General features: G+C 49.3%; 55 protein-coding genes (1 of these 55 only partly in view). 30 read left to right on the top strand and 25 right to left on the bottom strand.

Annotated features, from left to right (window positions below):
* From NZM05_09555 to NZM05_09545, 3 genes are all read right to left on the bottom strand, one after another.
* Positions 1–245: hypothetical protein (locus NZM05_09555; GenBank protein MCS7013857.1), on the bottom strand; the 245-nt coding region annotated here is incomplete at its 3' end.
* 348 nt (positions 246–593) lie between these two features.
* Positions 594–1,073, bottom strand: a complete 480-nt coding sequence (locus NZM05_09550; GenBank protein ID MCS7013856.1) for a hypothetical protein — start codon at positions 1,071–1,073, stop codon at positions 594–596.
* 156 nt (positions 1,074–1,229) lie between these two features.
* Positions 1,230–2,237, bottom strand: a complete 1,008-nt coding sequence (locus NZM05_09545) for a transcriptional regulator (GenBank protein MCS7013855.1) — start codon at positions 2,235–2,237, stop codon at positions 1,230–1,232.
* Positions 2,238–2,409: 172 nt separating this feature from the next.
* Here NZM05_09545 and NZM05_09540 point away from each other — a divergent pair, with 172 nt between their 5' ends.
* Positions 2,410–3,909, top strand: a complete 1,500-nt coding sequence (locus tag NZM05_09540; GenBank protein ID MCS7013854.1) for an aldehyde dehydrogenase family protein — start codon at positions 2,410–2,412, stop codon at positions 3,907–3,909.
* Positions 3,910–3,960: 51 nt separating this feature from the next.
* Here the strand turns inward: NZM05_09540 and NZM05_09535 are convergent, their stop codons facing one another.
* The 5 genes from NZM05_09535 to NZM05_09515 all read right to left on the bottom strand — a co-directional run bounded on the left by NZM05_09535 (position 3,961) and on the right by NZM05_09515 (position 10,389).
* Positions 3,961–5,832: a lamin tail domain-containing protein gene (locus NZM05_09535; GenBank protein ID MCS7013853.1), complete on the bottom strand. Its 1,872-nt coding sequence runs from the start codon at positions 5,830–5,832 to the stop codon at positions 3,961–3,963.
* 112 nt (positions 5,833–5,944) lie between these two features.
* Positions 5,945–8,452: an ABC transporter permease gene (locus NZM05_09530; GenBank protein MCS7013852.1), complete on the bottom strand. Its 2,508-nt coding sequence runs from the start codon at positions 8,450–8,452 to the stop codon at positions 5,945–5,947.
* Positions 8,453–8,481: 29 nt separating this feature from the next.
* Positions 8,482–9,198, bottom strand: coding sequence for an ABC transporter ATP-binding protein (locus NZM05_09525; protein ID MCS7013851.1), 717 nt, complete (start codon positions 9,196–9,198; stop codon positions 8,482–8,484).
* Complete coding sequence (locus NZM05_09520; GenBank protein ID MCS7013850.1) at positions 9,183–9,305, bottom strand: hypothetical protein; 123 nt, start codon at positions 9,303–9,305, stop codon at positions 9,183–9,185. The genes NZM05_09525 and NZM05_09520 overlap by 16 nt, the downstream gene beginning before the upstream one ends.
* An 82-nt stretch (positions 9,306–9,387) precedes the next feature.
* Positions 9,388–10,389: an isocitrate dehydrogenase (NAD(+)) gene (locus tag NZM05_09515; GenBank protein MCS7013849.1), complete on the bottom strand. Its 1,002-nt coding sequence runs from the start codon at positions 10,387–10,389 to the stop codon at positions 9,388–9,390.
* 290 nt (positions 10,390–10,679) lie between these two features.
* On the opposite strand from NZM05_09515, the gene NZM05_09510 reads away from it, so the two are divergent.
* Complete coding sequence (locus NZM05_09510) at positions 10,680–13,667, top strand: SusC/RagA family TonB-linked outer membrane protein (GenBank protein ID MCS7013848.1); 2,988 nt, start codon at positions 10,680–10,682, stop codon at positions 13,665–13,667.
* 30 nt (positions 13,668–13,697) lie between these two features.
* A complete protein-coding gene (locus tag NZM05_09505; GenBank protein MCS7013847.1) occupies positions 13,698–15,077 on the top strand; it encodes a RagB/SusD family nutrient uptake outer membrane protein in 1,380 nt (459 codons plus the stop codon).
* Positions 15,078–15,173: 96 nt separating this feature from the next.
* Here NZM05_09505 and NZM05_09500 read toward each other — a convergent pair whose 3' ends face one another.
* The 3 genes from NZM05_09500 to moaD are packed head-to-tail and all read right to left on the bottom strand — an operon-like array spanning position 15,174 to position 18,110.
* Positions 15,174–15,626: a molybdenum cofactor biosynthesis protein MoaE gene (locus NZM05_09500; protein MCS7013846.1), complete on the bottom strand. Its 453-nt coding sequence runs from the start codon at positions 15,624–15,626 to the stop codon at positions 15,174–15,176.
* Entirely contained in the window at positions 15,626–17,812 is a 2,187-nt protein-coding gene (locus NZM05_09495; GenBank protein MCS7013845.1) for a tetratricopeptide repeat protein, read from the bottom strand. Before NZM05_09495 ends, NZM05_09500 begins: the two co-directional genes overlap by 1 nt.
* 55 nt (positions 17,813–17,867) lie before the next feature.
* Positions 17,868–18,110, bottom strand: coding sequence for a molybdopterin converting factor subunit 1 (moaD, locus tag NZM05_09490; GenBank protein ID MCS7013844.1), 243 nt, complete (start codon positions 18,108–18,110; stop codon positions 17,868–17,870).
* Positions 18,111–18,200: 90 nt separating this feature from the next.
* On the opposite strand from moaD, the gene moaA reads away from it, so the two are divergent.
* From moaA to NZM05_09465, 5 genes are all read left to right on the top strand, one after another.
* Positions 18,201–19,247, top strand: coding sequence for a GTP 3',8-cyclase MoaA (gene moaA, locus NZM05_09485; GenBank protein MCS7013843.1), 1,047 nt, complete (start codon positions 18,201–18,203; stop codon positions 19,245–19,247).
* Positions 19,248–19,279: 32 nt separating this feature from the next.
* On the top strand, positions 19,280–20,452 hold the full coding sequence (locus NZM05_09480) for a putative sulfate/molybdate transporter (GenBank protein MCS7013842.1): 1,173 nt from the start codon (positions 19,280–19,282) through the stop codon (positions 20,450–20,452).
* A gap of 184 nt (positions 20,453–20,636) precedes the next feature.
* Entirely contained in the window at positions 20,637–21,176 is a 540-nt protein-coding gene (locus NZM05_09475) for an adenine phosphoribosyltransferase (GenBank protein ID MCS7013841.1), read from the top strand.
* Positions 21,151–23,112, top strand: coding sequence for a PIG-L family deacetylase (locus NZM05_09470; protein ID MCS7013840.1), 1,962 nt, complete (start codon positions 21,151–21,153; stop codon positions 23,110–23,112). Before NZM05_09475 ends, NZM05_09470 begins: the two co-directional genes overlap by 26 nt.
* Positions 23,113–23,158: 46 nt before the next feature.
* Positions 23,159–23,620 carry a hypothetical protein gene (locus NZM05_09465; GenBank protein MCS7013839.1) on the top strand — a complete coding sequence of 154 codons (462 nt, stop codon included), beginning with the start codon at positions 23,159–23,161 and terminating at the stop codon, positions 23,618–23,620.
* Between the two features lie 52 nt (positions 23,621–23,672).
* Here the strand turns inward: NZM05_09465 and NZM05_09460 are convergent, their stop codons facing one another.
* Positions 23,673–24,602 (bottom strand): transglutaminase-like domain-containing protein, encoded by a 930-nt coding sequence (locus NZM05_09460; protein MCS7013838.1) that lies wholly within the window; start codon positions 24,600–24,602, stop codon positions 23,673–23,675.
* Positions 24,603–24,777: 175 nt separating this feature from the next.
* On the opposite strand from NZM05_09460, the gene mtnA reads away from it, so the two are divergent.
* The 6 genes from mtnA to NZM05_09430 are packed head-to-tail and all read left to right on the top strand — an operon-like array spanning position 24,778 to position 28,239.
* On the top strand, positions 24,778–25,863 hold the full coding sequence (mtnA, locus tag NZM05_09455) for an S-methyl-5-thioribose-1-phosphate isomerase (GenBank protein MCS7013837.1): 1,086 nt from the start codon (positions 24,778–24,780) through the stop codon (positions 25,861–25,863).
* Between the two features lie 11 nt (positions 25,864–25,874).
* A complete protein-coding gene (locus tag NZM05_09450) occupies positions 25,875–26,642 on the top strand; it encodes a GvpL/GvpF family gas vesicle protein (GenBank protein ID MCS7013836.1) in 768 nt (255 codons plus the stop codon).
* Positions 26,643–26,654: 12 nt separating this feature from the next.
* A complete protein-coding gene (locus tag NZM05_09445) occupies positions 26,655–26,879 on the top strand; it encodes a gas vesicle protein GvpG (protein ID MCS7013835.1) in 225 nt (74 codons plus the stop codon).
* A gap of 17 nt (positions 26,880–26,896) precedes the next feature.
* Positions 26,897–27,688, top strand: coding sequence for a GvpL/GvpF family gas vesicle protein (locus tag NZM05_09440; protein ID MCS7013834.1), 792 nt, complete (start codon positions 26,897–26,899; stop codon positions 27,686–27,688).
* The gene (locus NZM05_09435; GenBank protein ID MCS7013833.1) at positions 27,685–27,894 is read left to right on the top strand and encodes a gas vesicle protein; all 210 of its coding nucleotides are present in this window, start codon (positions 27,685–27,687) and stop codon (positions 27,892–27,894) included. Before NZM05_09440 ends, NZM05_09435 begins: the two co-directional genes overlap by 4 nt.
* A gap of 18 nt (positions 27,895–27,912) precedes the next feature.
* Positions 27,913–28,239: a gas vesicle protein K gene (locus NZM05_09430; protein MCS7013832.1), complete on the top strand. Its 327-nt coding sequence runs from the start codon at positions 27,913–27,915 to the stop codon at positions 28,237–28,239.
* A 112-nt stretch (positions 28,240–28,351) separates the two neighbouring features.
* Here NZM05_09430 and fusA read toward each other — a convergent pair whose 3' ends face one another.
* A complete protein-coding gene (gene fusA / locus NZM05_09425) occupies positions 28,352–30,451 on the bottom strand; it encodes an elongation factor G (GenBank protein ID MCS7013831.1) in 2,100 nt (699 codons plus the stop codon).
* Positions 30,452–30,747: 296 nt separating this feature from the next.
* Between fusA and bchF the strand changes: the two genes are divergently transcribed.
* Positions 30,748–31,224, top strand: a complete 477-nt coding sequence (bchF, locus tag NZM05_09420; GenBank protein ID MCS7013830.1) for a 2-vinyl bacteriochlorophyllide hydratase — start codon at positions 30,748–30,750, stop codon at positions 31,222–31,224.
* A gap of 115 nt (positions 31,225–31,339) precedes the next feature.
* Here bchF and NZM05_09415 read toward each other — a convergent pair whose 3' ends face one another.
* Complete coding sequence (locus tag NZM05_09415) at positions 31,340–31,693, bottom strand: hypothetical protein (GenBank protein MCS7013829.1); 354 nt, start codon at positions 31,691–31,693, stop codon at positions 31,340–31,342.
* Between the two features lie 456 nt (positions 31,694–32,149).
* Between NZM05_09415 and NZM05_09410 the strand changes: the two genes are divergently transcribed.
* The 3 genes from NZM05_09410 to NZM05_09400 all read left to right on the top strand — a co-directional run bounded on the left by NZM05_09410 (position 32,150) and on the right by NZM05_09400 (position 34,209).
* The gene (locus tag NZM05_09410) at positions 32,150–32,764 is read left to right on the top strand and encodes a response regulator (protein ID MCS7013828.1); all 615 of its coding nucleotides are present in this window, start codon (positions 32,150–32,152) and stop codon (positions 32,762–32,764) included.
* 38 nt (positions 32,765–32,802) lie between these two features.
* Positions 32,803–33,186 carry a response regulator gene (locus tag NZM05_09405; GenBank protein ID MCS7013827.1) on the top strand — a complete coding sequence of 128 codons (384 nt, stop codon included), beginning with the start codon at positions 32,803–32,805 and terminating at the stop codon, positions 33,184–33,186.
* A 78-nt stretch (positions 33,187–33,264) separates the two neighbouring features.
* Positions 33,265–34,209: a DegV family protein gene (locus NZM05_09400; GenBank protein MCS7013826.1), complete on the top strand. Its 945-nt coding sequence runs from the start codon at positions 33,265–33,267 to the stop codon at positions 34,207–34,209.
* A gap of 74 nt (positions 34,210–34,283) precedes the next feature.
* Here the strand turns inward: NZM05_09400 and NZM05_09395 are convergent, their stop codons facing one another.
* From NZM05_09395 to NZM05_09380, 4 genes are all read right to left on the bottom strand, one after another.
* Entirely contained in the window at positions 34,284–35,336 is a 1,053-nt protein-coding gene (locus NZM05_09395) for a DNA methyltransferase (protein MCS7013825.1), read from the bottom strand.
* A 37-nt stretch (positions 35,337–35,373) separates the two neighbouring features.
* Positions 35,374–36,126: a Uma2 family endonuclease gene (locus NZM05_09390; GenBank protein MCS7013824.1), complete on the bottom strand. Its 753-nt coding sequence runs from the start codon at positions 36,124–36,126 to the stop codon at positions 35,374–35,376.
* A 132-nt stretch (positions 36,127–36,258) separates the two neighbouring features.
* Positions 36,259–37,749, bottom strand: coding sequence for an IMP dehydrogenase (guaB, locus tag NZM05_09385; protein ID MCS7013823.1), 1,491 nt, complete (start codon positions 37,747–37,749; stop codon positions 36,259–36,261).
* A 173-nt stretch (positions 37,750–37,922) separates the two neighbouring features.
* Positions 37,923–38,564, bottom strand: a complete 642-nt coding sequence (locus tag NZM05_09380) for a hypothetical protein (GenBank protein MCS7013822.1) — start codon at positions 38,562–38,564, stop codon at positions 37,923–37,925.
* A 200-nt stretch (positions 38,565–38,764) separates the two neighbouring features.
* Here NZM05_09380 and NZM05_09375 point away from each other — a divergent pair, with 200 nt between their 5' ends.
* From NZM05_09375 to NZM05_09365, 3 genes are all read left to right on the top strand, one after another.
* Positions 38,765–39,622, top strand: a complete 858-nt coding sequence (locus NZM05_09375) for a thiamine pyrophosphate-dependent enzyme (protein MCS7013821.1) — start codon at positions 38,765–38,767, stop codon at positions 39,620–39,622.
* A 79-nt stretch (positions 39,623–39,701) separates the two neighbouring features.
* Positions 39,702–40,004, top strand: a complete 303-nt coding sequence (locus NZM05_09370; GenBank protein MCS7013820.1) for a four helix bundle protein — start codon at positions 39,702–39,704, stop codon at positions 40,002–40,004.
* Positions 40,005–40,130: 126 nt separating this feature from the next.
* Positions 40,131–41,030, top strand: coding sequence for a transketolase (locus tag NZM05_09365; protein ID MCS7013819.1), 900 nt, complete (start codon positions 40,131–40,133; stop codon positions 41,028–41,030).
* A 30-nt stretch (positions 41,031–41,060) separates the two neighbouring features.
* Here NZM05_09365 and NZM05_09360 read toward each other — a convergent pair whose 3' ends face one another.
* Entirely contained in the window at positions 41,061–41,963 is a 903-nt protein-coding gene (locus NZM05_09360; GenBank protein MCS7013818.1) for an SDR family oxidoreductase, read from the bottom strand.
* A gap of 61 nt (positions 41,964–42,024) precedes the next feature.
* On the opposite strand from NZM05_09360, the gene NZM05_09355 reads away from it, so the two are divergent.
* On the top strand, positions 42,025–42,738 hold the full coding sequence (locus NZM05_09355; GenBank protein MCS7013817.1) for an SEC59/DGK1/VTE5 family protein: 714 nt from the start codon (positions 42,025–42,027) through the stop codon (positions 42,736–42,738).
* Between the two features lies 1 nt (position 42,739).
* Here NZM05_09355 and NZM05_09350 read toward each other — a convergent pair whose 3' ends face one another.
* A complete protein-coding gene (locus NZM05_09350) occupies positions 42,740–43,120 on the bottom strand; it encodes a hypothetical protein (protein MCS7013816.1) in 381 nt (126 codons plus the stop codon).
* Positions 43,121–43,154: 34 nt separating this feature from the next.
* Complete coding sequence (locus NZM05_09345) at positions 43,155–44,090, bottom strand: 3-hydroxybutyryl-CoA dehydrogenase (GenBank protein ID MCS7013815.1); 936 nt, start codon at positions 44,088–44,090, stop codon at positions 43,155–43,157.
* Between the two features lie 140 nt (positions 44,091–44,230).
* On the opposite strand from NZM05_09345, the gene NZM05_09340 reads away from it, so the two are divergent.
* Positions 44,231–45,376 carry an acyl-CoA dehydrogenase family protein gene (locus NZM05_09340; GenBank protein ID MCS7013814.1) on the top strand — a complete coding sequence of 382 codons (1,146 nt, stop codon included), beginning with the start codon at positions 44,231–44,233 and terminating at the stop codon, positions 45,374–45,376.
* A 28-nt stretch (positions 45,377–45,404) separates the two neighbouring features.
* The gene (gene purK / locus NZM05_09335) at positions 45,405–46,541 is read left to right on the top strand and encodes a 5-(carboxyamino)imidazole ribonucleotide synthase (protein ID MCS7013813.1); all 1,137 of its coding nucleotides are present in this window, start codon (positions 45,405–45,407) and stop codon (positions 46,539–46,541) included.
* A gap of 110 nt (positions 46,542–46,651) precedes the next feature.
* On the opposite strand, the gene NZM05_09330 is transcribed toward purK, so the two are convergent.
* Entirely contained in the window at positions 46,652–48,061 is a 1,410-nt protein-coding gene (locus tag NZM05_09330) for a DUF4921 family protein (protein MCS7013812.1), read from the bottom strand.
* Positions 48,062–48,174: 113 nt separating this feature from the next.
* Entirely contained in the window at positions 48,175–49,593 is a 1,419-nt protein-coding gene (mtaB, locus tag NZM05_09325) for a tRNA (N(6)-L-threonylcarbamoyladenosine(37)-C(2))-methylthiotransferase MtaB (GenBank protein MCS7013811.1), read from the bottom strand.
* Positions 49,594–49,672: 79 nt separating this feature from the next.
* Here mtaB and NZM05_09320 point away from each other — a divergent pair, with 79 nt between their 5' ends.
* Positions 49,673–50,767 (top strand): tryptophan 2,3-dioxygenase, encoded by a 1,095-nt coding sequence (locus NZM05_09320; GenBank protein ID MCS7013810.1) that lies wholly within the window; start codon positions 49,673–49,675, stop codon positions 50,765–50,767.
* Between the two features lie 18 nt (positions 50,768–50,785).
* Here NZM05_09320 and NZM05_09315 read toward each other — a convergent pair whose 3' ends face one another.
* Positions 50,786–51,598, bottom strand: coding sequence for an SDR family oxidoreductase (locus NZM05_09315; protein MCS7013809.1), 813 nt, complete (start codon positions 51,596–51,598; stop codon positions 50,786–50,788).
* A 201-nt stretch (positions 51,599–51,799) separates the two neighbouring features.
* Between NZM05_09315 and mdh the strand changes: the two genes are divergently transcribed.
* The 3 genes from mdh to NZM05_09300 all read left to right on the top strand — a co-directional run bounded on the left by mdh (position 51,800) and on the right by NZM05_09300 (position 54,209).
* On the top strand, positions 51,800–52,753 hold the full coding sequence (gene mdh, locus NZM05_09310) for a malate dehydrogenase (GenBank protein ID MCS7013808.1): 954 nt from the start codon (positions 51,800–51,802) through the stop codon (positions 52,751–52,753).
* A 74-nt stretch (positions 52,754–52,827) separates the two neighbouring features.
* A complete protein-coding gene (locus NZM05_09305; GenBank protein MCS7013807.1) occupies positions 52,828–53,610 on the top strand; it encodes a hypothetical protein in 783 nt (260 codons plus the stop codon).
* 110 nt (positions 53,611–53,720) lie between these two features.
* A complete protein-coding gene (locus NZM05_09300; protein MCS7013806.1) occupies positions 53,721–54,209 on the top strand; it encodes a CAP domain-containing protein in 489 nt (162 codons plus the stop codon).
* Positions 54,210–54,218: 9 nt separating this feature from the next.
* Here NZM05_09300 and pta read toward each other — a convergent pair whose 3' ends face one another.
* Positions 54,219–55,232 carry a phosphate acetyltransferase gene (pta, locus tag NZM05_09295; GenBank protein MCS7013805.1) on the bottom strand — a complete coding sequence of 338 codons (1,014 nt, stop codon included), beginning with the start codon at positions 55,230–55,232 and terminating at the stop codon, positions 54,219–54,221.
* Between the two features lie 256 nt (positions 55,233–55,488).
* On the opposite strand from pta, the gene deoC reads away from it, so the two are divergent.
* Together deoC and NZM05_09285 are read left to right on the top strand one after the other, a co-directional pair.
* The gene (deoC, locus tag NZM05_09290) at positions 55,489–56,172 is read left to right on the top strand and encodes a deoxyribose-phosphate aldolase (protein ID MCS7013804.1); all 684 of its coding nucleotides are present in this window, start codon (positions 55,489–55,491) and stop codon (positions 56,170–56,172) included.
* Positions 56,173–56,457: 285 nt separating this feature from the next.
* Positions 56,458–56,699, top strand: partial view of an ABC transporter ATP-binding protein gene (locus NZM05_09285; protein ID MCS7013803.1) — the 5' portion only. Its footprint extends 787 nt past the window's final position; only the first 242 of its 1,029 coding nucleotides appear in the window; its start codon is at positions 56,458–56,460; its stop codon lies off the right edge, out of view.

Genomic DNA, 56,699 nt, shown 5'->3' with positions numbered 1-56,699 from the left:
AGATATTTTACAAACCCATCTGTGTCCGATGTTTTGAATGTCAGGTAATACAGCCTGTCGCGCTGATTTTCAGGGACTTCCTGAATGTTGTCCAAGTCGAACTTAAAATCTGCGCTTACAGGAATTGAGAGAAAAGTAATGGGATTCTTCTTGTCAGGCACAGGCGCAGGCTTGATGTATCGATGATGATACAGCCGCTTTTCTTCTCGGAATATCCGTCCAATTTGGAGTAGCGTGTCAAGCATACTTTAATTTTGTAGTTCTAAATTACCATTAGTTCATTCAACGGTATAGACTTTTTTGGTACAAATTCTCCTAATACTCCAAATGCATCTACCTCTGAGCGTGATGTATCTCCTACTAAGCAAGATGCATCTCTCGGCAAACTGGATAAATCGACCTACAAGCCAGATAAAGCTCCCTCTAAGCCAGATACCTCTGTCGCCAAACCTAATGAATTGCCTTCGGCAGAAGATGAATCTCCTTTGAAGGGAGAGGAATCTACCTCAGAACACGATTCATCACGCTTGGAGGGTGGAGCATCTCCCCCTGAGCCTCATAAAGGAGAGCACGACGGGGAAACACAGCGCACCCTAAGACTTGGATGCCGACTTCTTGCGCCGACCCTCACCAATAGCCTTAAAGCGGGTGGCGAGTTGTTCGGCTGTCGCTTTCATCGCGGGATTGCGGCGTGCATTCAGTTTCACCTGCGCATAGACATCATTGCTCTGGCGCATCGCCTCGCTGCCAACAGCTAAAAGCGTATCGTCAATTTTGGCAGCAAGGTCTTGCACGGCTAGCAAAATCGGGAGCAGCGTGGAAGCCAAATTGACATCGGCTTCAAATTCGCGCACATTGAATGTGGGCGGCATCAGCGAGGGGTTGTCCTTCACCGCTTGCAAGCATTGCTGCACAAATGGAACGCTCTTTTCGCCCATCTTGACAAGGCTGCGCCGCTCCTTAGGTGTAAGCGTAACAAGGAACGGAAGTTTGGCTCTGATGCTCTCAAGCGCCTCACGAATCGCACGCACATCCGCATCGGAGAGACTGGCAGAGATATTGGCGTAGGGCATTGGTTTCAATGTTTAGCGTTGCAAGAATTCTCATTGGTCAAACACTCAGCAAAAGTTACACCTTTTTTGACTCTCTAAACGGTAAGTGTGGCATTGCGACTTGCAAATATATGTAGCTTGCGCCTTGCTTCATAATTCTTGCCCCCTTGTTTATGGCTAAGATTTTCGGCTATACAGCTCAATCATTTTGCTAATTTCTTGGCGAATGAGGTCGCGTAGCGCTTCAGGCTCCAGCACTTCGGCTTCCGCGCCGTATTTCATAACCCAAAGACGCGCTGCATGGAGATTTTCCACCTTAAACGAGAGCACCAGCGAGCCGTCAGGCTCATCTTCCAAGCGCTGCGTCGCATGCCAAACTCGCTCCCGAATCCACCGCGCTTGGTAAGGGGAAAAGCGAATCCGAACCGTATAACACCGATCACCCTTAAACATCAAAAACGCCGTTGCCAGAAACTGCTGAAGGTCAAAGCTGTCGTCTCTCACAAAAGCCTCATCAAGTTGCACGGCATCCTGAATGCGGTTCATGGCAAAGGTGAGCACTTGCTGACGCAGTTCGCAGTATGCGATGAGATACCATATCCCTTCCGATTGGTGAAAGTGATATGGATGCACGATGCGCTCGCTCAGCGTGTTGCTATATGCCGTATGGTAGCGCATCTTGATTTTCCTTTGCATAGAGGCAGCTGCCTGCACGGTGCGGAAAATGGCTTTTTCTACGCTTGAACTTGGGGGCGGTTCAAACGAGAACAAAGCATTTTCCGTGCGCAGGGCTGCATCATCTTGAGGCAACTGTTTGAAAAACTTCTCAAACGCTGCCTTGACATCGTCGTAGGCGGGCAGTCCGCTATACTGCTCCAAGATTTTCTCTGCAATTGCCATCGCCGAGCGCTCCGACTCTCTGAGAAATACCTGAGGCAAAAACCAGTTTGGCTCCGTGAAATAGTAACCTTTGCGCGAACTGTCGTATCCAATCGGGGCACCCAGCTGGTATATCATATACTCAATGTCGCGCTGAATCGTCTTTGGGCTAACCTCTAACTGCTTTGCCAGCGACGCGCAATTCGGATACCTGCCTTCTTGCAGTGCCGAAACGATATGGTGCATACGCATGAGCGGCGGACGAGAACGCTGCTGACGAACATGTTGTGCGTTTGATGTTGTCATAGAACTTGCGCTTGAAGTTAAAGAGAGACCTAGGACAAAGGCTGTCCAAGTTAAAATTTGGCGAAAAATTTTTCGCATTCAAGGTGCTCTGAGGGGCTATCCTTTGGAGAGGAGAGAAGTTGATGCAAGCGTTATATTTGGCATATTACCGTTTCTGAAAATGGAGCAAGCAATGATTTACCACAACTATATCGGCGGCAAGTGGCAGCCTGCGGCATCGGGCAAGACATTCGTCAAAGTCAATCCGGCTCATATCAAAGACCGCATTGGCAAATTTCCACAATCGGCAAAAAGCGATGTGCAAGCCGCGGCTGAAGCCGCACGTGAAGCCTACAAGTGTTGGCGACTGGTGCCCGCGCCCAAGCGCGGCGATATTATCCGCAAAGCAGGAATGATTTTAGAGGCGCGCAAAGAAGAAATTGCTCGCGAGATGACACGCGAGATGGGCAAAATCCTTACCGAAACCAAAGGCGATGTGCAAGAAGGAATTGATACGGCTTACTACGCTGCAGCAGAGGGACGAAGGCTATTTGGTTATACCGTGCCCTCAGAACTGCCAAATAAGTTTGCAATGACCATACGCCAGCCCGTAGGCGTCGCTGGGTGTATTACGCCTTGGAACTTTCCGCTGGCTATTCCAACTTGGAAAATTTTTCCAGCCTTGCTGTGCGGAAATACCGTTGTCTTTAAGCCAGCAATGGAGACGCCCAAAACCGCCCACACGCTTGTCGAAATCTTAATTGAAGCGGGCGTGCCAGAAGGTGTGATTAATCTGGTGCACGGTGGCGATGAAGTCGGCAAGGCGGTTGTCGATGACCCCAACATCAACCTCATTTCTTTTACAGGCTCGACGCAAACTGGCGCAATCGTGGCGCAAAACTGTGCAAAACAGCACAAGCGCGTCTCGCTTGAAATGGGCGGGAAAAATGCCGTGATCCTAATGGATGACGCAGACTTGAAGTTAGCGCTTGAGGGCGTGGTGTGGGGCGCCTTTGGCACGACAGGACAGCGTTGCACCGCAACCAGCCGATTACTGCTACACGAGAAAATTCACGACAAATTTGTCGAAATGCTCGTCAAGCGCGTCGAAAAACTGAAACTGGGTTACGGTAACGATGAAGGCGTTGACATCGGACCTGTCATCAACGAAGCGCAGATGAAGCGCATTCTGAACTACATTGAAATTGGCAAAAAAGAAGGAGCCACGTGCGTAATTGGCGGCAAACGCGCAACAGGAAATGGCTTGGAGAATGGTTACTTCATTGAACCAACAATCTTTACAAATGTGCAATGGGATTATCGCATTGCACAAGAAGAAATTTTTGGACCTGTGCTCTCCGTAATAAAATTTAAGACTTTTGAAGAAGCCGTGCAGATTTTAAACAGCGTGCGCTACGGACTTTCTTCATCGCTTTACACGAAAAATATCAATTTAGCTTTCCAAGCGATGCGTGATTTTGAAGCGGGCATTACTTACATCAATGCACCCACAATTGGGGCAGAGGCGCATTTGCCCTTTGGTGGCGTGAAGCAAACAGGCAACGGACATCGTGAAGGTGGCTGGCAAGTCTATGACTTTTTCAGCGAAACAAAAACAATTTATGTGGATTTTAGCGGCACCTTGCAGCGCGCACAAATTGATACGTATAAAGAAGCAAGGAGTGAAAGTTGAAAAGTGGAGAGAAAGTTGATGCACTGTTAAGCATAGACGCTGCAGCAGTTCTTACTGCATTGGTTTTGCTAAAACAGTAGTTTGACGCAGCGTTTCAATAAGGGCAGAATTGGCGTCCAGCGCTTCGAGGTAGATGATGTAAATGCCGATACGAAGGGGCTGACGGTTATCGTCCAAGCCGTCCCAAATAATTTCACCCTGTGCACCAGAAGGTTCGCTATTTGCTAAGGTGCGCACCAATCTGCCTCTGGCATCAAAAATCTTAATGCGAATTCGATTAACTGCACTCTGAAGTTGATAGCGAATCACCAGAAAGTCATCACGTCCATCGCCGTCAGGTGAAAAAGGATTTGGCGAAAGTGCCAGCGTAGAAGTGCTGCCAGAGAGGTCAGGAGGTGGTGCAAAGACACTATTTTGCCGAGCGGGTGTGCCACCAAACTCGCGGTTCGTAGAAGTGGTCCAGTTGCGCGCATCATTGCTTTCTGCGTTAGGACTAATGCGTTCCAGCGAAAGCCCACGCGTAGAGGAGAAAAATGGATGATGCCAGCGTGGCGAGTAGCGCACTGAATCCACTAAAAAGCCTGTGTGGTCGTAAAGTGCGACAAGGTCGCCGTCGCTGCGGAGACCAAATTCAGAGAGGTTGGTGCGGCTGGTTGGACTGGAACGCACCGATGTAAAGAGCTTGGCGGTGCGGTCGCGCTGTAAGTAAGTGAAAAACCGAACCAGACGCGTGCTATCGCGCACTGTAGCACGGTCAGGCGCAATGACCGCATATTCGTTTGGTTGCAGAACATAATTCTCAAGCGAATCTTGCGCAAAGAAAAAGCGACTAAATTCTCCACGTTCATTTGGTGCATCAGTAAGAAACCAACCACGCAAATCAACTGGCGCACTGCTTCGGTTAAAGAGCTCCACATACTCAGGCTGGTCAGGCTTAAAATCATTAGGGTCTTGAATCGGTGCATACATAATCTCGTTAATAACCACTGCCCTTTGTGCCGTGCCTAAGAAAAGACGTGTGCGCACAATATTGTTTGTAGTATCTTCATCACCTGCAAGGCTGAGCGTAAGAATAAAATCCACTGGCTCAGAGGAGCGAGGAGTATAAGTGAAAAATTGGCGAATTGAATCTCTGGGTGCAAGGTCGCGCAGGAGCGTAGAGGTGCTAATTTGCTCGGCGATGTCACCAAGACCATTGCGGTTACGGTCTTCAAAGATGCGTGTAATTGCGCCATTGCCAAACGGCAACAGGCCACGATTTTGAATGGTGTAAGGAATCGTAATCGTGGTTTGAGGCGGCGTAGAAAATCGTTCATCAATGCGTAGCGCAAGGTCACGGTCTTTGGGAGTAACGGAATTCATGGAGCCGGGTGTGCCACCAATGTTAAGACTCGGTGCAAAATTTGTAGGTGCATTGTTGCGATTAAGGATAATTTTTTCAAGCGAACGACCACGATTCGATGCGACGCCTGTGTAAGTAAAACTTGCAAGCGTGTCGCCTCGCTCATTGAGCAAGCGGACGGTTTCTGTGCCTGTATTGTTGAAAGCAAGGCTAGCAGTGGTGCGTAAAATGAGTGCACCAGCTGGAATCAAAGGACGGTAATAAGCAAATGCCCGACGAAAATCTGGACCTGTAAAGATGACTGCAAAGCGGCGCGGAAGAAGCGTTGCATTGCCCGTGTTAGCCGCTGTCGTGTCCGCAATTGTGCGTAGCGAGGTAGCATCGCCGAGACGCCAATTGCGCAAATTAAACGATTGCGTAAAGCTGGTATTGAAGACTTCCACAAATTCATCGGCAGAATTTGCATCCGCAGGAGGATCATACATAATTTCGCTAACAATCACTGCCGTGTCAGGGGTAACTTGCGCAAAGGCGGTAAAAGTTGGGAAGAATAAAAGCAAAATAGAAATCCACTGCCGCATTGTATGGGAAGCGTTGGGTTAAGGTATGAGCGAAGATAGGAATTTTCAGTTAAAACGACATAAATCTACACCGCGCTACGAATGCAAATAAGGAGCAGTAAGCACCAGCGCTCTATGAGGCTTCCAGACGCAGCACTTCAAGCGGGGGTTTGGTCAGCACATCGCGGCTGATGGCTAACCCAACTAAGACGGTGAGACTAATTACCAAAGTTGCGCCAATCGCAAGGGGAAGAAGCGAAGGCAAGAAGGGGGCCTCGAAGATGAAATATGAAAGCGCCCAGCTGCTAAGTAGAGCCAAACCGAAGCCAGCAACCGCTGCAAAGCCCCCTAAAAAGGCATACTCAATAGCCATGATAGCAGCAACTTGCCGCTGCGTAGCGCCTAATGTGCGCAAAAGCACACTTTCTTTCATTCGCTGATACCGACTGGTAAGCACAGAGCCGACCAGCACCGTAAGCCCCGTCAGAATGCTGAAAAGTGACATAAATTGAATCACCAGAGAAATTTTGTCAAAAACAGCGCTCACGGTATTAAGAATGAGTGCAAGGTCAATAATAGACACGTTTGCAAACGATTGCACAACAGCGCGCTGAAAATGGGCAGAAATCTCGGCAGAGGGCGTGCGTGTAAGAAGCGCATAAAACTGAGGCGCATCGTTAAGCACGCCATCTGGAAAAAGCAAAGTGAAGGCAGGTTGCACACGCCGAAAATCTATGCGGCGAATGCTGCCAATGTAGGTTTTAACAGGCACGCCTTGCACATCAAAAATAAGTTCATCGCCTAGCTGGAGGTTTTGACTTTGTGCAAAAAAATCTGAAACGGAAATCAGAATCGAGTCTTGAAGTGAGCGTATTTTTCCAACAAAGCGACCTGCCACAAGCTGCTCAGTGCTGAGAAGTGAGTCACGGTAGGTGGCGCGAAACTCCGCCCGCAAAAACGAATTTTCAGAAATCGCACTGTCTCGCTGAATATCTCTACCGTTGAGCGATTGAAGGCGCATTGTGACAACGGGAATGATTTGCAAGACAGGCATCTGAAAGGTTTGCACAAGTTGCTCAAGACCAGCGCGTTGGTCAGGCTGAATGTCAAAAAGTACCATATTGGGCTGATTGCGCTCGCTTGCTGAAAGAGAGATTTCACCCAACAGCGTGGCTTGCGATAGATAAACGGTAGAAATCAAAAACGTGCCAAAACCAAGTGAGACAATGAGCGTGAGCGTTTGGTTATTTGGGCGATAAAGATTGGCAAGCCCTTGTCGCCATGTGTATGACCATAAAGCAGGAAAAAAAACTCGGGCACCGACGACAAGCAGTCTTGCAACCAGCGCAAGTAAGCCAAACGCAAGACCAATAGACAGCGCAAAGAAAAGTCCTGTAAGCCAACCCGCACGCAGCGGCGCCGTCTGCCAAATTGAAAAAAGCACAATGCTGCCAGCAATAAGAGCATAGACAAGCCAGCGCAGTGCGTCTGCGGGCAACGGTTGCTCCTCGAAAGCTGCACGCAACACTCGCAGCGGTGAGACATTGCGAACACCAAGAAGCGGCAAGAGTGCAAATGCTGCAGAAAGGCTAAGCCCAACTAATAACCCGTGCCAAATTGCAGTAAGTGAAAAGGTGGTCTCGAGTTTGATGGGCAATAAATCACCTAAGATGAACGGCAAAAGAAATTGCGTGCCAGAACCGAGCAAAGCTCCAACAAGTGCGCCCAAAAAGCCCATCACCAGAGCTTGAATAAGGTAAATCCAAAGAGCCTGTGCAGCACGAGCGCCTAAACAACGCAGCACAGCCACTGTATTCAGTTGCTGCTTGATATGCACGCTGATGGCACTAGCAACCCCAATGCCACCAAGAAGCAGTGCAATAAAGCCAACCAAATTGAGAAAACGGTAGAGGTTTTCCAGCGCCCGACCTAATGAGGCTTGACGCGATTCAGCAGTAACGAGCGAGACGGACTCTTTTTCCAGCTTTGAGCGAAGCAATGTGGTAAGTGCTACTAAATCTTTTTCAGGCGGGAACTTGAAGTAAGCTTTGTAGGTAACACGGCTGCCGTATTGAATTAGCTTGGTGTCAGGCAAGGTCTGCAGCGGAATGTAAATGCGCGGTCCGACTAATGCCGTGACAACTGCTTCGCCAGCGACTTCCTTCAGCACGCCTGCAATCCTAAAATAGGCTTCGCCAAGTTTAATCGTGTCGCCAATTGAGGCTTGAAATTGAAGCATCAGAGGGGCATCGACGAGGGCTTGAAAGCCACTGCGAAATGTCTGAGACGCGCTATCGGGGTCGGTGAGCAGACTTCCGTAATAGGGAAATTTGCCATCGAGAGCACGCACTTGCACAAAGCGTGTGTCCCCGCTTTTGGTAAAATAGACCATGGATGAAAAATCTACCTCACGGGAGTGCTCACCCAGTGAGTCAATAAGCTGTTCCACTGCAGGTGAAAAGGGCTGCCGTGACTCCAGAAGTAAATCTGCACCTAAGAGAGATTTTGCCTGTGTGCGAACCGAGCGCTGCAAACTGTCGCCAAGCGAGCTGATGGCAACCAGTGCCGCCACGCCAAGCACAATAGACGACATAAAAAGCAACAGTTTGCGCCAGTGCGTGCGGCTATCGCGCCAAGCCATTCTCCACACAAATGCATCAAAGGGCATGGTTAGGAGCGGATTTCATCGATTGCAGATTGAGTCGGTGCAACAAGTTGGTCGGAGACCACGCAGCCACCTTTTAAGCGAATAATGCGCTGGGTTTTCTGTGCAAGCTCAAGATTATGTGTAACAATAACAAGGGTTGTGCCATAATCACGATTTAGCTCAAAGAGAAGTTGCTCAATGGTGTGGCTGGTTTCTGCGTCAAGGTTGCCAGTAGGTTCATCAGCGAAGAGAATTTTAGGGCGGTTAATGAACGAGCGAGCAATTGCGACACGCTGCTGCTCTCCGCCAGAAAGCTGTGCAGGATAGTGTGAGAGACGATGCCCCAGGCCCACGCGTTCCAGAAGTTCGAGAGCCGCTTGGCGAGCATGCCGCTCCCGTGAAAGCTCAGCAGGCACCATCACATTTTCCAGCGCAGTGAGGGTAGGAATCAGTTGAAAGCTCTGGAACACAAATCCGACATATTGGTTACGCACTTTGGCGCGTTCATCTTCGCTCAGCGAGTTCAGCAAAATACCGCAAAGTGTAACCGTGCCAGAAGTAGGGTGGTCTAAACCGGCGCAAATGCCCAGAAGCGTGGTTTTACCGCTGCCCGAAGGACCGACAATCGCACACGTATCACCTGCCTGCAGCTCGAAAGAAACCCGATTCAGCACAGTCAGTTCGCCCTGACCGCTGCGATACGTTTTAGTAAGGTGTTGAGCGCTTAAAACTGTGGACATAGCGAAACGATTTGCAAAAGGCTACTTGGCTCAAACGCATCTGCGCTGTCGAAGTTACCCGAGAGCAGCGTAACCTGAGACAGAAACGATTCGCTTCGCCTAATCATTCACAAGCAAAAGAAAGGATCTTTGCTGAAGCGATGAGCGCCGTCAGATTGAACACATTGCGAAACGAAATACGCCAGAGGCTTACGCAATATACCGAATGAGTTCATCGGCATATTGCTCAGTGGTCGCGGTGCCCTTGAGGTCAGGGGTTAGCACTTTGCCTTCGCCCATTACGCGGTAGATGGCACTGGTGATACGCTCAGCGGCGTGATGTTCGCCAATATGTTGCAGCATCATCACGGCGGAAAGTAGCATTGCTGTTGGGTTCGCAATGCCTTTACCAGCGATGTCAGGTGCAGAACCGTGCACGGCTTCGAAGACGCTGGCTTCAGTGCCGATGTTTGCGCCGGGCACAACACCTAAGCCACCAACCAAACCTGCACAGAGGTCGGAGACGATGTCGCCATAGAGGTTTTCGAGCACCAGCACATCAAAGCGCGCAGGGTTAAGCACAAGCTGCATACAGCAGTTGTCGACGATGATTTCGTCGTATTGAATTTCAGGATAATCTTTTGCCACTTCTTGGCAGCACTTGAGGAAAAGACCGTCGGCAAGTTTCATAATGTTGGCTTTGTGCACGGCGGTTACCTTCTTGCGATGGTGCGTGCGGGCATACTCAAAGGCAAATTTCGCAATGCGCAGCGACGCCTCGCGCGTGATAATTTTGGAGGCTTGCACCACGCCGGGAGCAATTTCATTTTCAATGCCTGCGTAAAGGCTTTCGGTATTTTCTCGCACAACGACAATATCCACGCCCTCATATTTTGCGCCAGCGCCGGGCAAGGTTTTCACAGGGCGAAGGTTGGCATAGAGGTTCAAGGTCTTGCGCAGTTGCACATTGACAGACTTAAAGCCCTTGCCGACTTCAGTCGTAAGCGGACCTTTGAGAGCAACCTTGTTGCGCAGAATGGAGTCCAAAACTTCTTGAGGCAGAGGGTCGCCATATTGCTCAAGAGCAGCCTTGCCTGCAAGATATTCTTCCCAGTGAATTTGAACGCCAGAGGCTGCTAAAATGCGTTTTACAGCGCGCGTGATTTCAGGACCGATGCCGTCGCCCGGCAGGAGCGTGATGGTGTGTGGCATACCCCCAGAGGTTTTCGTGAAAACTTGTGGCTTTTTGGGAAGCCTAAGTTACTTCCAGCTTGTGCAAATGTGCAGAAAAAATCCGTGCAGTGCAATGCTAGCAAGAAGGCAAGACCGTGAGGCTTCAATAGGCAAGCAAGGCAGATAGAGGAAGCATTTGCACATTAGCAAAAAAATCCTTTTCTTCTCTCTACATTGCAGTATCAACAAAGCAGCAAGCAGCGGGTTGCAATAAGCCGATTGCAACCGTGGTCTTCTCAATCAACTTCAACAAGCAAAAGAACAGTGATATGACGAAACGATACGCAATTACGTTTGCGGCAATCCTGTTTTTCACTGCAAAAGCGGTGATGGCACAGGAGCTAACTATCTCAGGCACAGTGGTCGATGCCAACACAGGCGAGCCTCTTTTGGGTGCAGTGGTGCGCGTAAAGGAAACAGGGGGCGGCGCGATTACTGATGCGCTCGGCAAGTTTCGCCTTGTGGTTAAGAACCCTGTAGCGACACTGTCTGCGAAGCTGGTAGGCTATAAGGAAAAAACAGTAGTGGTAACGCAAAGCACGGACAACTTGGTCATTCAGCTCCAAGAAGATATTCTGCGCGCTGAAGAAGTGGTGGTCACAGGGCTTGCTACAGGAATTCGACGCGAGAGTGCGCCAAACTCGATTGGAACAATCACTGCAAAGGAGTTGATTCCTGCACCAGCACAAACGCTTGACCAAGCGTTTGCAGGCAAAGTACCAGGGCTGTCCATTCGTCAGAACACAGGGGCGCCAGGCGGAGGAATTAGCTTAAATCTGCGGGGTATTACGACGCTTCAGGGCAACACGCAACCACTTATTGTAATTGACGGCGTAATTGTCAGCAATGAGTCTTTCAACAGTGGCTTAACCTCCATTACCGATGCAGCAGTGGGTGCATCGCAAAGCTCACAAGACCAGCCATCGAGTCGCTTAGCTGATATTAATCCAAACGACATTGAGGACATCCAAGTGCTCAAGGGGCCTGCAGCTACTGCGGTCTATGGTTCAAAAGCTGCAGCAGGTGTGCTGGTAATTACTACAAAGCAAGGCAAACCGGGCGATACGCGCATCGATGTGTCGCAGCAAATTGGCTTTAACTCCGTGCTGAAGCTGCAAGGCACGCGCGACTGGCGTCAGGACTCAACAGGGCTACGAGCAGCATTTGGTCAAGCTGGGGTTGATGCCTTTGTGCGCAGCGGAGGCGTAAATGGTCAGTATATCGACTATGAGCGCGAATTTTATGGTCAAAATGGACTGATTAACGAAACCTCTATCACAGCGCGAGGGGGCAGTGCGACCACACTCTTTACCATTTCAGGGCAAGCCCGTAACGACCAAGGCATTATCCGCCATACTTATTACAATCGCTACGCTGTGCGCTCAAATCTGACGCACAGATTTAGTGATAGACTTACGGCAGACATTGGCTTGAACTATGTGAATTCAAATTCACAGCGTTCGGCAACAGGCAATGCAAACGTAACGCTTACAAGCATCGGCTATGCGATGACACGCTTGCCTAGCTTTCTTGATGTGCGTCAGCGTCCAGACGGCACATTTCCTGTGTTCCCGTTTGCACCATCAAATCCAGCAGAAATTATTGAGCGAGTGCGCAATGAAGAATATATAGATCGCCTGATTGGGTCATTTCGTCTGGATTTCAATGTGTTCCGAATGGAAAATCAAAGCCTGAATTTTATTGCGAGCGGTGGCGCAGATTACATTAGCCAGCGTAATGTGATTACCTCACCGGTCAACACACAGCATGAGCAAGCGAAGGCTGCACCGGGCGAAAATGCAGCGAACAATGTGACCAACTTTTTCAACAACCTCTGGCTGAGCGCGGTGCATAATGTGAGCTTCTCGAACATTGCGATAACGACCTCTGCAGGCTTTCAGATTGAAAACCGTGACAACAGCAGCATTTTGGTCAATGTGCGTGGGCTGACGGCGGACCTTGCATCGGTTGGCTTAGGTGTAGAGGTTACACAACAGCAAACAATTACGCGCCAATACGACCAAGGCTTTTACATTCAGTCGGATATTGACTTCGGCGGTGTCGGCTTCCTAAATGTGAAACTGCGCGGCGATCGAAGCAGCGTCAACTCTGATGTCAATCAATTTTACTTGTTCCCAGGAGCAGGTGCGTCAATCATTCTTTCCAAGTTTGATTTCTGGAAAGGCATTAGCAACACGATTGATTACCTGAAACTGCGAGCCGCAGTTGGTCAAGCTGGCACACTTGCGCCGCCAGAGTCAAAGTTTCTCTCGTTTGTGCCTGCAAATGTAACAGGTCTCATTGGCGCTTTGGTGCCGCTGCGCAATGGAAACGACAATGTCAGACCTGAGCGTACAACCGAAATTGAGTTTGGGTTCGATGCCGGGATTCTTAACGGACTGGCGTCGCTAGAATTTACCTACTTCTTGCGCAACATTGACGACCTCATTTTGCTCAAGCAGTTGCCGCCTTCATCAGGTTTTACCAGCCAGCTCGTAAATGCGGGTGCAATGAGAACCTTCGGTATTGAAGCGGCACTGACGGTCAATGCCATTCGAAGCAGAGAGGTGGACTGGACAGCACGAGTGATTTTCTCAAGAAACCGTGCTGAAATTACACGCTTAGATGTGCCGCCCTTCCAGCGAGGTGGATTTGGTGTAAACTTAGGTGCTTACACGATTCGTCAAGGCTATTCGCCGTTTAGCATTGTTGGACGTGAGAGCTTTGGACCGAACCCCAATGCGCCAAATCCAAACGCGCGCCCAGGAGAATTTAATGGTCTCATCTTAGGCGATGAACAGCCTGACTTCAATATGGGCTTTTCAAATAGCTTGCGTGTCTATGGGTTTGAACTCTTCTTCCTCTTTGACTGGCGTCAAGGTAATAAGGTCATCAATCTGTCGCGTTTCTTGACAGATGGCACAGGAATTTCGCCTGATGTAGAAGCTGCGCGTGAGCGAGTGCGAGCACGGGCCACCTCAACCGCACCATATGTGGAAGATGGGAGTTTCATCAAACTGCGTGAACTGAGCTTGACTTACACACTTGACCCTGAACTGACACGCAGTTTCTTCGGCGGCGCAGTGTCTTATCTGCGTATTGGGATTGCAGGCAGAAATCTCCTAATGTTTACACGCTACTCGAGCTACGACCCTGAAGTGAGCAACTTTGGCAATCTGGCAACGGCTGGCTCAATTGAGGTAACGCCATTCCCATCATCGCGTAGTTTCTTTTTCAACATCCAGTTTGGATTGTAAAAAAACAGAAACTTTCAGGAGAAACTTCAAATGCGGAATCAACAAACAGGGCTTCACAAAACAAAGCGAACTGTTGCGGCACTGAGTGTGCTGCTCTTGGCACTCTCTCAATATGGGTGCCCGAATCGGGATTTCCCTGACCCAAATGCACCAAGCCCGGCAACACTAACGCTCCAGAGCTTTGTCACAGGATTGGAAGCGCAGATGCGTGTTGTGGGCACTTACCTTATCGGCACAGGCAGCGTGGGGCGTGAGATGATTCACTTCGGACAAGATGACCCACGTTTCCGTAGCGAGTATATTCAAGGGCAACCAGATCCAGGTGGCGGTTTCGTAAGCGGAGGAGTCAATCCGCGCTACCGCGCAATTGCACAAGCCCGCCTATTTTTGGAGCGTGTGGCTAGTGCGGGACTTTCCCCAGCACAGGCTGATGCAGCGCGTGGATTCGCCAATACGATTATCGCCTATCAGTATCTGCTGATTCATAATTGGCAGTATGACAACGGCATGAAGTTTGAGGCATCGACTGACCCAGCCGGTGCACCGATTGTGCCACGCGCTGAAGCCATTCGCCGCATTGCAGCCTTACTCGATGAAGCAGACCAGCAACTGAGCCGAGCTGGCAGCGAGCCATTTCCGTTTAGGCTATCATCAGGGTTTGCAGGGTTCAACACGCCTGCAACATTCCGACAATTCAATCGAGGGCTGCGCGCACGCGTTGCAGCCTATCAAGGTGACTATGCAACATGCTTGGCAGCACTTGCACAGTCGTTCATTTCCAGCACACCCACAGAAGCAAATATGCAACGTGGTGTCTACCACGTTTTTAGCACGGCGCCAAATGATGCAACCAATCCGCTGTTTCAAGTGGCATCTGCTCCACTGCCCAACCTCTGGGTGCATCCGTCATTCTTCAGAGACAACACGGATACGGCAACGGATAGGCGTCTGAACAAAATCTTCCGCCGTGAAACGCGCACCTTTGAAGGACTGACATCCAGCGCCACGCTCAACATTGCACCCACGAACGTGTCGCCACTTCCAATTTTGCGTAATGAAGAACTGTTGCTCCTGCGTGCTGAGGCGCGAATTTTAGGAGGAAGTGGCTTGCAAGACTTTGCGGCTGCAGAAGCAGATTTGAATGCTGTGCGCCAAGCCGCAGGCGTGCCGCCCTATCCTGCAGGAAGCACCAACGCAACTAATGCGCTCGACCGCTTGATCTATGAGCGACGATACTCGCTCTTTATGGAAGGGCATCGCTGGGTAGATATGCGCCGATTCCCTACACGCCCTGGCAGCCCAAATCCAAACAATTTGCCGGGCAGACTGAACGAATTGCCACTTGACCGACCAACTGACCGCATCATCGTGAGTTTCCCGATCCCAATTCCAGAGCTACCACCAAGCTAAGCAAAGAGCAACGTGCGGGAATCAAAACGACAAGCGGAGACCGATGCGGAGGTCTCCGCTTGATTTTTGGGCTTAGGAAGCTAATCTGCTAGAACTCTACCGTGTGCAAGCATCAACCCAAACGGCGCCGTCAGCAAAGACCTCTTTTTTCCAAATAGGAACGGTAGTCTTAATTGCATCAATGATGAACTTGCAAGCTGCAAAAGCTTCCTTGCGGTGCGGTGTGCTGACAGCAATTGCTACAGCATCTTCGCCAATCTCTAAGCGCCCGACCCGATGGGCGATAGCTAATTTTTTAACAGGGTAGAGCTGACTGGCAGTGGCAGCAATTTCCTGCATTTTTCTAAGTGCCATGGATTTGTATGCTTCATACTCAAGCCAAAGCACCCCAGATTTGCCACCTGAATGATTACGCACAGTACCCACAAAAAGTGCAAGTCCACCGCATTCTGGTGCTCGCACTGCATCTAAGATTTCCTGAATGTTGAGCGGTGTCTCTGACAAACAAACTAATGCGGCGCGCTCAGTGTGAAGAGTAGAATTCATCATTAGACATCAGCAGTAACAGGTTGCAATGGCAAGTGAGCATTCATTGCCGTGTAAGGCAGCTCAATGATAAACTCTGCATACTCCCCTTCACGTGATTCCAGCCAAATTTTACCCCCGTATGCGGTAATAATATCACGGCTGATAGAAAGACCCAGTCCTGTGCCTTCAGTGCCTGGTTTTGTAGTGAAAAATGGCTGGAAAATTTTTTCGTGCAAGTCTGGTGCCACGCCAAACCCATTGTCCCAAATGCGGATTTGGGCAGCGTTGGGCAAAGCATGTGAGCTGACTCTGACTTCAGGCGAAAAATTTTGCTCAGACTGACGCTGCAAGGCTTGCTGCTTGTGGTAGGTGGAATAAAAGGCATTCTGCACAAGGTTCAGGAATACACGGCTAAAATCCTGCGGCACAACAAAAAATTTGGGTAGGTTGCTATCTAAATCAAAACGCAGGGCAACATTGAACGAAAGGTCGCGCATTTTGTAGCTGTGGTAGCCCAACTGTGCATACTCTTTCAGCAGCAAGTTAAGATCCGTTTCTTCACGCTCGCCTCTACCATTCTTACTATGCTCTAAAATAGATTTCACAATTCGAGAAGCGCGCAAAGTGTGGTGTGCCACACGTTCTAACTTGACTTTCAAACTTTCTAACTTTTCCTGAATAGCCCGACGTGGCACGGCATCATCGGCAAGCATCTGAGAAAGTTCCTCACTTTGCTCTTGCGCAAGAGAGACAAAGTTACTCACAAAGTTCAAGGGGTTTTGAATCTCGTGTGAAATGCCAGCGGCAATTTCGCCTAAGGCAGCCAGCTTTTCTTGCTGCACAAGCTGCTGCTGAGTGTTTTGGAGACTCCGAAAGGCTTGTTTCAACTTAGCGTGCTGAATTTCTATGAGAGCATTCTTTGCGCTGAGCTCCTCGTTTTTGTGCTGCAGAATTTGCTTAGCTCTAAGTGAAGCACGGTATCGCCAGTAAAGCAAAAGTAAAATGATGACAGCAAAAATGACCAGTGCAATGAGCATATTGCGAATCGTCGCTTGAGCTGTCTGCTCTTTACGCAGTTGCTCAATTTCCTTTTCACGCAAACCAATTTGGTAGTTCACTTCACGGCTCATAATCTGATTTTGCGTAGCAAGCGAGCGCATACTATCGTGCAGTGCGGAGTATGCTTTGAAACAGGCATAGGCTTGTTTAAAGTCGTTTTTGGCTTCGTATAGCGCAGAGGCAATTCGATAGGCTTCTTCAAGTGGTACTTTATCTTGTCCTTGCTGAGCAAGCTTAATTGCGACTTGGGCGTGCCGAATGCCGTCGTCGTAGCGATGCATCAGGAAATAACACTGTGCAAGGGCATTGTGAATGCGAGGGAAGTAGCGTTTCTCGCCCGTATGGAGAGCTGAATCGAGCGCCATCAAGGCAGAATCGTATTTTGCCGCCGCAATGTAAAACTTGCCAAGCTGCAGCCAGCTGTGAGTGAGCGAAATTCCTGCTTGCCTGAGCAGGCGAATAGCTTCGTGAGCGCGTGCCAGTGCAAGCTCGTGTTTGCCTTGTCGGCTATACACATCAGCTTGATAGCCAGTGGTGGCAGCCAGCCCTTCAACATCGTGAAGCGTGCGCCAAACTGCAGCAGCTTTCTCGCGATACTCGAGCGCTTTATCCAATTGATTTTGATTTTCAAACACCCAAGCAATGTTATTAAGTGACCAACCTTTGCCACGAAGGTCACCAATTTTTTCTCTCAATTCCAGTGCTTTGAAGTGCCATGCTAGAGCTTGGTCATTATTGCCCTGATAGGTAGAAAGATTCCCCATACTGTGATAGCACCACGCCAGTGCTGTGTCATCTTCAATTTCTTTACTCAGCTCCATATCGCGCAGGCGCACTTCAATTGCCTTCGCATACTGAGCTTGCACTTCATACATATACGACACGGCGTTCAGTGCCTTCTCCAAGCCTCGCTTGTAGCCAATTTGCTCTGCCAGAGCTTGTGCTTGAAGGGCATACTGGAGTGTGCTATCAGGTGCAGCGCGCCAGTAGGCTCGAGCGAGAGCATTGAGCGCATCAACTTTACAAGTGCCGTCTGCAGTTTCGACGACACGCTTCAAGCTGTCAATCAGAGGTTGAGCAGCCGCTAAATGTGGTGAATACCATACTGCGGCAACAAGCACGAGCCAACTGTGGTGAAAGGACTTCATCAAAAAAAGCGCATGTGAAAACCTGCAATGTCTGTGCAGCAGACTGGCTGAGGCGTTAGCCCCCGCAAACAGGTGGAATTATCGCAATTTCATCGGTTTCTTGCAAAATTTGCTGAGGCGACGCATAGTCTTCATTGACCGCCACAGAGAGCGAACGCAACTGAGCAAACTGCGGATAGCGTGCCTTCAAGTAGTCCAAGAGAGCTTGCGCCGTAACGGGCTCAGGTAGCGTGATGTGTAGTGAGGACGCACCCACAATGTCGCGACCCGCCGCAAAGAAATGGACGATTAGTTCCATGGCAATTTCACGTTTCTTTGCTAGCAAAAACGGTTTGAGCACATTTTAAGTTTTTACGCTATTACCCAATGAATAACGCCGCAAAGAGGTATGCGAAACCTTGTCGCCGAAGCAGAAACTGACACTCAAAATGCTCAACCCACTGCAACCTTGATAGACAATCATGGGCGACCGATTACCTACATTCGAATGTCCGTAACCGACCGCTGTAACCTGCGATGTCTGTACTGTATGCCTGCTGGAGGTATTGACTTTCTACCTCAGAGTGAGACGCTCTCTTACGCCGAACTGCTGCGCTTAGCCCGACTCTTTGCGTCGCTTGGAATTTGTAAGTTTCGCATTACAGGTGGCGAACCGTTTGTGCGGACTGGGCTGATTGATTTTCTAGAAGAACTGGCAGCCGTCTCAGGTATAGAAGAAATCAGCATCACCACAAATGGTGTGCTGACCGCCCCATTCGTGAGAGACCTCAAACGCATTGGCATCTCATCGATTAATCTGAGCTTGGATACGCTTCGCCGAGAACGCTTCAAGACCATCACGCGACGCGATGAATTTGAAAATGTGATGAAGACCTTCTATGCCCTGCTCGAGTACGAGATTCCAACCAAAATCAATGTAGTAGTCACCGAAGGGGTCAATACGGATGAAATCGTGCCACTGGCCTTACTGTCGCGTGACTACCCCGTCTCCGTGCGCTTCATTGAGGAAATGCCATTCAATGGCACTGGCAAAGAGACACCGGTGCTGACTTGGAACTATGCGAAAATTCTGGCTGTGCTGAAGGAGGCGTTCCCAAGTCTCTCCAAACTGCCTGATGCACCCTTTTCAACTTCAATGAATTATGCGATTGAAGGGCACTTGGGCACAGTAGGCATCATTGCAGCATATTCACGCACCTTTTGCGGCACATGTAACCGCTTACGCCTAACTCCAAAAGGTGAAATTCATACTTGCCTCTACGACAATCGTGGCTACGACATTAAAACGCCGATGCGACAGGGCGCAAGCAACATAGAGCTGGAAGCACTAATTCGCAAAGCTGTCAGCGAGCGCTATAAAGATGGCTACGAAGCCGAAGCGAACCGAATTGGACATATTCCTGTCAGAGAATCAATGTCCACAATCGGTGGATAACACAACCTGTAGAAACCCAAAGCTGGCGCACGATGCTCGAGCCACGCACAACTGCAGTCAAAGCCCTTCGCTTCGACCGCAACGAATGGAATGGCGCATTTGGCGACATTGGCACAGACCTCCCACTGCTGGCTGGAATGACCATAGCTGCACAACTGGACGCAGCCAGCACACTCATTGTCTTCGGGCTGATGCAAGTGCTAACTGGTGTACTCTACAAGATGCCTATGCCTGTCCAGCCTCTCAAAGCCATGGCAACGCTGGTGATTTCGCAAAAACTAAGTGCTGATGTGCTCTATGGGGGTGGAATAGCCGTTGGGCTGTTGATGCTGGTGTTGTCGCTAACAGGGTTACTGGAAAAGCTGGCACAGCTCGTGCCGCAAGTTGTGGTGAGAGGACTGCAGCTTGGGTTAGCCTTGCAGTTAGGTTTGCTAGCGCTAAAAGACTACATTAGTCCCAGCGGTGCAGCAGGATATGCACTGGCGCTCCTGAGCTTTGTACTCATTCTTGCCTTGCAGCGACGGCGTTTGCCAGCAGCGCTGGTTGTGATGGCACTAGGCGTCGGATATGCGCTCACAGTAGCGCCAGATTCGCAGCGGTTGTGGTTGCACGCCTTAGAACCATCGCTAAACCTACCAAAATGGCATGCACCGACATGGAGCGACATAGAGCAAGGTTTTGTCGTGCTGGCTCTGCCGCAGATTGCATTGTCCATAGGCAACTCCATTTTGGCGACAGAGCAAATTGCAAGAGACCTTTTTCCTGAAAAAGCCTTAACGGTTAAGCGCATTGGGCTGACATACTCCATAATGAATCTCATCGCACCGTTTTTGTCAGGTGTGCCAACTTGCCACGGAGCAGGCGGACTGGCAGGGCATTATGCGTTTGGGGCACGCACAGGTGGCTCGGTGGTGCTCTATGGCTCATTCTACCTGATTTGGGGACTATTCTTTGCAGAGTGCTTTGAAATGCTTTTACGGGCATTTCCACTCCCTATACTTGGCGTCGTATTGCTCTTCGAAGCCGTTGCACTGTTCGGATTAGTTCACACGCATTCTTACACAGCAACTCATACAACGGTGCTTGCAATCGTGGCATTTGCGGCTATCGGCTTGCCATTCGGATTCTTAGTCGGGCTTATTGCAGGCACAGCGGTCTTCTACGCATTCAAGTTGCGCAATGCGGAAGCCAAAGATAGGCTGTAAAATGCAGGTGTGTCTGGTCTCTCTCTTGTCAGAGAAATAAGACGCGCCTCCCAGAGACACCCAGAAGCAGCAAGATAGCTTGAAGCCAAAGCGAACTTTTCTTATACTGCACCTGCAAAAAATCCACATCGCACTGACTATGCCAAAAAAACAAACTGAGGTGCTGGCAGCGGTCAGCCCTGAGATGCAAAGGCGACTTCAAGCTTTTGCGAGGCGTTTTGAAAAGAAAATCCGCACTGTGCCAGACTTCCCCAAGCAAGGCATTATGTTCAAAGATATTACAACCGTGCTCAAAGAAAAGAAGCTCTTTGGTGAGACGGTAGATGTATTAGCTGAGCTGTATGCAGGCAGAAGAATTGATAAGGTAGTCTCTATTGAATCCAGAGGATTTATTTTTGGAGCGGCATTGGCGTATAAGCTGGGCGCAGGCTTTGTGCCTGTGCGAAAGCCAAATAAGTTACCTGCCGAGAAAATCCGAGAGGAATACGTGTTAGAATACGGCACAGATGCACTGGAAATCCACACTGATGCCATTCGCAAAGGTGAGCGCGTGCTGTTGCATGATGACCTTTTGGCAACAGGTGGCACAGCGGGAGCTGCGTGTCGCTTGGTTGAAAAAGTTGGGGGCAAGGTAGCAGGACTATGTTTCCTCATTGAGCTGGGTTTTCTAAATGGACGCTCCAAACTTGGCGGCTACGATGTCGTCTCGCTGGTTAAGATGTAACATCTTGCTTAGCCTTGCACTGCTACAGCATCTGGTTGTGCAACCAACTGGATACGCAAAAGCCGCACAAACCAGCACCGATTCAGCCCACTATGTTTTGATAGGATTAGCCGCACACCCTGATGATGAAGACGGCGCCACGCTGGCTTATTACGCTAAGTTCTACGGCAAACCTGTTCGCGTCTATAATGTGTTCTTTACACGTGGCGAAGGCGGTCAAAACGAAATTGGCTCGGCGCTCTACGAAGAGCTGGGCAACATTCGCACGCAAGAGACCCGTGAAGCTGCAGAGATTCTGGGCGTAACCCCCATCTTCTTAGGTTTTCATGACTTTGGCTATTCCAAAACCGCTAAAGAGACCTTCGCAAAATGGGGAGGCAAAGAAGCAGTCTTGCAGAAACTGGTCTATCTAATTCGCAAGCTGCAGCCCGATGTAGTGATAACCAATCACGACACTATTACGACGCCGCCAAATCGTCAGCATGGGCATCACCAAGCTGTGGGTATTTCGCTCTATGAGGCGTTTGAGAAAGCGGCAGACAGCGCATACTGTCCTGAGCATGTTGCACTGGGAGCGATGCCATGGCAGGTGAAGAAAATGTTTGTGCGCATTTTTCGTGAGTCGCCTGTCGGTCAAGACTCTATCGTCCGCATTGACATCAGTGCAACCACACCGGAAGGGGAACGCATTGCTGACATCGCAGCGCGCTCACTTGCGAGACATCGCTCACAAGGAATGGATAAGCTGGTGCAGAGCGGTGCACTGCGCTTTTTCTTTCAGCCGCGTCGATACGCACTCTGGCGTGCAGCTAAATCATTTGCACTGGACACAACAGACTTTTTTGCAGGCATCGTGCCAGAAGTGCGCCGCATAGAAGTTGTGAAAGAGTTTGTAGATGCGCCAAAACTCTCACTGTTTGTCTCGCCAGCAAGCGTAGCAAAAGTGCGTGCGACACCCGCTGAGTTCCAGAAAAAAGAGCCTGCAAAATATGTGCGACGCTTCGTAGTGGTAATGGAAAGCACAGTCGGCAAAATTCTGCCAGTAGTGCTGAGTGTGAGAAGGGGCAGTGAAACACTCTTGCGAAAAGATTATCTCTTCAAAGACAAAACCACCACGCGCCTTGTGGATACACTAAGCATTGCACTGGAAAAAAGCTCACCTTTTGATTCACTCACGGCAGAACAACTAACCTTCGAGGCAAGACCAATTGGCGTAGAAGCTGAAGCCTTGCAGCTTGCCAAAGCGGTTCAGCACGTAGAGCTAAAACCTGTCGAAGTGAAAGTGGCGCGCACCGTGCGAGTGGGACTGGTGCGCACATATGACAACACGATGGAAGAGACACTTGCAGCGCTGGGCGTCAAGTTTGAGCGATTGGACTCAACAGAACTAGCCACAAAAGACCTGCGCACGTTCAGCACCATTCTAGTAGATATGCGTGCAGGCGAGTATAGGCGAGATGTGCTTGCGCACTCAAAAAAGCTCTTTGAATTCGTAGAGCAAGGTGGACATATCGTTGCGTTCTACAATAAGCCGCAAGACTGGAATCCAAATAAGCGTCTGCTTGCCCCATATCCGATTGAACTCACAATGGAGCGCGTGGTAGAAGAAGACGCAAAAGTAACGGTACTGCGCCCAAAGCATCCATTGCTGAATGTGCCGAATAAAATTGACCAGAGCGACTGGAATGACTGGATTCAAGAACGCAGTCTCTACCTACCTGCAGATGATACCACGAAGACAGCACCACAGTATGAACGCCTACTTGCAATGAGCGATGAAGGTGAAGCGCAACCGCCCACTTCAATGCTCACAGCAAAGGTCGGTAAAGGTACCTACACCTATGTGTCACTTGCGCTATACCGACAGCTGAAACGCTTGCACACAGGGGCACTGAAGCTCTTTTCAAATCTTATCTCGCAACCTCGCGCAAAATAAAGCGTATAAAAGCGGGCGTTTTTTGCCATAACCAACCCGTAGTGAGATGAGATACGCTGCGTTAGTGCTTGTGCTCTGGTGTGCAGTGCGACCAGAGCAAAGTAGCGCAACGGAAAAACCAATTTCAAAATCGCCACGAGCGGTTTTGAAAGCTGCAGCGAGCGCAAAAGTGCCAAAGTGGAAACAGCAGAAAGAAGCGCTCGAATGGCATCGCAAACAAGCCGCACCGTTTGTCGGTAAGTTCATTCGCAATCCAGACGGGGAATACTTTGAGTTCTACTTTTCGAAGAAGGGAGTGCTGAAAGGTGTGGCGCGTGGCGAAGGAGACTATAACTACCGCTTTGCACTGACCGATTTAGAAGTGCTAAGCAGCGACGAACTGCGCTTTAAGCTCAAAGGCAAACCTTGCACCGCTCGCCTGATAGACGATGCCCTCATTGTAACCTACCATACAGGCATCAAAAAGTATCACCCGCGCGTGATGGAACCACTAATTAGCAAACGCTGAATAAAGTGCGAGCCGCTGAGGCTGTTGCAAATACCATCACTAGCACAGAACGTCAGGCTTCTTCCAAGTCATCGGATTCGAATGATGAGCTGGGTGGGAAAAGCGGTTTGCCACGAAAGTCCAAGATGAGGCTAAGATAGCGCTCAATCGTTTGTGTCTTTTGACGATGACCCATCTCGCGATAGCTGTTGCGCAAATTGTTAAGCATTCGCTCGAGAATGTCAAGTGAGGAGGCTTTGGAAAAGTATTGGTCAACTGCGCCGTAGCCTTGATTTTGCAGGAAGCGAATGCAGTCTTGCTTATCTAAAATGCGACCTTGATTAAAGGGGTCAATGAAACGCTCTTCGCCGCCCGGCGTTTCATACTTGAGCAAAAAGTGTCCGGGCATATTCACACCAAAGACAGGTAATCGGAAACGCTCAGCTAAGATAAGGTAAATTGCCCCGAGCGTGATAGGAATGCCTAACTTTCTATCTATGACACGATTGAGGTAGCTGTTATCTGGTTCATAGTAGCCAGCGGTGTTGCCACGGTAGCCTTCCTTCTCGAAAAGAATCACGCTCATCATAAAAATTTTGTCAATCTCGCTCATCGTGGAGGTAAAGTATTCAATGCGAAGAAGCGACTCCAAGCGTTGGAGTTCTCGGCGATACTTTTCCAAGTCCACATCTGGGTAGCCAATTTGCATCACCAAGAATGCATATGTCTCCAGCGAGGCATTATCCATAAACCCGCGCAGAAATTGCGGCGAGAGTTTTTGAAATTGAATTTCATCAATCAGCTCTTCAATGCGGCTGGAAATACGGTCTGGGGCTTCATTTTTCTTTTGCACCATCACGCGCATAATCTCGGAGGCGTCGGGGTGGTCGGATTGGATAGCGCGAATCAACTCTTTGCTCACGGTTTGGAATACGCCCGGGTCTTCGTCATCAAGAAGCGAGAGTGCTGCCTGAATCTTCGTATCGGAGATTTGGGAACGCATATTCCAAGCAAAGTTTGAAGTTAATAGCTAAATTTAGAATCTCGTGCCAAATCGGTCAAGCTAAACGGGGCGAGCCGGCAATTTGTGTGTGAGGGATGGGCGCAACCAAAAGTCTTGCAAAATGCAGGCTTCTGTTGCACGTTGCAAAGCTTGCAAAGCACAAGGCAAGAGTCTCATGATACAAGTAATCGTGTTTGAAAATAAACGGCTTACCTACTTAGACCAGCGATTTTTGCCGCTGAAAGAGGTGTTTGTTCATACAAAGGATTACCGAAAGGTAATTGAGGCAATTAAGACGCTAGCAATTCGCGGAGCCCCGCTGATTGGCATTGCCGCGGCTTATGCAGCAGCGCTGGCAGTGCAAGCCTACAAAGGCAAGAAAAGCGGCTTGAAGCGATACTTCTATCATGCACTGAGTGAGTTAGATGCAGCTCGCCCAACTGCAGTGAATCTTTTCTGGGCAACTGCGCGCGCAAGAGCAGCGTTTAACCGAGTCTATGAGCAGAGCGACATTTCAACGATTGCCAAAGCAATTTTGGAAGAAGCAGAAGCGATTCATCAAAAGGAAGTGCAAAACTGCGATGCAATTGCGCGTCATGGCACAGAACTATTGCGGCGCGACTTTGCACACCAGCTTCTGCAGCGGCGCCTGACCGTGCTAACACACTGCAACACTGGCACCTTAGCGACAGGCGGAATTGGCACAGCATTAGGTGTCATCAAACAAGCCTATCTCGAGGGACTGATAGAAAAGGTCTTTGTCTCTGAGACTCGCCCGTTGCTGCAAGGCTTACGGCTCACCACCTTTGAGCTGGAAAAGGAGGAAATTCCCTATCAAGCGATAGCTGATTCTTCGGCAGGCTTTCTGTTTCAGAAAGGAATGATTGATTTAGTCATCACAGGGGCAGACCGCATTGCTGCAAATGGGGATACAGCAAACAAAATCGGCACCTACACCCATGCTGTAAATGCGGCTTTTCATAAGCGAAAATTTTATGTGGCAGCACCTCTATCAACTTTTGACGCAACGCTCTCGTGCGGAGAAGAAATCTTGATTGAGCAACGCGCTGGCACGGAGCTAACATCCATCTATGGGCGGAATGTTGCACCGCAAAAAACGCCCGTGCTGAACTATGCCTTTGACATCACACCCGCTACGCTAATTTCAAGCATTATCACTGAAAGAGGGGTTGCAGAACCTGATTTCAAAACATCGCTGGCGCAAATAGCTGCTGAAACAAAAGTCTTGCATCACGATTAACTTTCTTTGCAATGAATGGGCGATACCTTTATGCTATCGTGCTGCTTCCGCAATCAAGTGAGCAGCGCGAAAGACTGCCAACTTCGCTTGGCAAAAAAGGGATAGGCGGGCGTGGCGATGAAGTTTACCTTGTGCAACATCACAACATTGGTATCTTCCTTAGCGCCTCACCCACAGAACCATATTCACTATCCCGTGAAAACTTGCTGACACACGAGCGCATCTTAGAAGAGCTCTTAGCCTACTACACGCTTCTGCCTATGCAATTTTCTACCATCGCTGAAAGTGAAGAAGAAGTTAGGTGTCTATTAGAGCGTGAGTATGAACGGTTCTATGCAATGCTTGAGCAACTGCAAGGCAAAAAGGAGCTGGGTTTGAAAGCTATCTTTCACGAGAGAATTTTTCAGGAAATTGCAGAAAAAAGCGACCCTATTCGGCGCAAAAAGGCTGAAATTGAACGCATCGGTGCAACGCAAGCCGCACTCATTGAAATTGGCAAGATGGTAGAAGCGGCACTTGAAGCAGAAAAACAAAGATATCGTACGGAGATTCTATCAAGTCTCCGCCCGCTAGCACTGCAAACCGTAGAGAACAAGCTCATTGGCGATCGAATGCTACTCAATGCAGCTTTTCTTGTCGATGTGAGGCAAGAGACAGCCTTCGACGAAAAAGTGCGAGAGTTGGGCAAAGCCTTAGAGGATAAAGTGAAGTTCAAGTATGTGGGAAATGTGCCACCCTACAATTTTGTGCGGCTCTCGCTTTCACTGAAACCGGCATAGGAGGAGTAAGCGATGTTTTTAATTGATGATTTGCTTCTTTTGCCCTTTCGAGCACTGAAAGGTATCGCTGATGCAATTGATGAGCAGGTTCGGAAAGAAACCAGCAATGTGGCCAAAATTCAAGAGAAGTTAATGGAGCTGCAGTTTAAGTTTGAAATGGACGAAATTGACGAAGCAGAATATACTAGGAGAGAAGCTGAACTGTTACGTGAGCTTGAGCGGGCACGAAAAAGCTAAACTACCCTTGCGCTGCAATGAATCCAGAAGAGTTAATCTACCTGTATGCGATTGTAGATGCGCCTGTAGCGGTGTCGGCGGTGCGGATGCTAAAGGTGCAAGAGCTGTATGTAGCGGTTGCGAATGTGTCTTGGTCAGAATTCAACGAAACAGCACTGCAAGCCAATTTCCGAAACCTAAGCTGGCTGGAAGAGCGTGCGCGTCAGCACGAGGCCGTCATTGAAGCGATAATGCAGCACGCAACAGTGGTGCCGTGCAGGTTTCCGACATTGTTTTATTCAGAGAGTGCCGCACAAGTTTTCGTGTCGCAGCATTACGAGCAGTTCGTTAGGCTAATTGAGAAGTTTAGAGGCAAAGAGGAGTGGGGCGTGAAGGTGTATAGCCAATCTAATGCGCTCTGCAAAGCAGTGGTGGAAATGCCCGAGCTGAAAGCGATGGACGCAGACATTGCGCAGGCATCGGCAGGAAAAGCCTTTCTGCTACGAAAGCAGCGTGAAAAACGCTTGGGGGAACTTTTGCACCAGTATCAAGGCGCAGTTTTGGAAGAGCTTTTTCAGAGCCTAAGGCAGTGGGCAGTCGAGACAAAGCAAAATCCCGTTTTGCCCAAAGATATGACAGGACAAGGTGATGAGATGATTCTCAATGCTGCATTGCTTGTAGCGTGCACAAATACCAAAGCCTTTCTTGCAGATGTAGAAGCAATAGGTCACAAGCTTAGTCAAAAGGGATTAAGGCTTGAAATCAGCGGGCCTTGGGCAGCTTACAACTTTTGCACAATGCCAACCGCACACCTGAGCACTGAAAAATGACACCAAAACCAAGCAAAGAGGTCACGCTTGTAGAACTTTTAGACCGCATCTTAAACAAAGGGGTAGTGATTGGTGGCGACATTTTTATCTCCGTCGCAGGGGTCGAATTGGTCTATATTGACCTGCGGGTGCTGATTGGCTCAATGGAGACAATTGAGCGCATGCGAGGAAAAAGCGCTTTGCCGCTCTTGCCTGCAAAATCCTAACCAAATCTATTGGCTGAAATGTTTGGAGAATCAAGTCAGGAAGAATTGGCAGAAAAAGTAGCACCTAATTCAAATGGACTGCCAAAGCACTTGAACTTAGAGCCAGAGAACGTGGAGCAAGGATTAGGACAACTGGTGCTCACGCTGGTTGAAATCTTGCGGCAGGTGTTAGAGCGGCAAGCATTGCGACGAATGGAATCGGGCACTTTAAGCGAAGAAGAAATCGAGCGATTGGGGCTGACGCTGATGAAACTAGACGAAAAAATCACTGAGCTTTGTGGCGTGTTTGGTATTGCACGCGAGGACCTAAAGCTGAGCTTGGGCGAACTGGAGAACTTGCTGTAGGTGGAGCATATATGCTGTTGCCCTGTTTCTCTCGCAGCACAAGAGAAAACAGGGCAAAGAAGCATCTTCGTTATGCGACGCCGAGTTTGAGGAGCATTCCATAGCCTACGCCTTATTCTGCCTCCACAGGCTTAAACGCTTTGATGAGTTTTGGGGCAATTTCAGCAGGCACTTCCTCGTAACCGTAAAACTCGCGTGTGAAGCGCGCACGTCCTTGCGTAATGCGGTTCAGTGCAGATTGGTAGCCGTAAAGCTCTGCCAAAGGAACCAGTGCAGAGAGGCGTTGCAAAAGACCGTCGCTTTCCATTCCCAGAATTTTCCCACGGCGGCTGGAAAGGTCACCCATAATTTCACCTGTAAAGGTTTCAGGCGTGAAGACCATCACTTTGTAAATTGGTTCAAGTAGCGTTGGACGTGCTTTCTCAAACGCGGCTTTAAAGGCAAGACTGGCTGCTACTTTGAACGAGTATTCCGAGCTATCGACAGGGTGATGTGAGCCATCATATGGCACAGCTTTCACATCAACAATAGGGTAGCCTGCAAGCAAGCCCTTTTGCATGGTTTCTTCAATGCCTTTCTGCACCGCAGGTAGAAAACGCGTCGGCACCACGCCGCCGACCACTTCTGACTCAAATTGAAAACCTGCACCACGTGGTAGTGGCTCGAGGCGTAGCCAGACATCACCGTAATGACCGCGTCCGCCGGTTTGCTTCTTATACTTGCCTTGTGCTTTAGCAACTGTGCGAATCGTTTCGCGGTAAGGCACACGGGGCGGTGACGTTTCTACCTCAATGCCAAACTTTTCCTTTAGGCGACGAATAATTGTTTCCAGATGCACATCACCTAAGCCTGAAAGAATCGTTTGCGCAAACTCTTCATCGCGACTGATGCGAAAACTGGGGTCTTCCTCGTGCAAGTGATACAGCGCTGAAGAAATGCGGTCTTCATCACCTTTGGCTTTCGGCTTGATGGCCAGGTCAGTGAGAGGCTCAGGAAACGAAACCGGAGAGATAATGTAATCCACGCCCCTATCCGCTAATGTATTGTTGGTGTGTGTATCTTTGAGCTTTAAGACCACGCCAATATCACCTGCTAAAAGGCGTTCTACAGGACGGCGCTCCTTGCCGACCACAGTGTAAATCTGACCGAGCTTTTCAGGCTGCCCTGTCTGAGCATTGATCAGTTCGTGCCCACTCTCAATATGCCCTGAATAGATGCGCAAGAATGATAGCTCGCCAATATGCGGTTCAGAGACGGTCTTAAACACAAATGCGACAGTTTCTGCATTGGGATTTGGCTCAACGAGATACTCTTCATTGGTGTGGACACGACATGCATGCTCTGCCCCGCGCTCGATCGGTGAAGGGAAAAGATAGACAAACGCATCAAGCAGACGTTCAACACCAATCAAATGCACAGGTGAGGTGCAAAAAACGGGAAATAGGGTGCGGGTAACAAGAGCGTGCTTGATGCCATCTCTAAGTTCTACTTCGGTAAGTTCACCACCTTCCTCAAAGAAGCGTTCCATCAAGCCGTCATCACTTTCTGCAACACTCTCAACCAGCTCTTGATGATGCAAGCTAGCGCGTTTGCGATACGGCTCTTCAATCGCATGCTCTACCACTGCACCGAGTTTATCAGGCGTAAATTCATACTCCTTCATTCGTAGCACATCGACAAGCAGGTGATGTCCCAGACCTTCTTCGGCAGGGAACTGCACAGGGGCAACTTGATGCCCAAAGCGCTCTCGCAGTTGTTCCAAGACGCCTTCGTAGTCCGCACGGTCATTGTCCAGCTTGGTAATCACAAATGCGGTAGGCTTGTAAAATTCTTTGGCATACTCCCAAACGAGTTCCGTGCCAACTTCTACGCCCGTGCAGGCATTTACAGCAATCAGCACGGTATCAGCTGCGCGGATGGCACATTTGACATCACCGTGAAAGTCAGTAAAACCGGGCGTGTCAATGAAGTTGATTTTGTAGATGTTACCGTCACCGTTTTGCCACGTGCCAGTAATCAAGCTGGAATTAACGCTATGCTGCCGGGCAATCTCATCGGGCGCATGGTCAGAGACCGTGTTGCCATGTTCGATAGCACCCATTCGCTTGATGAGACCGAGCGTGTAAGCAATCGCTTCGGTGAGCATAGTTTTGCCGCTGCCTGCATGCCCAGCGACCGCCACATTGCGGATAAATTGAGGCTGGTAAATCATAGTTATACTCCTTTCTCAAAAATTGCAGAGAAATCTGCAAGCCGTAAAAAACGGCACACTTCAAACTGCTGGAAACTTAGTCAAAAAATTGGCGAAAGTAAAAGGGCTGAAGGGCGAGATAGCACAGCAAGCGTGGTATGGTAGGTATAAATTTTCCTCTTGTGCTCAGTGTGTGATGTGAATGCAGAGTGTTCTGCTAGACGAAAGCCAGCTAAAAACGCACCGATGCTATGCTCGTATTGACTAACTAACGGTTTTTGTAGATTACTAGCACAACTGACTAGGGAAGAAAAACAATGCCACGCTACACACCAGAACAGCTACGCAAGCGTAATCGCTCTATCTGGACAAAGGTGCAGCTGATTCTTGCACCGATTCAATTTGTAGTCTTCATTGTTGGCTTTATTCTCACCTACCTTTACTATGTGGGGGAAATCTCCGACTTTCGAGTTGTAACCTATGCAATCATCGTCAAAACGCTCTTTATTGTGGTGCTGTTCGTAACAGGGGCGCTTTTCGAGAAGGAAATTTTTGGGCAGTGGGTTTACGCACCTGAATTTTTCTGGGAAGATGTAGGAAGCACAATCGCAATGTCGGTGCACTTCCTCTACTTCATTCTTGCCGCATTTAAGGCATCTACGGAAGCGCTAATTTGGTGTGCCTTTGCTGCATACTTTAGCTATGTGGTCAATGCAGCGCAGTATCTAATTCGCCTCTGGCTGGAAAAGCGCAATGAAAAGCGCCTAAAGGCACAAGGGATTGCTGTGCGTTGAGAACTGACTTTATACGCTTGCGCTTGTGCACTTTACCTAAGGCTCAAAAGACTTATCAGGGCAGGTGCGTGATGGCGAAAACAAAGTGTGAGAGGCTCGAAGGTAACCGCCAGCACTACTTTCGACTACGTGACGAAGTAGATGCTGGCTTTGCGGCAGTGAATCGGCACTCTGATGTTGACTCGTAGAGCTTATCGCCCTGTACTTCACTTCGGGTACTGAGATAAAGCACACCGCCTTGTAGCCTGCCTGTGCCTTCCATCTGCATTCCGAGCGGTTGCGCCGCTTGCTTCGGAATCTTGAACTCTGAATTAGAGCTAACCTCTGCGTTTAGGAGGTATTCGAAACTTGCTGAAACGGAGGCAGAAGGATTTTGCGCGCTACCTTTCGCTTGAAAAATCAGCTTAATCCGCTTTGAGTCGGCTGGATCTTTTTGAATGGTGAGAGTACTAGTGCTATTATCCGTCACTGGTTCACCGCCACTTGTAACTTTGCACTGGCCTTGCTGTCTCCAAGTGCCCACAAATGAATCGCGAAGGTCTTGCCCAACAGCGGGAAGGCTTATCAGCAGACTTATGAGCAGGCAGAAGAAAAGGCAAAACTGATACCGCTTCATTGTGCAGGAAAACTGAAAACTCGAAAAGCTGCCACAAATATGCAGAAAAATATGAAAAAGCGCAAATATTGCGTTGCTAAGAAGGGTAGGTGGTAAGATGCACTGGGTATACCGCTGAGTGATGCACGGCGTGGGCGACTCGGTGACTTTTGCCCATCGCTTTAATCGCGCTTTTCAAGGGCAGGTAGCAAGGCACTATCCCTCGCTGCTTGTTTCCAAATGTCGCAAACTGTGCTTGAATGCCTTTTTGAAGTGAGTTTTGTATATTCTCCGCTGAGTACTTCACCAAACTAAGCCTGACACTATCCAATGATTAGAAAAATGTTGCTGGCTGACGACGATCGAGATATCCACTTTTACGTGCAGTCAGTCCTCCAAACCTCGTGGCTCAGCATTAAGTCGGTCTATAATGGCAAAGATGCCCTCAAGGAGTTTGAGGCAATGGATTATGATTTGATTCTGACCGACCTTTCTATGCCTGAAATGAATGGTGTAGATTTAATCAAAGCGCTGTTTCAGTCGAAGTTCAAAGTGCCTCCTGTAGTGGTGCTAAGCTCGATGTCGGATACAAGTTTAATTGTTAAATGCCTTAGTGCAGGCGTCTCAGACTACATTATCAAACCTGCTGAACCTTCTCGCATTCGAAAGACAGTCTATGGCATTTTGCACTTAGATGAGTCTGGCAATCCAGTCGCACAGCGCCCGCTTTCAAGCTATATGGGCGAAATGACAATGATGAAATCGACGGGTAAGCTGCTCTTGGACGACGGTAAGAACACGGGCGTGATGTATTACGAAGAAGGCAAGCTGAAACAAATTCAGTTTGCTGGTCTGACAGGGTTAGAAGCGCTTGAGGCAGCCAAGCGTGCAAAGTTTCTGAACGTAAGTTTTGCACCAAGCAACCCAGTGGGCGATACGAAGTAACACATCGGTCGAGGTAAGATGCAAAACTTGCATCAAAGATGTGGTCGCAGCCGAGCCAGACATATAAGATGCTTGTAGTTGATGACGAAGAGGACTTCCATCTCTTTATCCACACTGCACTAAAAGAGTATCCCGTTGAAATCAAAGGTGTCTATACAGGTCGCGAGGCACTGAAACAAATTCAGGAGGAACGATACGACCTGATTTTGCTCGACATTATGATGCCAGAAGGGACAGGCGGCGACTTTATGCGTGTCGTGCATACGCAGATGCTATCGGTGCCCCCAATTGTGGTGATGAGTTCAATGAACGATGCGAGGCTTGTGCAAAATGTGCTGAGCACTGGCGCAGCGGCTTTTATTTTGAAGCCGATCGACGCCGCTGAATTACGAAATACTGTCAGAAAAATACTGAATTGCTAATCGCCTCAGCATGAACCTTAAAAAACCCAATCTTGCGGCAGTTCAAATGCCACAAAATGAACCAGCAGGCGCACATATATGAGAATTTCAATTGTAACAGACTCGACTTGTGATTTGCCACAAGACCTGCTTTTTCAATACAACATTCGCCAAGTCCCTATTCGTGCGGTGGTGCAAGGCAAAGTAAGTTACGACAATTACTATGACTTTGACCGTGATGCCTTTTACAAGCAGCAGCTGGATGGCACAGAGAATGCAAAGTTTGAAGCTCCTACGGTCGATGAGTTCATCCAAGCCTACAAGAAGCTCTGCTTGGAGACTGATATGATTCTCTCAATTCACGAATCAAGTCGATTGAGTGAAACAGTCAAAAATGCCCGTGCTGCAGCCTTAGCAGGAATGGAGAGTATGAAAAAAATGCGCCTGCAAAAGAATATTGGCACGCCATTTCAGATTCGTGTCATTGACTCGCAAAGTGTGTCGTTAGGCTTGGGGCTTTTGGTGCTACGTGCGGCAGAGCTAATTTCAAGACAAGTGTCGTTTCTACGGCTCTCTAATGCGCTGGAGAAACTGGCAGAGCAGATTTTCTTCTACGCTGTGCCCAAAGAGCCAGCTTACCTACGCACTGCAAAAGAAATTACAAAAGTCTCCATTTTTGAAGCTGGTCTTGCAACTTTTACTGACACGAAGCCCGTAGCCGTGATAAACAAAGGGCAGTTCAAACTAATCGAGAAAGTAAAAGGCTATGAACCAGCTATTGAGCACGCAACAAAACGAGCACTATCGCAGCTGCAGGAAAAACGCTCTTACGAGAAAGTAGGCTTTGTGTATAGTGGCAGCGCACTCAGACTAGACGAAATTGCAGCGGTTGCGCAAGCACGAGCCGAATTGGCTGGTATGGGTTTGGGTTCAATTACCTCCAATATGAACCCAACGTTAGCAAGATACTTAGGTCCAGGAGCTGTAGGCATTGCACTCATCAATGATGACCTTAGCATTACAGACCTTGCTGAAATACGGTGAGTTGGCAGCATCGCAAAGCACCAACTAAACGGCATAGGTATGCAGGGTGACCGACCAGTGCAGCGTTGAGTGGGCTACTGCACAAGCGAAAACATATCAAATTGCGTGCAGCGCAAGGCTTGAAGTGCGCCAGCTGCAATTTCGGGATTGATTTCATAACCGATACCGTTGCGCCCCAGTTCTGCTGCAGCAAGACAAGTCGTGCCCGAACCCAAGAAGGGGTCTAACACCGTTTCACCCACATAACTGAACGCCTTAATAAGGCGGCGCGGCAATTCTCTCGGAAAAGGGGCAACATGGTTACGGTGTTGCCCACTTTTTTCAGGCTTCATTAACCATACATCGCTATTCTTGATAGAAAGCCAAAAGTCTTTGTCTAGTTTGGAGCGCTCTTTTTGCTCTTTTGTGAGGTGCGAATACTTATTAGCGCCGGGTTTAGCGGGCTTGTCGAATTCCAAGATGAACTCGTGCATATTGTTGATGAGGATTCCACCGGGGTATGGATACGTGCCGAAATGAGCGCGCACGCCATTGGTTTTGTGCCAAACGATATCGCGTTTGAAGATAAAGCCGATGGATTCGCAGAGGTCAATCGTTCTGCCCACGAGATTCAGCGTGCGAAAGCCGCCGCCTTCCAGTCGCACAGGAAGGTTCATGATGTTGATGAAGAGTTTTCTACCCGATTGCAAAACGCGAAAACACTCGCGCCAAACTTGACCGATTTTCTCAAACCATTCGTCTATGTCGTGAATGTCACCCAAGTCGTTGTTTAGTGGCTTGCGTGAGTACATCTTAGCGTTGAAGTAAGGCGGCGAGGTTACGACAAGGTGCACACTCTCCTCGGCTAAGTCGGACATTTCGGTCGAGCTATCAATGACGAGAGTTTGTGTCGTGCCGTTTTGTTCAATCACATTTAAGCGTGGAAGTGATGCAGGTGCGTGTGTTGAACTGTGCGGCTGGCACAACATTTGTAGGTCTGAAAGTGAAAACCGCCGCTGACCACTTGCTGCAACCGTTGCCCTAAGTTTGCCGCTCTTAACAAGACATTCAACGGTTTTGACGGACACATTGAGATACTGTGCTGCTTCCACTAGCGAAAGATAGGTGCGTTCTTGGTAGTCCTTCATCGGCTTAGGGAAGAGTTAGGCAGTAGGCAGAGAGCGTTTAAATCCTGTCAGGGTCAATGCCCAGTTTGCGCAGTTCTGCGGCTAATCGCTCGGCGCGCGCTTCGGCTTGCTCGGCGCGTTGGCGTTCTTTTTCTGCCAGTTCTGCACCAGTCAGTAGTAAATTCCCTGATGCATCATACCAGCGTAGCCACTCCGCCTCTATTCCCTCGAACACACCACGCCACAACCGCACCTCCAACCCAACTCCCTCTAACTTGCCTGACAACACTTCCTCATATCGCCTGCCCTGCAGTTCATAACACGTCAGCCGCTTCGTTGTCCGAAAATCCGCAGGGTCATACACCACATAGTAACCCACCCCAATCTGAGCATACAACCGCATCTTCTCATCAAACTCCCCGCCATAACTGGGTGAAAGCACCTCCACCACCACATCTGGCGGCTTGCTATACTCCCAAACAAAATATGACCGGCGACGCTTTTCGTGAATCAACGCCCCTTGCGGCGGTTCCACACCGAGACTGAGAAACATATCAGGCACCACAGGCGGCAAATACAGTCCGTAGAAAATGGCGACATTGTCGCAGGCTAAAAAGGGCTGACTTGGCTTCCAACTGACATAAAGCGGCTCTACAAGTAGGCGCTGCTGACGTTCCGTAAAGAGACTATCCACAGGAGCTTGGTCATCAGTTTGAATGTGAGAAATGTCCAGTTCCATAATTGGCGCCATCTCGTCAGCCCAAGCCGTCGGAGGCGTCTTGGTCTCCACATTTTTCACAGGTTCAGCCATCGCTCAACTCAGTTAAGTTACAGGAACTTGGTTACAAGCGAATCAAGCGAATATAGTGCAGGGCTTGGCAAAAGAGCGAACACCAGCGCTGCACGGAATGAAGCGATGCGAGAAGGTAGGTCGTAAAGCTGCTTAAGCGTTTAGTGAATAATTCGGTGCTTCTTTGGTAATAAAGACGCTATGTGGATGCGACTCGCGCAGGCCTGCATTGGTGATTTTGACGAATTTCGTTTTGGTCTTGAGTTCCTCAATCGTTCTAACGCCACAGTAGCCCATTGCAGCGCGCAACCCACCAATAAGTTGATAGACGACCTCGCTTAGTGCACCTTTGTAGGGCACTCTGCCTTCGATGCCTTCAGGCACGAACTTTTTGACATCGTCTTCTGCATCTTGGAAATAGCGGTCGCTGCTGCCTTCAGCCTCACTCATTGCGCCGAGACTACCCATTCCGCGATACGATTTGAACTTTCTACCTTCATAGAGAATTGTCTCGCCCGGTGATTCATCGACGCCAGCAAACAGTGAGCCTATCATGACACTATCGGCACCGGCAGCAAGAGCCTTGACAATATCGCCCGAATACTTAATGCCCCCATCTGCAATAAGCGGGGTATTGGTCTTTTGAGCCTCTTCATAGCAGTTCATAATTGCGGAAAGTTGCGGCACGCCTACGCCCGCTACGATGCGCGTCGTGCAAATGCTACCCGGCCCAATGCCGACTTTGACGCAATCTGCGCCAGCCGCAACTAAGTCGTGCACGCCTTCTGCGGTTGCCACATTGCCGGCGATAATTCCCAGCGAAGGAAATTTGGCTCTAATGGTTTCGACCATCTTCAAGACGGCTTCACTGTGACCATGTGCTGTATCGACGACAATCGCATCGACCCCTGCACTTACCAGTGCCTCAACGCGCTGGAGCGTGTTGGCACGAATGCCAACGGCTGCAGCAACACGCAACCTGCCTAACTCGTCTTTGCACGCATTTGGAAATTTTTTCTTCTTTTGAATGTCCTTGAAGGTGATTAGCCCTTTGAGGTTACCTTCTTTGTCGACGATGAGCAGTTTTTCGATTTTGTGGTGCTGCAAGATTTCTTCGGCTTCTTCGAGTGTGGTGCCGACTTCAGCGGTGATGAGATTCTCTTTGGTCATAATGTCGGCAATTTTTTGATGCAGGTCGGGCTTGAAGCGCAAATCACGGTTGGTGATGATGCCGCGCAATTTTTTATTGGCTAAATTTTCCGAGCCGTTTTCCACAACGGGAATGCCTGAAATCGAGTAACGTGCCATCAGCTCGAGTGCATCTTTGACCGTTGCATCTTCGGTGAGTGTAATTGGATTTTGAATCATACCGCTCTCAGAGCGTTTGACGCGATCGACTTCGGCAGCTTGCTGCTCAATGGTGAGATTTTTATGAATGACGCCCATTCCACCTTCGCGCGCAAGCGCAATCGCCATTTCCGATTCGGTAACCGTATCCATCGCAGCGGAAAGCAGCGGTACATTGAGACGAATAGACTTAGTGAGGCGCGTAGAGACATCAGCGTCGCGTGGTAGCACTGCAGAACGAGCTGGCACAAGCAACACATCGTCAAAGGTCAAGGCTTCGTAAAGAATTTTGGACATTGTTGGTAGCAAATTGGGTTGGAAGGTTTAATGAAGTGCTGTGCAAGTGCGTAAACGCAAAATGCGTGGAAAGCCTCATCATTACCGAATCACTTTTGCAAAGTTACAACGCAGTTTTGCTCGAACAAAAAGAGGGCGGCTTTGCGCCCTCTTCAAGGAAGACAAGGGCTACGCTATGGCTGGTTGAAAAGAGTGTGCAAGCGAATAGAAGCTTTATTCAGGTCGTGTAAATGTTCCGTAGCACTGCCAGACCCTATTGGGAAGAAAATAGACGTGATAGGAACATCAAACTCGCCAGTAACGGTGACAGTTGCACCGGATGGACCGACTTCGCGGAAAGTGCCGTTGTATCTGCCTTGAACTCGCTTTTGGGCGTCGTCGTATCGTGTGACATTGACCCGGAACGAGGTGTTGCTAATAACTGTGCCACTTGCAGCGGTGTCGCCAGCCGCAAAGTTACGGCGACCTAATTGCAATTGAGCACCAACCGATGTGCCTTCATAGACACCAGCACGGTTGCCACGAAAGGTAAAACTTATGGCTGTAGCAGAAGAGTCAGTAAAATTAAACTCGGCAATTTGGAAGACGGCAGTTGTGCGAAGTGTGCTGTCGTAGAGAGCAAATTTCGGCGGAAGAATAGGCAACGGCAGAGTTTCTGGAATAGTAAAAGTGCGGTTGTTGAAGCCAGCACCGTTCACTGTAAAAAAGTTGCCGGGTGGTGCACTGCTTTCTGAGACAGGATTGTCATCTCGGCGGCAAGCAGAAAGAGACGCAAAGAGTAGCAGAATAAGTAGTAGGTTACGAAGTCTAAGCATAGTCATAGTTTAGGTTATTCGTTGAGTTTAGGTTAAGGAGGTAGAGAAGCAATATCACGCCAATCATTTGCTTCTCTCACAGGGGACTTAGACGCTCACGCTAACGCTACGATTGCGAAATTTGACAAAATATGTGAGCTGCGTCACTATATCCGTAATTCCTCCATAAAACCGTAACTTCACGCATCAAACTGAAAACAATGATGCACAAAGAGAAAGAACTTGAACTGAAAGCTCTTGCACTACGGGTGCGTGAGCACATCGTCCGAATGGCAACCGATGGTGGTTGCTTTATCGGTGCGTCGCTCTCTTGCGCAGATCTTATCGTCTATCTCTACAAAGAGGTTTTGGGACTTACGCCTGAAAATTTGCGCGACGAGAACCGCAACTATCTCTTGCTCTCCAAAGGACACGACGTGCCCGCGCTCTACGGCACGCTCGCCGAACTGGGTTTCATCGAGCGCGAGCGATTGAAGCATCATCTTCATACGAGCGACTCGATTTACTGGCACCCGAATCGCGCCATTCCGGGCATTGAATTTCATTCGGGGTCGCTCGGTCATTTGCTTTCGGTCGCAATGGGCATCGCCTACGACATCAAACTGCGCGGCGGCAAAAACAAAGTCTATGTGATTGTGGGCGATGGTGAACTCAACGAAGGCTCGATGTGGGAAGGCTTCCTCGTGGCAAAAGCCTACAAGCTTGATAATCTTGTGGCAATCGTTGACCGCAATGAGTTTCAAGCGAATGTTCGAACCGAAGACCTCATTCCGATTGAGCCGCTCGAACCAAAATTCGAAGCGTTTGGCTGGAACGTGAAGCGCATCAATGGACACGATTTCAACGCGCTCGAAGAAGCATTCCAGTGGATTCCAGAGAACGGCTCGCCCAGCGTCATCATCGCCGATACGGTTCGCGGCAAAGGCTTGCCCAGCATTGAGCGACGCGCCGACCGTTGGTTCGTCAATTTCAAGCCCGAAGAAATCGAGCAACTTTTGAAAGAACTTCACGGCGAAGCGCAAGCGGAACTCAGTTCGGAAACGTTGATAGTGAGGTAAGAACAAGAAGCGAGAATCGAGAAGCGAGAAAAAGAGAGTTAAGCGACGAGAGAATTTTCTTCAACCATAAACTTCGGAAATGATGGAGAGAGCAACTCGTTTTCAAGACCTTGTCGTATGGCAAAAAGCACATCAGTTCGTTTTGAATGCGTATCAACTCACGCAACGGCTGCCGAAAGAAGAACTGTTTGGGTTCTCATCTCAACTGCGTCGCGCTGCCGTCTCAATTGCCGCGAATATCGTAGAAGGATTTCGCAAGAGAGGCAAAAACGACAAGCTAAAATTTCTCAACATTGCGCAAGGTTCGGCTGATGAATGCGCGTATTTCTTGATTTTGATTCAGGATTTGAACTATGCTCAAACAGTAGAACTTTCGCGCTAACTTGACGAAGTGTCACGCTTGTTGCAAGGCTACATGAACGCCGTTTCAAAATCAAAGCTTTAACTCAAAACAAGGAGCGACTGCGACAGTCTCAATTCTCGCTTCTTGCTCCTCAATTCTGAAAAAATGACCTACGAAGACGTCCTAAAAGAAATCGCGCAAAAGAGCGACAAGCTTATCGTGATGACGGCGGAAAATCGCGCCGCAATTCGCAACCTGCCACCGCAATTGGGCAAGCGCTTCATTGATGTAGGGATTGCGGAGCAAACAATGATTGGAATGGCGGCAGGTCTAGCGCTTCGCGGTCGCTATCCGATTGTCCATGCGCTGGCAACGTTTTTGGTTTTTCGTGCTTACGAGTTCATCCGCGATGATGTCGCTATTCCGAACCTACCTGTGAAGATGGTGGGCGGTGTGCCTGGCTTTCTTTCTGACGCAAACGGTCCGACACACCAAGCGATTGAAGATGTGGCACTGATGCGCGGCTTGCCAAACGTGATGGTCTTTTGTCCCAGCGACGCAGAGGAACTTGCCGAAGGAATCAAAGTTCTTGCCGAATATCCCGCGCCATGCTACATCAGACACAATCCGCATCCTGCGCCTGTAAGGCACATTGCGCCGTTTGAGATTGGCAAAGCTGAAACACTCTCCAATGGAAACGATATAGCGATTCTGGTCTACGGCTTTTTGCTTCGTGAAGCGGTGAAGGCAAAAGACATCTTAGAGGCACAGGGCAAGTCCGTGCGGCTCATCAATATCCGAATGCCCAAGCCAATTGACGCAGAGACAGTGCTAAGAGCCGCAAGGGAATGCAAATTGGTTGTAACGCTCGAAGACCATTTTTTAACAGGTGGGCTATACAGCATTGTGGCTGAACTGCTGCTCAAGCATCAGCTTATGGCAAATGTGCTTCCGATTGCACTGGAACATCGGTGGTTCAAACCTGCGCTCTTGGACAGGGTGTTGGAGTATGAAGGCTTTACAGGTAGGCAAATTGCTGAGCGAATTTTGAGTGCGCTAGCGTAGAGGCAAAGAGGTGGAGGGCGCGAGTAGGAATTAAAGTGCGCGTATCATTTCATCAAATGATGGAATTCGGGTTTTAATGATGCTCAGGAGCTTGCGATTGTCCAGGCTGCAGTCGCGTGGGCGGGGCGGCGTAGAGACCACTTCTGAAAGCAGGGCAGAACGGTAGCGATGTGGCGGTACCCCAAAGCGCTCAAAAATACGCTTGCCAATTTCATAGCGAGAAAGCCGTTCATTGCCAACGGCATGAAAAATACCCCGTGCTTCTCTGGCGTCATCGAGAGCAAATTCCACAACGATTTTCGCTAGTGTATCGACAGCAATAGGACTGCGGTATTCATCAATAAAAAGCGTCGGGGTACGCTCACTGGCAATATCCAGCATCAAACGTTCATTGAGACTGCGTGTCCCGCGTGGCGAGTAGCCAAGCATAATCGTAGTGCGAAGAACGGCATAATCTTCAAGTGTTTGAGCAATCTCATCTTCACTGATAGCTTTGGTCGCGCCGTAGAAGCTAAGTGGACGGCGAGTATCAGTTTCTTGGTAGTTACCTTTTTCGCCGTCAAAGACAAGGTCTGTGGAGATGAAGATAAAGCGGGCACCAAAGTGTTCGGCAAGTCTGGCGAGCAGGCGCGTAACCAAGATGTTCTGCACAGTTGCCGCATCGCGTTGCCACTCACAGGCAACAGGGTCGCTCATTGCAGCTGTGTGGATGATTACATTGGGACGCCAGTTTGAAAGCACATTCCACACATCGTTCTCCGATGAAAGGTCAAGGGAGAGCACAGGGTGTCCTAATGAGAATGCAGCGGGCACGGTAAAAGACGCATGGCGCTGCACGGCGCAAATCTGAAGATGAGGGCGCAGAGCAAGATGACGAAGAATATTGCCACCTAAAAGACCACTTGCGCCAGTAAGAAAAACTTTCAACGCCATAGAGAAAAATTTTGTAACCCTAAACCGATTGCTCTAACTTTACAGGCAATTTGTAAGCGCTATGCAACATTCTGAACCGGAGGGCATCGGGACGCTCAAGGAAGTAACTCAAAACGGGCGGCTAGATGCCGCGCAAATTGAATACCACAACGAGCTGGCTCGCAAAGCAATTCACGTTTGCTCCATCGCTATACCGCTAATTTACTACCACATTACGCAGAAGTTGGCAATAGTTTTACTGACGATTTTGTTTCTCGGCTTTTTTACAGTGGATTTTGTCAAAATGTTTGTGCAGCCTGTAGCCGTGTGGTATTTCAAAACTTTTGGCTCACTACTTCGTCCGCACGAAAAAGACCCAACGAAAAAGCGCTTCAATGGCGCAACTTTTGTTACACTGTCGGCATTGCTAACTGTAGCGCTATTTCCGAAAATCATTGCAATTGCATCATTTGCAATCCTAATTGTTGCAGATACCGCAGCGGCATTAGTTGGACGCAAGTTTGGCAAGCATAAACTTTTTTCTAAGACCGTAGAGGGTAGCCTTGCATTCCTCATCGCTGCGATAGCAGTGGTTGCATTGACGCCGCACCTCAACTTTGCTGTGGGCATCGGACTGGCGGTTGTAGCCACAATTGCAGAAGTGGTGCCGTTCAAAATTGGGGGTTACACGATTGATGACAACCTTACCATTCCATTGAGTGCAGCAGCCTTTGCATACGTATGCTACTGGATTTTCCTACCGAATGAAATTCCCCTACTAATGAAAGGCCAATAACTCAGATAGGCTGCGATAAGTCAGGCTTCGGCAACTCGCCGTGATGGATTTTATCCACATACCACCACCAATGCGACTTCGGGTAGCGCTTACAGCGATAGCGGTCTTCCAGCAAGCCAATACCAAACTCATACTCCTCGAGATATTTGTAAGCTTTTTCAAGCACAATGCGGTCGTTGCGGCGTACCTCAGCCGCAAGTTCAGGGGTCAGTTCATTTTTTCGAATCTCAATGTCACTGCGGTAGAAAAGAAACTCATCGTAGCCCTCAATCCAGATCTCTTCGGGGTCGGCAAGGTCTTTGCAGTAGCGTGCGTAGATTTTAACCAACTCTTGGATTGTAAAACCACGAGAACAATAAAGTTGTGGGACAGGCTCATCCATAGCTTGCAAAAATTTTGTCTGCGTGCTTGTCGAATTAGTCATATCGGTAGAAACCGCGACCTGACTTGCGTCCTAAATAACCTGCTGCGACCATATTCTTTAAAAGTGGCGATGGGCGATACTTTGGGTCGTTAAAACCTTCATAGAGCACTTCCATAATCGCAAGACAGACATCTAAGCCGATAAAGTCGGCAAGCGTCAAAGGTCCCATCGGGTGAGCCATGCCTAGTTTCATAATCTCGTCAATAGCCTCAGGCGTGGCGATGTTTTCATAGACACACTGAATTGCCTCGTTAATCATCGGCATCAAAATTCGGTTAGAAATAAAGCCGGGGTAGTCATTGCAGCTAACAGGCACTTTCCCAATCGCCTTGGCGGTGGCTTCAATCGCAGCGAAAGTTTCATCAGAGGTCTGGAGTGCACGAATGACCTCTACAAGCTTCATAACGGGCACAGGATTCATAAAGTGCATACCAATCACCTGTGCAGGGCGCTTGGTTGTGGCGGCTATTTTGGTAATAGAAATGGAGCTGGTGTTGGTAGCGAGAATTGCTGACGGCTTGGCGTGTTCATCAAGGGCTTTGAAGACAGATTGCTTGAGCTCAAAGTTCTCATTGACTGCTTCTATGACAAGGTCGGCGTCTTTGACGCTACTTGGCAAGTCCAAGCTGGTCGTAATGCGTTGGAGCGTTTGAGCTTTCTGCTCTTCTGTGAGCACACCTTTTTTGACTTGTCGGTCAAGGTTGGTAGAAATGGTGTGCAGCGCTCGGTCTAAGAATTCTTGCTTAATGTCGACCAGCGTGGTAGGATAACCAAACTGAGCGAACACATGAGCAATGCCGTTGCCCATTGTGCCGCCTCCGATGACGGCAACTTTTTCAATTCTCATAATGATGAGCGTGGTTAGGTTAGAGCTGCAAATTAAAATCGTAAGCTGTAATACCCAATTGGCAGCAAATGAAAGCAGCATTGGACTAGCAGCAGCCATCCTCATATTTTGCATTTCAGTAGAGAGGTATGTAATTTGACTGCTGCACATTAATTCCAATTAACACAAAACTTCTTGCAAAAAGTATGTCGGAATTGGTTCAAGCGGAGTTGCAAGCCGCAATGGATTTCAGCTATACTGAAAACCAAAAAATGGTGGCGGACATCGTCCGAAATTTTCTTGCACGTGAGTATCCCTATAACCGAATGATGGAGGATGATGAGCATCAAAAGTTCCCGCTCGATGTGGTGCTCAAAGCAGGCGAGTTAGGATTGCTGGGTATGATTTTCCCACACGAAGTAGGCGGTGCAGGGTTTGGTTACTTGGAATATGTGGTGGCAATTGAGGAGCTGGCAAAATATGATGCCAGCTTAGCCTTGACGATAGCGGCTCACACTTCGCTGGGAACCAATCACATTTACCAGTTTGGCTCAGAGGCGCAAAAGAAAAAGTATATCCCTGACCTTGCCAGCGGCAAAAAACTGGCTGCATGGGGACTTACTGAACCCAACTCTGGCAGCGATGCCGCAGGAATGCTCACCACAGCCGTGCGCGATGGCGACTACTGGGTGTTAAATGGCACAAAAAACTTTATCACCAATTCGCATTCTGCCGAAGTGGCGGTCGTGATGGCTATCACCGATAAAGAAAAGGGCAACCATGGCATTTCAGCGTTTATCATTGAGAAAGGCACGCCAGGGTTCAGCGCAGGCAAAAAAGAAAACAAACTCGGCATGCGCGCCTCGGAGACAGGGCAGCTCGTAATGGATAACTGCCGCATTCCTTACGAGAATCTTATCGGTGAGCTAAACGACGGTTTCAAACAAGCAATGAAGATTCTGGATGGTGGGCGCATCTCAATTGCAGCCTTGTCGGTCGGCATTGCGCAAGGGGCGTTAGAAGCGGCTATCAAGTACGCCAAAGAGCGCAAGCAATTCGGCAGACCTATTGGCGACTTTCAGGCCATTCAATTCAAGCTGGCGGATATGGCGACTGAAGTGCAAGCTGCACGGCTCCTAACGATGAAAGCCGCCTCACTCAAAGATGAAGGCAAGGTGACCACGCTCGAATCATCACAGGCGAAACTCTTTGCGTCGGAAGTGGCTACACGTGTGACCAGCGACGCGGTGCAAATCTTTGGTGGATATGGTTTCATCAAGGAGTATCCTGTCGAAAAATACTACCGTGATGTAAAGCTCTGCACGATTGGTGAAGGTACCTCAGAAATTCAACGCATTGTGATTGCGCGAAACTTGTCCAAAAACTGAGAGAGCGAATCCCAGAAGACGCAAGCGCGTGAAAACGCAGACTATTGGCATTTTGGGCGGCGGACAATTGGCACGAATGACCAGTTACGCCGCCTTTCGATTTGGCTTTCGGGTTGCTATCTTTGAGCGCCAACCTGAATCGCCAGCAGGGCAGCTCACTTCGCTGAATGTGGTGGGCGAGTGGCATGATGCGACCAAGCAAGCTGAGTTTGCACGCCTCTGCCACCTCGTTACGCTGGAAAATGAATTTATTGAGGCAGAGCACCTACGTCAGCTGGAATCATTTGGAACGCCAGTTCTGCCATCGCCCGACACAATTGCACGCATTCAAGATAAACTCACGCAGAAAGAAACCTTAGAGAACGCAGGCTTGCCCGTAGCACCTTTTCGCAGCATTGGCTCAAAAGCAGAGGCAGAAAAATTCGGTGAGGAATTTGGCTATCCCTTTTTGCTTAAAGCACGTCAGGGTGGCTACGATGGCTACGGTAATCGCACAGTACGCACGGCAAGTGAAATTGAAAAGGCACTAAGCGACTTGGGATTCCCAAACCGGCGCGTGATGGCAGAGGCCTTTGTAGCCTTTCAAGCTGAACTGGCAACAATGGTAGCGCGCAGCCAGAGAGGAGAAGTAGTGGTCTACCCTGTTGTGGAAACCGTGCAAGAAAACCACATCTGCAAAATCGTGAAAGCCCCCGCACCGTTTGAGCACAAGGTTCTAACTGACGCCAGTGAACTGGCGCGCGAAGCAATTTTAGCCATCAAGGGCATAGGCATATTCGGAGTGGAGATGTTTCTTACATCGTCTGGGAAAGTGCTTATCAATGAGCTGGCTCCAAGACCACACAATTCTGGGCACTATACCATTGAAGCCTGCATCACCTCGCAGTTTGAAAATCACTTGCGGGCAGTGCTGGGCTATCCATTAGGTAGCCCCGATATGATGGTCAAAGCTGCAGTAATGGTAAATCTGCTGGGCACGCGTAACGCACCTGTGGAACTCAGCACACTCCCCAGCGCACTGTGTCACGCACGTGCGAAGGTGCACATCTACGGAAAAAAAGATTCACGCATCGGACGCAAGATGGGGCACATTACCGTTGTAGGCGAGTCGCTGGAGAACTGCCTCCAAGAAGCACAGGCAGCAGCCGCCGCAATTTCACTATGAGCTGTGTATATTACACGCCTGCGAGACCACCTTATGCCCTTCCAATAAGAGAAAAAGTAATAGCGCCGAAGCGCCTTCTGGTTAGCTTGCAAGTCCTACCAGCATGTATCCTACCGGATGTAATATTTCAGTGAGTTGGGACGACAAGGACACTCCTCTGCAATAGCAATACCTTTGGCAATCAAGCCTTTGTCGCGCACCTCATACATTCTGGGCACCATTTTGTCTCGCAGCTCAACGGGGCTAATCGGGTTGATATAAATGTTGGTATTGCCTTCAAAGCCTGCTGGGATATTGATACGCCACTTAATCAGGATTTTCCAAGGCATATTGTAGACCGAGTCAATCGGCGTGTAATACCACTCTTCGTTGCAGGAAATGCCGCTGCCCATTGCAACATGGCAGGCGTGCACAAGGTCGCTCATTCCGCGCAGTTCCTCAGCGGTGTGGTCTTGCGGGCGTGCATTGGCAGCTTTGGAATATATCGCAATCGTTGGAAAACGGTGCCCAATGGCTGAATAGGCAATTGCGTAGTCGTTTTCGGCAAAGACCAAGTTGTAATGAATCGCAAGGTTAGGGCCGTATTCGTTGAAGACATTCGGGTTTGAGCGCACCATCTGCACTTGGTTCTCAATTGCGATAGACCAGCTATCTAAGCCAACCAGTTGCTTATGCAGATGATTAAAGGACGCACCCGCAGGTTTTAGCCAATTTTGAAAAACGCTCACATAGCGCACGTAGCGGTTGTTGGCGTAAATGTCGCGCAAAGCATCAACCGTAGCGATGAAATAGGCTTCGTGTTCATCGGGCGTCATTTCGCCTGAGCTGAAAAGTTCATTGCTTTTGGTAGCCCCGCGCTTGTAGTGCCGACCTGCTATGATAAGTTCATGGCTGCCACCAAAGAATGCATCGGCAAGTGCGAGTTTTTCATCAATCGAGGTGGCTTTGATTTCCTCAGCGGTTCTGCCCAGTTTAGAGAGCTTGTAGTCAATCACGCTAAGCACATGCTGCATGCCTTCTGGCTCGCTAAGATACTTTTCTCGCCACTCGAGCTGAGCCTTGGTCATTCTGAAATTGTAGTTAAGTCGCCAGTAATCCAGCGAGAGAATCTCAAAGAGGTTGGGCACGCGCCGAAATTCAGCCTTCGTATTGAAGTACTGTGAAGCAGGCAGTTGGTGCAGTTTCTGGTAGTGATTGCCTTGCTTTACTAAGCGGAATTTTTCAGGTGGGGTTTCAAAGTATCGTGTCTCGCAAAAGGAACAGTAGTCCTCTTTCTCTTTGGGCGCAAGTGGTTCGACCGTTTCGGGGGATTCATGGTCTAACGGTTTACGACCACGCCCGGGCACGGACCAAACTTCCGTCCCATTGAAGGGATTGATTTGCTTGACAGTGCCGTCCGGCATCTGGTGATAATACACATCATATCGCATCAGAGGCACGGCGGCGGCAGCTTCTTCTGTGAAAGGCTTCTTTGCGCCAATCATAGACGGACGATTTAGTTGAAAGTAAGACAACCACATACCGCATACTACCTTTGTTACAAATGTACTGCCGCAACGTGCAAGATACGCATTTTTTCGCCGACTGCAAGGCAGTATACTGCGGTAAAGTGGCACTGCAGTCTACGCTACATTTAACAAGGAGTTGTTTCTACGACGCCCACTACATCTAATGCATCGTCAATTGCAGCAAGCTGCACTGGCACAATTTTGCCAACCAAGTGCTGCATTGCCCATGCTTTGCTGGGAACAGTTACTCGCACACGCAGATAATTTGCTGTATGCCCAAAGCAATAAAGGGCTTCATTAGAGACTGTGTCACATAGCTCCTCGTTGTCCGAAAATCCATCTTCGAAAAGCACGGGCATCGTTCTACCAATGTATCGTGAGGCGAAGGCTTGCTTCTTGAAGTAAGAAAGTTCTTGAAGTTTACGGTTTCGTGCTTGCTTGACTGTGCTTGGCACTTCCGAAAGCTCCCCACGGTCAAGGGCTTCAGCGGCAGCGGTATTAGGACGCTTTGAGAAGGTAAAGACGTGCAAATACGCAATCGGCAGCGATTCAATGAAGCGGTAAGTTTCCTCAAAGTGCTCGTCGGTTTCACTCGGAAAACCCACGATGACATCGGCACCGATGCACACATCAGGGATTTTCTTAACAACTTCCCAAACGCGTTCTGCATACAGCTCCTTTGTGTAGCGCCGGCGCATTCGGCGAAGAATCTCGGCAGAACCTGATTGAAGCGGCAAGTGAAAATGCGGCACAATCCGCTTTGACTGTGCAATGAAATCAATCATCTCGCTCGTAAGCAGATTTGGCTCAATGGAGCTAATGCGAAGGCGTGGAATCGGCAGTTCCTCTAAGGCTTTGAGCAGGTCGAGGAAATTCGCAGTGCCCTTTGAGCCATCAGGCTTGTTCCCATAGTCGCCGATGTTGACGCCGGTGAGCACAATTTCTTGGTAGCCTGCCGCAAGCAATAGTTCCGCCTGCTGGAGAATCGTCTCAATGGATTCAGAGCGGCTTTTGCCACGCGCCAGCGGAATGGTGCAGTAAGAGCAATTGTAGTTGCAGCCATCTTGCACTTTGAGGTAGGCGCGAGTGCGCTCTTGCACGCCACCAATCGCAATAGAATGACCAAAGCCAAAGTTCTCGACAGTATCAATGTTGCTCACGAAAATCTGGGCTTCGGCGTTTTTCTGCTCGCGAATGTAGCGCGGCAAATCAAACTTCTCTTTTGCACCTAAGACCACATCGACGCCTTCAATTGAGGCAAGCTCTTCAGGTGCAAGCTGTGCATAGCAGCCGATGACAGCAACAAAGCTCTCAGGGGACGCACGCAACGCACGGCGCACAATGTTGCGGCACTTGACATCGGCGTTCTCTGTAACCGTGCAAGTGTTGATAATCGTTACGTCTGCTTTCTCGCCAAAAGGCACCAGCTCATAACCCTGTTTCAAAAAATGCTCCGCCAAAGCAGCCGTCTCCGAAAAATTCAGCTTACAGCCCAGTGTATAGGTTGCAATGCGTTTCACTACTGAGAATTCGTTAGATTTCAAAGCAATAAAATTTTACAAAAATACGCCAAGTTTTGGCAGTTTGCGCAAACACGATTTTGAACCGTATCGTTCAATTACTATGACTAAGCCATATCCACCAGCTTACTATGCCGACTACCTTCGCTTAGAGCAACTACTTTCGGCGCAGCAGCCACGAAGCGCAGAGTTTGGTAAGCCTGCCCACGATGAAATGCTCTTCATCATCGTGCACCAAGCCTTTGAATTGTGGTTCAAACAAATTCTGCACGAGTTAGAGTCAGTTTGCGAAATGTTTGAGAGCGACTTCGTTGATGAAAAGAATCTCGGCGTTGCAGTGGCACGGCTTCTGCGCATCACAGAGATTCAGAAAGTGATGATTGACCAGTTCCGCATTTTAGAGACCATGACGCCGCTGGACTTTTTGGAATTTCGGGATTTTCTTTCTCCGGCTTCTGGCTTCCAGAGCGTGCAGTTTCGGCTCATTGAAAATCGGCTGGGACTTCTGCAAGAGCAGCGCGTCGATTTTGGGCAGGTCACATATAGCCATCGACTTTCGCCAGTGCATCAGCGGCTGGTGCAAGAGTGGGAAGCTAAGCCCTCGCTCTTTGAGCTGGTCGAGCGCTGGCTGGAACGCACCCCGTTTCTTTCGTTTGGGGATTTTGACTTTTGGCAAAGCTACAGGCGCGCCGTCTCTGAAATGCTGCAGCGCGACCGCCACACTATTCTTTCCAATCCAACGCTCTCACCTGCGGAAAGAGCACGCGAGTTAGAGACTTTGCAGAAAACTGAAGCCAGCTTCTTAGCCATCCTTGACGAGTCAGAGTATGAGCGACTGCGTGAGCAGGGTCTCAGACGGCTGTCGCATCGCGCAGCGCAAGCTGCCTTGCTAATTATGCTTTACCGTGAGCAACCGATTTTACACCAACCTTTCCGCTTGCTTAATACGCTCATTGAAATTGATGAACTCTTTACCACATGGCGCTACCAGCATGCGATAATGGTGCAGCGAATGATTGGCACAAAAATCGGCACAGGCGGCTCATCGGGACATCAATATCTCAAAAAGACCATCGAGGCACACCGCATCTTTACGGATTTTTTCAATCTGTCGACATTTCTCATTCCGCGCTCTGCGCTGCCAGAACTGCCTAAGGAAGTAGAGCGGGAGCTGGGATTTTACTACGGCCATCACTAAGTGCCTTGCGCTAACAGCTCACCAAATCGTCCAGCCGCCGTCAACGACTAAATTTGCGCCAGTCATATAGGCAGAGGCATCGCTTGCCAGAAAAACAATAGCGCCTTTGTAGTCAGTTGGCTTTGCCATTCTACCCAGTGGTGTTCTGGCGGCGTATTGACGAATAAAAAATTCTTCTTGTGCATTTTCTACGCCGCCGGGCGAGAGCGCATTGACGCGCACATTTCGATGACCCCAATAAGCCGCTAAAAATCGTGTAAAGGAAAGCACCGCACCTTTGGTAACAGGGTAGGCAACAGATTTCCAGAACGACTGTGTGCCGTCAGGTCGACGATAAAGCGACTGGTCAGGCGCGACAATACCATATGTCGAGGCGATGTTGATAATGCTCCCCTTACCACGCTGCGCCATTTCTGTGCCGAGAATCTGGGAGCAGAGAAACATACCGGTTACATTCACATCGAGCGACTTTTGAAAAAGTGCAAGCGGATAGTTTTCGAACTTCGATAGCTCAGCCGCCGCAGTAGGGTTTTCAAACATATCGTTGATTGCAGCATTGTTGACCAGCACATCAACTGTGCCGAAAGCTGCAAGCGTAGCATCGCGCAAGGCTTTGACCGAATCAGGCTGGGTGATGTCGGCACCGACGCCAATTGCAGCTTGATAGGCAGCGGATAATTCTTCGGCAAAGGCTTTAGCTGCAGCGTCATCTAAGTCGGTCACAACCACATTAGCGCCTGCTTCTGCCAGCGCATAACAATGCTGCTTGCCAAGTAGTCCCAGTGCCCCCGTTACAACGGCAACTTTTCCTTTGAGTGAAAAAAGATTCATTTGAGATGAGATGTTTTGGTGAAATTGAGCGCCGAAGTTCACCTTTGTGCTGCATTTCTCCAAATATGAGTGCAATGCGTGGAAGGCTTACTGGTGCGCAAAGGCCTGTAACTTGGATTTGAACCCCCAAAAAGGTTTGCTATCTTTGAGCACTTCGAAGTAACCAAATCATTTTCGTAACCGCTCAAAAACTCCATCACTATGAAAATCACCGTTATTGGCGCCGGAAATGTGGGCGCAACCGCCGCACAGCGCATTATTGAAAAAGAGCTGGCGCGGGAAGTCGTACTGGTAGATGTCGTCGAAGGTATTCCGCAAGGCAAAGGCTTAGATATGTACCAGTCTGCACCAATTGAGCTGTTCGATACCAAAGTGATTGGCACAAACGGTTATGAGGAAACTGCAGGGTCAGATATCATTCTCATCACTGCAGGTATTGCACGCAAGCCCGGTATGAGCCGTGATGACCTTCAAGCCACCAATGCAGGTATTGTGAAGGATGTAACCGAAAAAGCCGTTGCAAAGTCGCCAAATGCCATTATCATCGTGGTCTCCAACCCACTTGATGTGATGACTTATGTGGCTTACATTCGCAGCGGATTTCCATCGCATCGTGTCTTTGGAATGGCAGGTGTCTTAGATACGGCACGGTTTAGAGCCTTCATTGCAATGGAGTGTAATGTGTCGGTGCAAGATGTCAATGCCTTTGTTCTGGGAGGGCACGGCGACTCAATGGTGCCGATTATCAAATACACGACCATTGCTGGCATTCCAATTCGTGAGTATCTCACAATGCACTACAAAGACGAAAAGAAAGCTGAAGAGCGTCTGAAAGCCTTATCCGATAGAACCCGCAACGGCGGCGCAGAGATTGTCAATTTTCTCAAAACTGGTTCAGCGTATTATGCGCCCTCCGCAGCGGCAGTGGAAATGATTGAAGCGATTGTAAAAGACCGTAAGCGCATCTTACCATGTTCGGTATGGCTAACAGGACAATATGGCTTGAAAGATGTTTATGTCGGTGTGCCAGTAAAGCTCGGCAGAAATGGCGTGGAAGAAATCATCGAAATCAACTTAGATGAAAGTGACCGTCAAGCGCTACATAAGTCGGCAGAAGAGGTGAAAGCAAACATAGCGAAATTGAAGTTTGATTGAAGATTGGGCAAGCTGAAGCGAGAGCGTTCCATACGCTCTCGCTGTTCAAATAAACCTTTAACCGTTTGCAAGAAATGATAGCTAAACTTGCAAAACACTCAGTGTGGCTGCTTGCTCTATCAGCAGCCGTGCTAAGCTCCTGTCAGCAAAGCTCTGGGCCGAGCGAGCCAGAGGGGATTTTCCCAACGCGCATCGGTGTAACTTGGACATACAGCACGTCAGTGGATACGGTCGGAAATAATGTGTATCGTCCAGCAGGCACCACCGTGCAGCGACTGACTGGCACGCAGCAGCTGGCAGGCAGAGAGGCTTTTGTGGTCATTTCAACCACTACACCGCTAACCGGCACCCCAACAACCGATACAACGCTCTATGCCTATGAAAACAACCGCAGAGACCAACTCATCTACCTTTCTGGCATTCAAGACTTGATTGATATAGGGGGAATACGAAATGTAACAGGCTTTCAGCCGGGCTGGTATCCGTTTATTAAAACTTCTGGCGGAATAGGCAGCACCTATACCATTCTACAAAATGCTCGAGTTGAAGCGGTCATAGATGGGTTGGGCAATGCAACGATTACGGCAAATGTGCAAGGTCGCGTGGATTCTACGCAGCAGCTAACACTGAACAATCGTACTTACAACACGACACGTATCACGATTACTACAAATGTTGAGCTAAGGTTCTCGCCAGCTGGATTTCCTGTGACGATACCGATTTCGGTGCCGCTGCGGGTGTGGGTAGCGCCAAATACAGGGGTCGTGCGGCAAGAAAGTGGAGCGGTAAGAATTGCTCTTGCAGGCGTTACGCTACCGGGGGTTCGGCAAGAGCTGCAAAGCATAACGGGGAACTAATGTAAGCCGCAATGCGCCAGCAGTGATGTATGTATCTACGTCTTAGGCTGCCGCCAATACACTGTGCCTGCTTTCTTTTAATCGCCGCAGTGTGCTCATCAGTGCGAGCGGTGGCGCAGACGCCTGCTGAGAAGTTAGGCACCGCCAGTTTCTCAGAGATGCAGGCCGAATTGCTAACCCAAGCCGAAATTGACAGCGCGCTAATGCTGCACAATGAAGCAAGGAAAGCGGTAGGAGTAGAACCGCTGCAGTGGTCAGATAAGCTCTCTCGCTATGCACAAGAATGGGCAAATGAGCTGGCTAAGCAGGGGTGCAAGTTCGCACATCGCCCCAGCAATCAATATGGAGAAAATCTCTTTATGGGCACGGCAGGCTACTACACGATTGCAGATGCGGTAAGGTCATGGCTGAGTGAAAAGCACCTTTTTGAACAAGACCCCTCTACACACCTATCATTTAGGGGCGTGGGACACTACACACAAATTGTATGGCGAGGCACAAAGTATGTAGGCGGTGCAAAGGTGATGTGCAACGGTATGATGATTGTGGTCTTTAACTACGACCCACCCGGCAATTACATTGGAGAAAAGCCGTATTGATTGTGTAACTTAGTTACCTACTTTTCGCAAGGCGCAGATGCACGCCACATCGACAATGTCGCTGGGTTTTGCGCCACGTGAAAGGTCGTTCATGGGCTTAGCCAGCCCTTGAATGATAGGGCCAATAGCCGTAGCGCCGCCTAAGCGCTCGGTAAGTTTGTAGCCGATATTGCCCGCATCAAGGTTAGGAAAAATGAACACATTGGCTTGGCCTGCAACAGGGCTGTTGGGCGCTTTACGCTGCGCAACGCTTTCCACAAAGGCTGCATCAAACTGCAACTCGCCATCAATGAGCAGTGACGGCTGACGCGCTCGAGCCAACTCAACTGCACGCACCACTTTCTCGACCGCTTCATGCGAAGCACTGCCTTTCGTGGAAAAGGAAAGCATCGCTACTTTCGGCACTTCACCCGTTAGGGTTTGGTGTGAGGCGGCAGAGGTAATGGCAATGTCAGCAAGTTCTTCTGGCGTTGGGTAAGGCACTACACCGCAATCCGCAAAAGTAAACACGCGTCCTGCCGCAGCGTGATGCGTGTCAGGGAAAGCCATCAGGAAAAAGCTGGAGACCAAATTCGTTTGCGCTCTATCAACTCCAATGACTTGGATAGCCGCACGCAAAACATCAGCCGTGGTGTTCACGGCACCAGCAACGCAGCCATCCACAACCCCTTTGCGCACCATCATTGCAGCATAAAAAAGCGGCTGACGGATAGTCTGCATTGCCTTTGCCTCAGTAACTCCCTTATGCTGCCGCAGTAAGAAATACTCGTGTGCATACTCTTCAAGGCAGCCAGATGATTCTATATCGACAATCTGAACAGCATCTTCTGGAATCTTCAAGCCAAGCGATTGCGCACAAGCAAAGATTGCCTCGCGCTGACCAAGCAAAACAGGCTGAATGAGCCGATGCTCAATCATCTCAACAATCGCATGCAGAGTTCGAGCATCGGTCGATTCGGGAAAAACAATTGTCGCTTGCTTGGCACGAGCGCGCTCACGGATACGCTGAAGAACGGGGTGCATAGCACTTGCCTCCTCTTTGGGGTTTTCCTCTGCTAACTACGCATTTTTCTCAGCTCAAACAAATCACCCGCAATTCTGTGGCAACCGAGTCTGGAGAAAAAGCATAGAAAAAGTGAATCTTTTAAGTGGGAGAGTCGTAGCAAAAAGGCAGTCCCTTGCACCCATTTTGCAGAGCAGGAAAGTTTTCTATTTTGAAAATGCCCTGAACTGACTGCAAAAACAACATGCAACAAAAAGTAGTTAGCAGTCCCACATTATGACAAATCTGCAAGCAAGTGAGCTAGCGCGATACATTGACCACACCAACCTCAGGCCAGAAGTAACCCCTGATGACATCCATCGACTTTGCAAAGAAGCCGTAAGCTACGGGTTTTATGCGGTATGCGTAAATCCGATTTTTGTGCCACAGTGCAGCGAGCACTTGAGAGAGACAGGCGTGAAAGTTTGCTCAGTGGTTGGGTTTCCATTAGGTGCAACGCCAACGACAATCAAAGTTGAAGAAACACACTGGGTATGTGAGCGAGGCGCAGCCGAAGTCGATATGGTGATAGCGATTGGCTTGCTGAAAGCCAAACTTTATAGCGCTGTTGAGGCGGATATAGCAGCCGTAGTGGAAGCAGCAAGAGCAAACAACGCAGCCGTAAAGGTGATTTTGGAGACGGCAATGCTGACCGACGAAGAAAAAATTATGGCATGTGAGCTGGCTAAGAGCGTAGGCGCGGCATTTGTGAAAACATCCACAGGCTTTTCCAAAGCAGGTGCAACCATTGAGGATGTGAAGCTCATGCAGAAAGCCGTCAAAGCAGAAATCGGCGTGAAAGCATCGGGTGGCATCAAGACACTGGCGCAAGCGATGGCGATGTTGGAAGCAGGGGCAACGCGACTGGGCACCTCCGCCAGCGTCGCAATTTTGGAAGAAGCACGCCGAATGCAAGCCTGACACCGATTTGGCATAAAAATTTCACTGCATTCAAACGCAGCGGACAGCGGACAAATTGCCACTCTTACTTTGCACCAAAAGTAAAGGCTTCTGGAAACGACCCCCGAGCAAGGCAGGGATAGTGAGCGCAGGCGCATCTGCACGTCCTTTCCTTTGCAATCAATGTACTGCTCTGGTTTGAAGGCTTAGAGGAGAGAGCGAGATAGTGGCTGCTTCCGTCAAGCGATTTTGGAGAAGTTGGATAATTTTGCAGTTCGAGCATCAAATTCAACCTAAACATCGCAAGTGAAACTTAAAGTAGAACATCTTACCAAGCGTTTTGGAAGTCAAGTTGCCTTAGAAGACCTTTCGTTTGAGTGTGGGGAAGCCGAGTTCTTTGCCGTGCTGGGGAAGTCAGGTAGCGGCAAATCCACACTAGCGCGCATTTTGGCAGGGCTTGAAAAGCCCGATGCAGGGCGAATTTGGTTTGGTGAGAAGGAAGTCACCAAACTGGCGCCACATCGACGCCGAGCTGTGATGGTGTTTCA

The organism is Chloroherpetonaceae bacterium, assembly GCA_025056565.1.
Taxonomy (GTDB): domain Bacteria; phylum Bacteroidota; class Chlorobiia; order Chlorobiales; family Thermochlorobacteraceae; genus Thermochlorobacter.
Note: the sequence above shows the minus strand (reverse complement) of the source record. Positions and strands in the feature narration are given on the sequence as shown.

Bases quoted from the DNA above. Each gene is read 5' to 3' on its own strand.
- NZM05_09550 (MCS7013856.1), bottom strand. From the start codon at position 1,073: ATGCCCTACGCCAATATCTCTGCCAGTCTCTCCGATGCGGATGTGCGT.
- NZM05_09545 (MCS7013855.1), bottom strand. From the start codon at position 2,237: ATGACAACATCAAACGCACAACATGTTCGTCAGCAGCGTTCTCGTCCG.
- NZM05_09540 (MCS7013854.1), top strand. From the start codon at position 2,410: ATGATTTACCACAACTATATCGGCGGCAAGTGGCAGCCTGCGGCATCG.
- NZM05_09535 (MCS7013853.1), bottom strand. From the start codon at position 5,832: ATGCGGCAGTGGATTTCTATTTTGCTTTTATTCTTCCCAACTTTTACC.
- NZM05_09530 (MCS7013852.1), bottom strand. From the start codon at position 8,452: ATGGCTTGGCGCGATAGCCGCACGCACTGGCGCAAACTGTTGCTTTTT.
- NZM05_09525 (MCS7013851.1), bottom strand. From the start codon at position 9,198: ATGTCCACAGTTTTAAGCGCTCAACACCTTACTAAAACGTATCGCAGC.
- NZM05_09520 (MCS7013850.1), bottom strand. From the start codon at position 9,305: ATGATTAGGCGAAGCGAATCGTTTCTGTCTCAGGTTACGCTGCTCTCG.
- NZM05_09515 (MCS7013849.1), bottom strand. From the start codon at position 10,389: ATGCCACACACCATCACGCTCCTGCCGGGCGACGGCATCGGTCCTGAA.
- NZM05_09510 (MCS7013848.1), top strand. From the start codon at position 10,680: ATGACGAAACGATACGCAATTACGTTTGCGGCAATCCTGTTTTTCACT.
- NZM05_09505 (MCS7013847.1), top strand. From the start codon at position 13,698: ATGCGGAATCAACAAACAGGGCTTCACAAAACAAAGCGAACTGTTGCG.
- NZM05_09500 (MCS7013846.1), bottom strand. From the start codon at position 15,626: ATGATGAATTCTACTCTTCACACTGAGCGCGCCGCATTAGTTTGTTTG.
- NZM05_09495 (MCS7013845.1), bottom strand. From the start codon at position 17,812: ATGAAGTCCTTTCACCACAGTTGGCTCGTGCTTGTTGCCGCAGTATGG.
- moaD (MCS7013844.1), bottom strand. From the start codon at position 18,110: ATGGAACTAATCGTCCATTTCTTTGCGGCGGGTCGCGACATTGTGGGT.
- moaA (MCS7013843.1), top strand. From the start codon at position 18,201: ATGCGAAACCTTGTCGCCGAAGCAGAAACTGACACTCAAAATGCTCAA.
- NZM05_09480 (MCS7013842.1), top strand. From the start codon at position 19,280: ATGCTCGAGCCACGCACAACTGCAGTCAAAGCCCTTCGCTTCGACCGC.
- NZM05_09475 (MCS7013841.1), top strand. From the start codon at position 20,637: ATGCAAAGGCGACTTCAAGCTTTTGCGAGGCGTTTTGAAAAGAAAATC.
- NZM05_09470 (MCS7013840.1), top strand. From the start codon at position 21,151: ATGTCGTCTCGCTGGTTAAGATGTAACATCTTGCTTAGCCTTGCACTG.
- NZM05_09465 (MCS7013839.1), top strand. From the start codon at position 23,159: ATGAGATACGCTGCGTTAGTGCTTGTGCTCTGGTGTGCAGTGCGACCA.
- NZM05_09460 (MCS7013838.1), bottom strand. From the start codon at position 24,602: ATGCGTTCCCAAATCTCCGATACGAAGATTCAGGCAGCACTCTCGCTT.
- mtnA (MCS7013837.1), top strand. From the start codon at position 24,778: ATGATACAAGTAATCGTGTTTGAAAATAAACGGCTTACCTACTTAGAC.
- NZM05_09450 (MCS7013836.1), top strand. From the start codon at position 25,875: ATGAATGGGCGATACCTTTATGCTATCGTGCTGCTTCCGCAATCAAGT.
- NZM05_09445 (MCS7013835.1), top strand. From the start codon at position 26,655: ATGTTTTTAATTGATGATTTGCTTCTTTTGCCCTTTCGAGCACTGAAA.
- NZM05_09440 (MCS7013834.1), top strand. From the start codon at position 26,897: ATGAATCCAGAAGAGTTAATCTACCTGTATGCGATTGTAGATGCGCCT.
- NZM05_09435 (MCS7013833.1), top strand. From the start codon at position 27,685: ATGACACCAAAACCAAGCAAAGAGGTCACGCTTGTAGAACTTTTAGAC.
- NZM05_09430 (MCS7013832.1), top strand. From the start codon at position 27,913: ATGTTTGGAGAATCAAGTCAGGAAGAATTGGCAGAAAAAGTAGCACCT.
- fusA (MCS7013831.1), bottom strand. From the start codon at position 30,451: ATGATTTACCAGCCTCAATTTATCCGCAATGTGGCGGTCGCTGGGCAT.
- bchF (MCS7013830.1), top strand. From the start codon at position 30,748: ATGCCACGCTACACACCAGAACAGCTACGCAAGCGTAATCGCTCTATC.
- NZM05_09410 (MCS7013828.1), top strand. From the start codon at position 32,150: ATGATTAGAAAAATGTTGCTGGCTGACGACGATCGAGATATCCACTTT.
- NZM05_09405 (MCS7013827.1), top strand. From the start codon at position 32,803: ATGTGGTCGCAGCCGAGCCAGACATATAAGATGCTTGTAGTTGATGAC.
- NZM05_09400 (MCS7013826.1), top strand. From the start codon at position 33,265: ATGAGAATTTCAATTGTAACAGACTCGACTTGTGATTTGCCACAAGAC.
- NZM05_09395 (MCS7013825.1), bottom strand. From the start codon at position 35,336: ATGAAGGACTACCAAGAACGCACCTATCTTTCGCTAGTGGAAGCAGCA.
- NZM05_09390 (MCS7013824.1), bottom strand. From the start codon at position 36,126: ATGGCTGAACCTGTGAAAAATGTGGAGACCAAGACGCCTCCGACGGCT.
- guaB (MCS7013823.1), bottom strand. From the start codon at position 37,749: ATGTCCAAAATTCTTTACGAAGCCTTGACCTTTGACGATGTGTTGCTT.
- NZM05_09380 (MCS7013822.1), bottom strand. From the start codon at position 38,564: ATGCTTAGACTTCGTAACCTACTACTTATTCTGCTACTCTTTGCGTCT.
- NZM05_09375 (MCS7013821.1), top strand. From the start codon at position 38,765: ATGATGCACAAAGAGAAAGAACTTGAACTGAAAGCTCTTGCACTACGG.
- NZM05_09370 (MCS7013820.1), top strand. From the start codon at position 39,702: ATGATGGAGAGAGCAACTCGTTTTCAAGACCTTGTCGTATGGCAAAAA.
- NZM05_09365 (MCS7013819.1), top strand. From the start codon at position 40,131: ATGACCTACGAAGACGTCCTAAAAGAAATCGCGCAAAAGAGCGACAAG.
- NZM05_09360 (MCS7013818.1), bottom strand. From the start codon at position 41,963: ATGGCGTTGAAAGTTTTTCTTACTGGCGCAAGTGGTCTTTTAGGTGGC.
- NZM05_09355 (MCS7013817.1), top strand. From the start codon at position 42,025: ATGCAACATTCTGAACCGGAGGGCATCGGGACGCTCAAGGAAGTAACT.
- NZM05_09350 (MCS7013816.1), bottom strand. From the start codon at position 43,120: ATGGATGAGCCTGTCCCACAACTTTATTGTTCTCGTGGTTTTACAATC.
- NZM05_09345 (MCS7013815.1), bottom strand. From the start codon at position 44,090: ATGCTGCTTTCATTTGCTGCCAATTGGGTATTACAGCTTACGATTTTA.
- NZM05_09340 (MCS7013814.1), top strand. From the start codon at position 44,231: ATGGATTTCAGCTATACTGAAAACCAAAAAATGGTGGCGGACATCGTC.
- NZM05_09330 (MCS7013812.1), bottom strand. From the start codon at position 48,061: ATGTGGTTGTCTTACTTTCAACTAAATCGTCCGTCTATGATTGGCGCA.
- NZM05_09320 (MCS7013810.1), top strand. From the start codon at position 49,673: ATGACTAAGCCATATCCACCAGCTTACTATGCCGACTACCTTCGCTTA.
- NZM05_09315 (MCS7013809.1), bottom strand. From the start codon at position 51,598: ATGAATCTTTTTTCACTCAAAGGAAAAGTTGCCGTTGTAACGGGGGCA.
- mdh (MCS7013808.1), top strand. From the start codon at position 51,800: ATGAAAATCACCGTTATTGGCGCCGGAAATGTGGGCGCAACCGCCGCA.
- NZM05_09305 (MCS7013807.1), top strand. From the start codon at position 52,828: ATGATAGCTAAACTTGCAAAACACTCAGTGTGGCTGCTTGCTCTATCA.
- pta (MCS7013805.1), bottom strand. From the start codon at position 55,232: ATGCACCCCGTTCTTCAGCGTATCCGTGAGCGCGCTCGTGCCAAGCAA.
- deoC (MCS7013804.1), top strand. From the start codon at position 55,489: ATGACAAATCTGCAAGCAAGTGAGCTAGCGCGATACATTGACCACACC.